This window comes from Anabaena cylindrica UHCC 0172, from assembly GCF_034931625.1.
GTDB lineage: Bacteria > Cyanobacteriota > Cyanobacteriia > Cyanobacteriales > Nostocaceae > Anabaena > Anabaena cylindrica_A.
Window position 1 is genome coordinate 1 of record NZ_JAYGGY010000095.1, and the last position, 57671, is coordinate 57671.

The 57671-nt window shown below is 37.5% G+C and carries 55 protein-coding genes (1 of these 55 running past the window's edge); 35 read left to right on the plus strand and 20 right to left on the minus strand.

Translation table 11 applies throughout. The features are described from left to right. Positions 1-50: 50 nt before the first annotated feature. Both VB713_RS21120 and VB713_RS21125 read left to right on the plus strand, forming a co-directional pair. Positions 51-692 (plus strand): cofactor assembly of complex C subunit B, encoded by a 642-nt coding sequence (locus tag VB713_RS21120; RefSeq protein WP_323313470.1) that lies wholly within the window; start codon positions 51-53, stop codon positions 690-692. 77 nt (positions 693-769) lie between these two features. Then, the gene (locus VB713_RS21125; RefSeq protein ID WP_323313471.1) at positions 770-1288 is read left to right on the plus strand and encodes a DUF456 domain-containing protein; all 519 of its coding nucleotides are present in this window, start codon (positions 770-772) and stop codon (positions 1286-1288) included. A 39-nt stretch (positions 1289-1327) separates the two neighbouring features. Here the strand turns inward: VB713_RS21125 and VB713_RS21130 are convergent, their stop codons facing one another. After that, positions 1328-1504, minus strand: a complete 177-nt coding sequence (locus VB713_RS21130) for a hypothetical protein (protein WP_323313472.1) — start codon at positions 1502-1504, stop codon at positions 1328-1330. Between VB713_RS21130 and VB713_RS21135 the strand changes: the two genes are divergently transcribed. Beyond that, the gene (locus VB713_RS21135) at positions 1503-1778 is read left to right on the plus strand and encodes a hypothetical protein (RefSeq protein ID WP_323313473.1); all 276 of its coding nucleotides are present in this window, start codon (positions 1503-1505) and stop codon (positions 1776-1778) included. The two genes, VB713_RS21130 and VB713_RS21135, sit on opposite strands and share 2 nt — an antisense overlap. A gap of 96 nt (positions 1779-1874) precedes the next feature. On the opposite strand, the gene VB713_RS21140 is transcribed toward VB713_RS21135, so the two are convergent. The 13 genes from VB713_RS21140 to VB713_RS21200 form a co-directional block, all read right to left on the minus strand. After that, positions 1875-2141, minus strand: coding sequence for a PIN domain-containing protein (locus VB713_RS21140; RefSeq protein ID WP_323313474.1), 267 nt, complete (start codon positions 2139-2141; stop codon positions 1875-1877). A 3-nt stretch (positions 2142-2144) separates the two neighbouring features. Further along, positions 2145-2279, minus strand: a complete 135-nt coding sequence (locus VB713_RS21145) for a hypothetical protein (RefSeq protein WP_323313475.1) — start codon at positions 2277-2279, stop codon at positions 2145-2147. Next, positions 2276-2500: a hypothetical protein gene (locus VB713_RS21150; protein WP_323313476.1), complete on the minus strand. Its 225-nt coding sequence runs from the start codon at positions 2498-2500 to the stop codon at positions 2276-2278. The genes VB713_RS21145 and VB713_RS21150 overlap by 4 nt, the downstream gene beginning before the upstream one ends. A gap of 119 nt (positions 2501-2619) precedes the next feature. After that, entirely contained in the window at positions 2620-3018 is a 399-nt protein-coding gene (locus VB713_RS21155; RefSeq protein ID WP_323313477.1) for an HNH endonuclease signature motif containing protein, read from the minus strand. Further along, positions 3015-3371: a hypothetical protein gene (locus tag VB713_RS21160; RefSeq protein ID WP_323313478.1), complete on the minus strand. Its 357-nt coding sequence runs from the start codon at positions 3369-3371 to the stop codon at positions 3015-3017. The genes VB713_RS21155 and VB713_RS21160 overlap by 4 nt, the downstream gene beginning before the upstream one ends. 197 nt (positions 3372-3568) lie before the next feature. Continuing rightward, on the minus strand, positions 3569-6079 hold the full coding sequence (locus VB713_RS21165) for an AAA family ATPase (protein ID WP_323313479.1): 2511 nt from the start codon (positions 6077-6079) through the stop codon (positions 3569-3571). Between the two features lie 280 nt (positions 6080-6359). Beyond that, on the minus strand, positions 6360-8870 hold the full coding sequence (gene recG / locus VB713_RS21170; protein ID WP_323313480.1) for an ATP-dependent DNA helicase RecG: 2511 nt from the start codon (positions 8868-8870) through the stop codon (positions 6360-6362). Positions 8871-9043: 173 nt separating this feature from the next. Beyond that, positions 9044-9853, minus strand: coding sequence for a hypothetical protein (locus VB713_RS21175; protein WP_323313481.1), 810 nt, complete (start codon positions 9851-9853; stop codon positions 9044-9046). A 165-nt stretch (positions 9854-10018) separates the two neighbouring features. Then, positions 10019-10963: a translation elongation factor Ts gene (tsf, locus tag VB713_RS21180; RefSeq protein WP_323313482.1), complete on the minus strand. Its 945-nt coding sequence runs from the start codon at positions 10961-10963 to the stop codon at positions 10019-10021. Between the two features lie 713 nt (positions 10964-11676). Continuing rightward, positions 11677-12471, minus strand: a complete 795-nt coding sequence (rpsB, locus tag VB713_RS21185; protein WP_323313483.1) for a 30S ribosomal protein S2 — start codon at positions 12469-12471, stop codon at positions 11677-11679. 178 nt (positions 12472-12649) lie between these two features. Next, complete coding sequence (locus tag VB713_RS21190) at positions 12650-13207, minus strand: hypothetical protein (protein WP_323313484.1); 558 nt, start codon at positions 13205-13207, stop codon at positions 12650-12652. Further along, complete coding sequence (locus VB713_RS21195) at positions 13197-14579, minus strand: AAA family ATPase (protein ID WP_323313485.1); 1383 nt, start codon at positions 14577-14579, stop codon at positions 13197-13199. The genes VB713_RS21190 and VB713_RS21195 overlap by 11 nt, the downstream gene beginning before the upstream one ends. Before the next feature lie 96 nt (positions 14580-14675). Further along, positions 14676-15614 carry a glycosyltransferase family 2 protein gene (locus tag VB713_RS21200; RefSeq protein ID WP_416242466.1) on the minus strand — a complete coding sequence of 313 codons (939 nt, stop codon included), beginning with the start codon at positions 15612-15614 and terminating at the stop codon, positions 14676-14678. A gap of 183 nt (positions 15615-15797) precedes the next feature. Between VB713_RS21200 and VB713_RS21205 the strand changes: the two genes are divergently transcribed. Beyond that, complete coding sequence (locus VB713_RS21205) at positions 15798-16997, plus strand: argininosuccinate synthase (RefSeq protein WP_323313487.1); 1200 nt, start codon at positions 15798-15800, stop codon at positions 16995-16997. A gap of 93 nt (positions 16998-17090) precedes the next feature. On the opposite strand, the gene VB713_RS21210 is transcribed toward VB713_RS21205, so the two are convergent. Then, entirely contained in the window at positions 17091-17720 is a 630-nt protein-coding gene (locus tag VB713_RS21210) for a DedA family protein (protein ID WP_323313488.1), read from the minus strand. 438 nt (positions 17721-18158) lie between these two features. Here VB713_RS21210 and VB713_RS21215 point away from each other — a divergent pair, with 438 nt between their 5' ends. After that, on the plus strand, positions 18159-18512 hold the full coding sequence (locus VB713_RS21215) for an STAS domain-containing protein (RefSeq protein ID WP_323313489.1): 354 nt from the start codon (positions 18159-18161) through the stop codon (positions 18510-18512). Between the two features lie 190 nt (positions 18513-18702). On the opposite strand, the gene VB713_RS21220 is transcribed toward VB713_RS21215, so the two are convergent. Together VB713_RS21220 and rpsF are read right to left on the minus strand one after the other, a co-directional pair. Continuing rightward, positions 18703-19263 (minus strand): Npun_F5560 family protein, encoded by a 561-nt coding sequence (locus tag VB713_RS21220; protein WP_323313490.1) that lies wholly within the window; start codon positions 19261-19263, stop codon positions 18703-18705. A 355-nt stretch (positions 19264-19618) separates the two neighbouring features. Then, positions 19619-19945, minus strand: coding sequence for a 30S ribosomal protein S6 (gene rpsF / locus VB713_RS21225; protein ID WP_015215804.1), 327 nt, complete (start codon positions 19943-19945; stop codon positions 19619-19621). A gap of 357 nt (positions 19946-20302) precedes the next feature. Between rpsF and VB713_RS21230 the strand changes: the two genes are divergently transcribed. Then, positions 20303-21076, plus strand: a complete 774-nt coding sequence (locus VB713_RS21230; protein WP_323313491.1) for a fumarylacetoacetate hydrolase family protein — start codon at positions 20303-20305, stop codon at positions 21074-21076. A gap of 90 nt (positions 21077-21166) precedes the next feature. Here the strand turns inward: VB713_RS21230 and VB713_RS21235 are convergent, their stop codons facing one another. Both VB713_RS21235 and VB713_RS21240 read right to left on the minus strand, forming a co-directional pair. Next, positions 21167-21643, minus strand: coding sequence for a Tic20 family protein (locus VB713_RS21235; RefSeq protein ID WP_323313492.1), 477 nt, complete (start codon positions 21641-21643; stop codon positions 21167-21169). An 82-nt stretch (positions 21644-21725) separates the two neighbouring features. Continuing rightward, a complete protein-coding gene (locus tag VB713_RS21240; protein WP_323313493.1) occupies positions 21726-21923 on the minus strand; it encodes a hypothetical protein in 198 nt (65 codons plus the stop codon). Positions 21924-22247: 324 nt separating this feature from the next. Between VB713_RS21240 and glyA the strand changes: the two genes are divergently transcribed. The 29 genes from glyA to VB713_RS21385 all read left to right on the plus strand — a co-directional run bounded on the left by glyA (position 22248) and on the right by VB713_RS21385 (position 56786). Next, a complete protein-coding gene (gene glyA / locus VB713_RS21245) occupies positions 22248-23531 on the plus strand; it encodes a serine hydroxymethyltransferase (RefSeq protein WP_323313494.1) in 1284 nt (427 codons plus the stop codon). A 148-nt stretch (positions 23532-23679) separates the two neighbouring features. Beyond that, positions 23680-24726, plus strand: coding sequence for an MraY family glycosyltransferase (locus VB713_RS21250; RefSeq protein ID WP_323313495.1), 1047 nt, complete (start codon positions 23680-23682; stop codon positions 24724-24726). A gap of 40 nt (positions 24727-24766) precedes the next feature. Then, on the plus strand, positions 24767-26017 hold the full coding sequence (locus VB713_RS21255; RefSeq protein WP_323313496.1) for a competence/damage-inducible protein A: 1251 nt from the start codon (positions 24767-24769) through the stop codon (positions 26015-26017). A 545-nt stretch (positions 26018-26562) separates the two neighbouring features. Then, the gene (locus tag VB713_RS21260; RefSeq protein ID WP_323313497.1) at positions 26563-27990 is read left to right on the plus strand and encodes a glycosyltransferase family 4 protein; all 1428 of its coding nucleotides are present in this window, start codon (positions 26563-26565) and stop codon (positions 27988-27990) included. Between the two features lie 191 nt (positions 27991-28181). Further along, on the plus strand, positions 28182-28607 hold the full coding sequence (locus VB713_RS21265; RefSeq protein WP_323313498.1) for a hypothetical protein: 426 nt from the start codon (positions 28182-28184) through the stop codon (positions 28605-28607). Between the two features lie 54 nt (positions 28608-28661). Further along, complete coding sequence (locus tag VB713_RS21270) at positions 28662-29498, plus strand: ABC transporter permease (protein WP_323313499.1); 837 nt, start codon at positions 28662-28664, stop codon at positions 29496-29498. A gap of 201 nt (positions 29499-29699) precedes the next feature. Continuing rightward, positions 29700-30254, plus strand: a complete 555-nt coding sequence (gene cysC, locus VB713_RS21275; RefSeq protein WP_323313500.1) for an adenylyl-sulfate kinase — start codon at positions 29700-29702, stop codon at positions 30252-30254. A gap of 84 nt (positions 30255-30338) precedes the next feature. Then, positions 30339-31634, plus strand: coding sequence for a polysaccharide ABC transporter ATP-binding protein (locus tag VB713_RS21280; RefSeq protein ID WP_323313501.1), 1296 nt, complete (start codon positions 30339-30341; stop codon positions 31632-31634). An 18-nt stretch (positions 31635-31652) separates the two neighbouring features. Further along, positions 31653-32462 carry an FkbM family methyltransferase gene (locus VB713_RS21285; protein WP_323313502.1) on the plus strand — a complete coding sequence of 270 codons (810 nt, stop codon included), beginning with the start codon at positions 31653-31655 and terminating at the stop codon, positions 32460-32462. 413 nt (positions 32463-32875) lie between these two features. After that, entirely contained in the window at positions 32876-33967 is a 1092-nt protein-coding gene (locus VB713_RS21290) for a glycosyltransferase (protein WP_323313503.1), read from the plus strand. A gap of 105 nt (positions 33968-34072) precedes the next feature. After that, positions 34073-34900 (plus strand): hypothetical protein, encoded by an 828-nt coding sequence (locus VB713_RS21295; protein WP_323313504.1) that lies wholly within the window; start codon positions 34073-34075, stop codon positions 34898-34900. 154 nt (positions 34901-35054) lie between these two features. Further along, positions 35055-35948: a hypothetical protein gene (locus VB713_RS21300; RefSeq protein WP_323313505.1), complete on the plus strand. Its 894-nt coding sequence runs from the start codon at positions 35055-35057 to the stop codon at positions 35946-35948. Continuing rightward, positions 35945-37042, plus strand: coding sequence for a glycosyltransferase family 4 protein (locus tag VB713_RS21305; protein ID WP_323313506.1), 1098 nt, complete (start codon positions 35945-35947; stop codon positions 37040-37042). Before VB713_RS21300 ends, VB713_RS21305 begins: the two co-directional genes overlap by 4 nt. A gap of 15 nt (positions 37043-37057) precedes the next feature. After that, positions 37058-38356, plus strand: a complete 1299-nt coding sequence (locus VB713_RS21310; RefSeq protein WP_323313507.1) for a class I SAM-dependent methyltransferase — start codon at positions 37058-37060, stop codon at positions 38354-38356. 18 nt (positions 38357-38374) lie between these two features. Further along, positions 38375-39271 (plus strand): GDP-mannose 4,6-dehydratase, encoded by an 897-nt coding sequence (locus VB713_RS21315; protein ID WP_323313508.1) that lies wholly within the window; start codon positions 38375-38377, stop codon positions 39269-39271. A 469-nt stretch (positions 39272-39740) separates the two neighbouring features. Next, positions 39741-40694: a glycosyltransferase family 2 protein gene (locus tag VB713_RS21320; RefSeq protein ID WP_323313509.1), complete on the plus strand. Its 954-nt coding sequence runs from the start codon at positions 39741-39743 to the stop codon at positions 40692-40694. A gap of 13 nt (positions 40695-40707) precedes the next feature. Continuing rightward, a complete protein-coding gene (locus tag VB713_RS21325) occupies positions 40708-41520 on the plus strand; it encodes a sulfotransferase (protein WP_323313510.1) in 813 nt (270 codons plus the stop codon). Between the two features lie 69 nt (positions 41521-41589). Continuing rightward, positions 41590-42465 carry a sulfotransferase family 2 domain-containing protein gene (locus VB713_RS21330; protein WP_323313511.1) on the plus strand — a complete coding sequence of 292 codons (876 nt, stop codon included), beginning with the start codon at positions 41590-41592 and terminating at the stop codon, positions 42463-42465. A gap of 87 nt (positions 42466-42552) precedes the next feature. Beyond that, complete coding sequence (locus tag VB713_RS21335; protein ID WP_323313512.1) at positions 42553-43482, plus strand: glycosyltransferase family 2 protein; 930 nt, start codon at positions 42553-42555, stop codon at positions 43480-43482. 120 nt (positions 43483-43602) lie between these two features. Further along, positions 43603-44172, plus strand: a complete 570-nt coding sequence (locus VB713_RS21340) for an acyltransferase (protein WP_323313513.1) — start codon at positions 43603-43605, stop codon at positions 44170-44172. Positions 44173-44251: 79 nt separating this feature from the next. After that, complete coding sequence (locus tag VB713_RS21345) at positions 44252-45124, plus strand: glycosyltransferase family 2 protein (protein WP_323313514.1); 873 nt, start codon at positions 44252-44254, stop codon at positions 45122-45124. A 461-nt stretch (positions 45125-45585) separates the two neighbouring features. Beyond that, positions 45586-47115, plus strand: coding sequence for a calcium-binding protein (locus VB713_RS21350; RefSeq protein ID WP_323313515.1), 1530 nt, complete (start codon positions 45586-45588; stop codon positions 47113-47115). A gap of 123 nt (positions 47116-47238) precedes the next feature. Beyond that, entirely contained in the window at positions 47239-48465 is a 1227-nt protein-coding gene (locus VB713_RS21355; protein WP_323313516.1) for a glycosyltransferase family 4 protein, read from the plus strand. Between the two features lie 20 nt (positions 48466-48485). After that, positions 48486-49568 carry a glycosyltransferase family 4 protein gene (locus tag VB713_RS21360; RefSeq protein ID WP_323313517.1) on the plus strand — a complete coding sequence of 361 codons (1083 nt, stop codon included), beginning with the start codon at positions 48486-48488 and terminating at the stop codon, positions 49566-49568. A 61-nt stretch (positions 49569-49629) separates the two neighbouring features. After that, positions 49630-51087: a hypothetical protein gene (locus tag VB713_RS21365; RefSeq protein WP_323313518.1), complete on the plus strand. Its 1458-nt coding sequence runs from the start codon at positions 49630-49632 to the stop codon at positions 51085-51087. A gap of 21 nt (positions 51088-51108) precedes the next feature. Continuing rightward, positions 51109-52287, plus strand: a complete 1179-nt coding sequence (locus tag VB713_RS21370) for a glycosyltransferase (RefSeq protein WP_323313519.1) — start codon at positions 51109-51111, stop codon at positions 52285-52287. A 50-nt stretch (positions 52288-52337) separates the two neighbouring features. Further along, positions 52338-52934 (plus strand): YdcF family protein, encoded by a 597-nt coding sequence (locus VB713_RS21375; protein ID WP_323313520.1) that lies wholly within the window; start codon positions 52338-52340, stop codon positions 52932-52934. Positions 52935-53547: 613 nt separating this feature from the next. Next, positions 53548-55770 carry a polysaccharide biosynthesis tyrosine autokinase gene (locus VB713_RS21380; RefSeq protein WP_323313521.1) on the plus strand — a complete coding sequence of 741 codons (2223 nt, stop codon included), beginning with the start codon at positions 53548-53550 and terminating at the stop codon, positions 55768-55770. 221 nt (positions 55771-55991) lie between these two features. After that, complete coding sequence (locus tag VB713_RS21385) at positions 55992-56786, plus strand: DUF2993 domain-containing protein (protein ID WP_323313525.1); 795 nt, start codon at positions 55992-55994, stop codon at positions 56784-56786. A gap of 94 nt (positions 56787-56880) precedes the next feature. On the opposite strand, the gene VB713_RS21390 is transcribed toward VB713_RS21385, so the two are convergent. Further along, positions 56881-57671, minus strand: partial view of a UDP-glucose/GDP-mannose dehydrogenase family protein gene (locus tag VB713_RS21390; protein ID WP_323313522.1) — the 3' portion only. Its footprint extends 601 nt past the window's final position; the window shows 791 of its 1392 coding nt (coding positions 602-1392); its start codon lies off the right edge, out of view; it ends in the stop codon at positions 56881-56883.

The window sequence follows — 57671 nt, forward strand, 5'->3', positions numbered from 1 at the left end:
AATGACCAATGACCAATGACCAATGACCAATGACCAATGACCAATGACTAATGACGAAATCTGATCCCAATCGATTTTTACGGCGTTTACCCTTGGTAGTTGGGGGTTTAGGTGCTGTACTTTTGTTGATTAATCGGTTGTTAACACCGGAACTGACAAATTCTCAAGCGCGAGGGGATGTGTTGGGAGTGATTTTGAGTGCGGTGTTAATTTTAACAGGTTTAATTTGGCAGCAAGTACAACCGCGATCGCCTGATAAAGTAGAACTAATTGGGGAAGAAGGTTTTTTCTTAGCGCCAGATTTATCAGAAACCGTGAAAACAGAACTAGCTTGGGCATCTCGTTTATTATTGACTAATACAGTGACGCGATCGCTCATAATTTACTATCAAGGCCAAGTTTTGTTACGTCGCGGTATTCTGGCTCCTAAATCTGAAGTCATCCCAGGAATCATCTTAAAACGAGTCCTGGAAACACAAAAGCCAATTTATCTAGTTGCTTTATATGTGTATCCAGGCAAAATAGAATTTGATTATTTACCAGAAAATACACAAGGTGTCATTTGTCAACCAATTGGCAAAGAAGGTGTCCTGATTTTAGGTGCTAACGCTCCCCGTAGTTACACTAAACAAGACGAAAACTGGATTGCGGGTATTGCTGATAAATTAGCTGTAACACTGGGTAATTGGTAATTGGTAATTGGTGATAAAATCCCTGTTTTCATCCTGTTCATCCTTTAATCCTGGATATCCTGATTCAGACAATAATTATGCAAATTATTTACTGGTTATTAATAGCTGTCATGCTCGTAGGTGTGATTGGTGCTGTTGTTCCTGCAATACCTGGAAGTAGCTTAATCTTAATTGCCATTATCATTTGGGGAATCGTCAGTACTTCCTTTACAGCCATTAAGATTCCCCTGATTGTGACAGTAGTTGTCCTACTTCTGAGTATAGGAGTTGATTTCCTAGCTGGCTACTTGGGTGCTAAACAAGCCGGTGCTAGTAAATGGGGACAAATTGGTGCATTTGTGGGTTTATTTTTAGGATTTTTTGGCTTATTGCCAGCTTTACCCTTTGGTGGACCGCTCTTAGGAGTGTTACTTGGTCCGCTTTTAGGTGCAATTATCGGTGAATATCTTTATCAAAAAGATTTAGGAAAGGCAGTTAAAGCTGGTATAGGAATTACTGTAGGAACGTTAGTAGGTAATTTGCTTCAGGGTTTATTAGCAGTGGGTGCGGTAATAATTTTTCTATGGACAACTTGGCCACAGGTATATGGAGGTTAGGTTTTGATGATAAAACTCGTTAAGATTATGCGGGGCTTACTATGCAGAATCTCCTTTCCATAAACTATGTCTCTCAATGATGGGTTTAACAAAAGACGAACTGATATCACCCAGGTAATCAGGTACGTTTAAGATAATTTGCATTGGAGGTAACTCTATCTCGATTAGTGTGGTTCGTCCGATCAAATAAGCGATCGCTATTGCTCGAAGTGACATGAGACAATTTGCTACAATTCCATGTAAATTCATTCTATGGCTCAAAACCGCTATGACTTTTGAGAAACTGCATGAACAATTATTAATGCTTCCTGAAGATGATCGTTGGGAATTAATTAATATCTTAATGAAATCGCTGCGGTCAAAAGCTTCATTGACCGTCAAATATAAGGGTATTGCGTCAAGTTTGGTAGGCATTGCGAAAACTGATGCACCTACCCCTACGGATGAAGAGGTTAAATCTATTTTAGAAACAAGGCTTTTGCAGAAGTAATGAAAGTCTTGTTTGATACGAATGTTTTACTAGATGCGATATTGGCTCGTGTTCCCTTTGTCGAAAATGCTGCATTGACATTAAGTTTTTATATATCTACCAAATTGTCTGAATAACTGATAACGCTCGGATTTTATAATTTTTCGTGACTAGAGGTAAACTAAGATGTAATGCTGTAGCAGCAATAATACGATCGCCCATTTCGGGAACTGTAAGACGTGGAATTTTTGCCAGAGATTCAGCTACTGACTTATCTAATAAAGCAACAACTAAACTTGCATCTGAATCACTAAGAGTTTGTAAAAGTTGTTCTAAAGCAGCTTCGGGAATTTTATTTTTCTCAGTAAGATAGACTATTTCCACGATTTAAATTGCGGATATATAAATTGGATTGCCGCTATTGATAGCACCATCAAGAGCGATCGCTGCTTCGGTTGATAATTTTTCGGGGCTTCTTAAATACCAAATAATTGTATGAGTATCGGCAACCACTGCACTCATAGCTCAACATCCTTGGGGAAGTTTCCCCACATTTCGTGTTTTGCTTCAGTTATTTCTTGTTCTGTAATTTCAAATTTCAAGTTTGCCCACATTCCTTTAATATTTTTACGGGGTTTAGAGGTAGCTTTGGCTTTGAGATTTTGAATAAATTCTAGAACCTCTTTTTGTTTGTCTAGCGGCAAAACTCGCCAGTTTTCTAAAAGTAGTTTCTCTGTATTCATTGTTGTTTTCCTTGATTTATTGCGGAGTGGGTTTTAATATTATACAAAATCTTAAGGCGATCGCTCATTTTGAGATCCGAAGGAGAATCAAAACCTTCTACAGTCAGCGCATGATAAATTTATTTAATACTACCAAGTTGCTTGCGTTCAAGAATACGTTCGAGGAGGTTAAATTGCAGAATTTTAGCAGTTACCCGCTCTTCTGGAGTTAGTGGCATAATTATCCCTTCTTCTAGGCGAAAATGATCAGACCATTGTTGTAGACGGGGATTAAAAAAGGCAGTTAGTTGTCCTGTTTCAGGGTCAATTGAAGCAAGATCAGTTCCTTTGAAACGGTTACAGCAAGGACAGGATAAAGCTAGATTTCCAGCTTCAGTTATGCCATCATGTTTTTCAGCAATAATGTGTTCCATCTCAAATGCAAAGAGTGAAGCCGTTTGAGGAAATTGACAATACTCGCATTTGTTTCCAGCCCGTTGGGTTACTAGCCGACGTAAAGTAGCTGATACATAACTCATGCTACTGTCTGTAAGCGTTTATAGGCGTGAGCTTTGGCTAAACGTACCCAATGTTCTAAAAGCAAGTAGCGATCGAGTTCTACCTCCTCTGGACGGGAAAGAGTGCCGGATTTATTGCGATCGAGTAATTCACTCATGCGGGCTTGTAAAGCAGGTGTAGGTCGAATGGCGAGAATTGTTTCTGGGCTGGGTTGACTGGCAAGCAGTTCAACAATTTGACTATCATCTTGGTAAGGGATGGTTTCTGTGGGTGTGAGTTCACCAACGGCGCGATCTAGGGCTTCTGGGAGGCGATCGCCTAATTGTTGCAGTTTTTCACCCAGGCGATCGGGTACGTTTAAGATAATTTGCATTTGCGGTAAGTCTATATATGGGAATTAGTTTTATTTTACTAGTTGGGTGAAGCGAACTGCTTGCAGCAGCGCTAGTTCCCTCCGGGACGCTCCGCGAACGCTATCGCTCATTTTGAGATCCAAAGGAGAATTAAAGCCTTAATCGCAAGTTCCAAATGATGATGGTAAGGTAGTTTCTAGAAATAAATTTACAGCTATTAGCTTTTTACTGCCCTCTCTTTTACCCATTGTTTTAAAAGAGGAATTTCAAAATCATATCCTGTATTGATTTTTTGTAAAATATGATAACGCAACAAGCGAGTTAAGACCTTTTCTGCAATTGGAGTATTAATAGAAATTAAATTATCCGTCTTGGCAACTTGTAATAATAATTCTTGACCAATTGCTATTTCTTCTTGGTTTGTGCCTGTAAATTCTGTCCAAATATTCGTAAAATAAGGTTGACCAGAAGTAAATGCCTCATTAATAGCAGCTTGCAAAAGTTCAGGAGTAATTAAATCAGTACGGTTAAAGTTAGCTTGATTCACCATTGATGCGCCCAATAATTGCAAGCAGTAAGGGTGACAACTGGTAAGTTTTAATAGTTCTTCTACAATGCCTGGAATGTAACGCATTTTAAAAGCTGGGTCTGGATTCAGCAGTAATTCCTCGGCTTCGCTAGGTTCAAGATAAAGCATTTCTATCGGCACAACGCTGATGAAATAGCTGCTCCAATTCGGACCTAATTCTTCTAAAGTTTGCACACCCGAAAAGAGAAAGCCGAGTTGTTCATAATGTTGAATTAAGTGGCGTAGTTGATCAAATAAACGTAAACTTATTTGTCGGTTTTCAATAGCAGTACCAATTTTTTCAAATTCATCAAGGTTGAGAAGGATGCGCCGTTCTCCAATTTGGTCAAGTGCTTCATCTAACCAATCTTCTAAAGTGGTATAGGGACTATTTTGGAATTTGTCGCGTTTGGGAACACTTGGTAATTTAACTCCTTGACTTTTGCAGTCTTTATGAATTGCACGGACTAAGCCATAACAAAAATCTGATTCTTTGGTAGTGATAGCAGAACTTTGCATATCTACAAATACAGGGAGGATATCACTAGGAAGCAGACGAGGTAAGTTATACAAAAAGGAAGTTTTGCCACAGCGTCGGGGTCCATGTAAAACTAGAGTTGGACGGTCACGGTTGAGAACTCGACGCACAACTTCATCGGCAAATTTCTGACGACCTTTAAATAAATCTTTTTGATTCAGTCGCACCAGATTTCCATATTGGAAGGGGTTAATTAGTTCACCTTGAGATAGTTTACTTTGTTCACTTTGTTCCAGTTCAATTACCCTTTGCCAACGTTCTATAACAGGTTTCCAACGTTTAATGGCTTCGTTTTTAAGTCCCAGTGCTGGTAATTGAAGTTTTAACAGAGCCAGATTATTATTGATGCGTTCTAATCCTCGTTCTCGTAAGGCTATATTCTGGTTTTCCAGTGCAGAGTGAATATCACTCACAATAGTTTGTAAGCGAGGAAGCAAGATAGAAAGTTCCGGTTTTACTTTTGGTAATGGTGTATCTGGTATAGGTGTATCATTATCTCCATCAAGGTGATAAAAAGGAGAAATTAGCAAAGATAAAATAGGATGATCTGAGTTAGCAGTGAAGAGTAGTTCGGGAATACTTTGAATTTGTTTAAATTGATCAGCAATAATTTGTGGTAAGGCATTTTGTACAGTGATTTGAAATCCTGGTAAGGAAAAAGTTTGGATATGTTGAAATATTTTTAAGGACTGTGAAGGATTGTGATTAAATTCAGAAATGATCAATTTATCATGGTTAGGTAAAAGTAGCCATAGAATTTCACTGGTATAGGGAGGTAATTTATCAATTATTTTTAATTTTGGTGTTAAGAAATGATTTAGAAGTGATGCAAAAAAACTAATACTAGCAAATAAAAAATAATCAATAATTCTGTAATAACTAACTAAAGTGACAGGGATAACAAATGCTGCCAGCCATCCTAAATTTTGGGCAGAAAGAGCTACTAAAGTTACTGTAGTAGTGATAAAAACTCCTCGGTTTTTGGCTGGAGACATAGCAAAAGCTAGTAAAGCAGCAAAGGCTAAAAACCAAAGAATTGGTAAAGTAGTTCCTCCCGCCACGAATGCCGTCACTACAACCGCTACTCCGACCACCACTACAACCACTACTCCTGCCGCTACTCCTGCCGCTACTCCTCCCACGGCGAGTTCCACCACTCCTATCGCCACTCCGACTGCCACGAATCCCGCCATGAATCCCGCCATGACTCCTGCTACTCCTATCGCCACTCCGACTGCCACGACTATCACTATCACCACGACGGTCAGCACGACGGACCCCACGACGAGGGCCCCATCATTAATATTTTCTGCGAATAAAGATAGAAAAACGCCTGTGATTACAGTTAAGAACAATAGAAAGAACCAGTTTTGAGTAGCTAACCATCCACCTAACATCACACTGATTGTTCCTCCTCTCACGCTCACATTACGAGCCAGGGAAAGATTTTTTTGTTTTAAAAAATGTAAAAATAACCAAGTATTTAATGATAAAGATATTCCTAAAACGGCAAGAGATAAGCCAATTTGAGGTAAAGGAGGTAAAAATTTACTAGCTTCGTTTAATCCATCTAACCAGATATCAGGTTGTTGCAATATGACTATCCAATGAAATGGAAGCACCCAAACAAATTGAGAAAGTGGAAAAAGCGAAAATCCAAAATTAAGCCACAGAAAAATCACTAAACTGACAATATTCAGGACGAATAAACCCTAAAATAATATCATCCTTTATTACTTCTAATTCCAATAATATTGAGCGTGTTTTTTTTACGCTACTAACTATAATTTTTCTGTATTTCTCTAACTTATTCAATAGATATCTCCGAGAATTAAATGTGTGTGACTTGAAACCCTTGTAGGGGTTTTTTGTACAAACCCTCGAAAAGGGGGATTAGGGATTTTAAGTCAAAATCGCTCCACCCATTAACCGCGCATACCTATATTTCAACTCATCCTTCATCAATGGCCAACGCTCTAAACTCATATCCATATCAATTACCTTCTCTGCTGCTTGTCGCGCTAACAGCAAAACATCCTCATCTTCTACTAAACTAGCTAAAGTAAAATCTGCTACACCTGATTGGCGAGTTCCCATCACTTCCCCAGGCCCCCGAAAACGCATATCCATTTCTGAGATAAAAAACCCATCTTGGGACTGTTCTAACACCTTCAAACGTTGTTGAGCATCAGGACTTCTAGAACTGCTCATTAATAAACAATAAGACTGTGCTGCACCTCTTCCCACACGTCCCCGTAATTGGTGTAGTTGCGATAACCCAAATCTTTCCGCGTGTTCAATTAGCATTACAGTGGCGTTAGGCACGTCTACACCCACTTCAACTACAGTAGTAGAAACTAAAATTTGCGTTTCATTATCACGGAATTTGGTAATTGCTTCGTCTTTCTCTGCGGAAGTCATGCGACCATGTAAAAGTCCCACTTGAAAGTCAGGAAAAATGCTTTCTTGTAACTTTTGATGTTCATCTACCGCAGAACGTAAATCTAATTTTTCTGATTCTTCTACCAACGGTAAAACTACATATATTTGTCTGCCTTGGGCAACTTCTCGACGCATCAAATCATAAGCTTGGGGTCGTTGTTGACCACTTAACATTGTGGTTTGAATTTGTTGCCTTCCTGGCGGTAATTCGTCAATTTGGCTAACATCTAAATCTCCATGTACTGTTAATGCCAAAGTCCGGGGAATGGGAGTTGCCGTCATTGTTAATACGTGGGGTTGTTCACCTTTTTGTTGTAGCTTTGCTCTTTGTTCTACACCAAAACGATGCTGTTCATCAATAACAACTAAACCCAAACGTTGAAAATTAACTTTATCTTGAATTAAGGCATGAGTTCCTACTAATAATGGTAATTCACCTGTTTTTAATTGAGAGTGAATTTCTCGTCTCTTTGCTATTTTGGTCGAACCTGTTAATAGTTCTACGGGCAAATGTAGTAAATTAAACCAACTAACTAACTTGCGATAATGTTGTTCTGCTAATACTTCCGTCGGAGCCATCAATGCTGCTTGATAACCTGATTGAATTGCTGCCACAATCGCCACAACTGCAACCACTGTTTTTCCTGAACCAACATCACCTTGAACTAACCGATTCATCGGGGCAGGTTTTTGTAAGTCGGTGAGAATATCGTTGATAACTCTTTGCTGTGCGCCTGTGAGTTGAAAAGGGAGAATTTTGTGAAAATTGTCTAATAGTTGTCCTTTGGGGGTAAGAATGGCGCTGGTTTGAATTTCTTTGGCTTTTTTCTGACGTTGTAATAAGCCTAATTGGAGGTAGAAAAATTCATCAAATACTAGGCGGCGACGGGCTATTTTTAAGGTATCGCTATCTTCAGGGAAATGAATATTTGCGATCGCATCCTTCAATTCCATCAAACCATATTTTTTCCGCAAACCACTAGGTAAGGGATCTTTCAAATTTACCGTAGCAGGTAAAGCCGTAATTACTGCTTGACGTACCGTATTCGCCACCACTCCCTCAGTCAAGGCATAAATAGGCACAACCCGTCCAATAGTCAGCGAATCAATCGCATCTCCCGGACTTGCTAAAACTTCCAATTCTGGGTTATCCAGCGTTACACCATATTTACTAGCTTTTACCAACCCACAAGCCGCCACCATACTACCCACAGCATAACGGCGTTTGAGAGTTTCCTGCCAAGCACGACTACTAAACCGCGCCCCAGCATAAAAGCGCCCAACTTTAATTTGTCCTGTATTATCTTTCAGCATCAATTCTAAAATTGATAACTTCTTATTTTTCGGGCTAGTAAAACAATTACAACGCTTCACTGTCGCTATGATCGTTACCGTTTCACCTCCCTGCAATTCTTGAATATTCACCTGACGCGCATAATCAATATGATCACGGGGATAATAAAATAGCAAATCACGCACAGTATACAAATCCAAACGCGCCAAATTTTCAGCTTTTCTAATGCCAATTTCTGGCAATTCGCTGAGTTTTTGGTCAATTTTTGGAGCTAATCCCCGACTGACTTCTGCCACAATTGGGGTTGTGGGATTGAGAATTTTAAATTTTGATTGGGTATTAGAAGATTGATAATTAGTACTTTCAGCATTTCCCCCTATCTTTCTTTTCTCTTCCTCTTCCAGTTCTTGCTGTAATTGGTAGAGGTATCTTCTGACTTCTGCCACTAAGTGCTGTCTGACTTGTACACCCCAAGTTGGATATTCTGCAAATTGCATCGCTATTTGATGCCAGTGCGATCGCTCTTTTGGTGGTAAAGCTTGAGGGAATTTCCCAAAAGTCAAACTGAGAAATTCACTGAAGCGGTATTGCTTACCCACCAAATCCGTAAAACCATGTTCTGCCTCTACTGCCAAGGCTTTATGCAATCTTATCCAATCGGGTGTGTCATTAGTCATTAGTCATTAGTCATTAGTCATTGGTCATTAGTCATTGGTCATTGGTCATGAAAGTTAATTAATTTCTTCAATACTCAGAACTCAATACTCAGAACTCAGAACTCAATACTCAGCACTCAGCACTCAATACTCGGTACTCAGAACTCAGAACTCAGAACTCAGCACTCATCACTCTATTCAAACCAACTAGCACGCCATGCTGCTTCAGCTTCAGAAATTTTGAGTTCCCGTTGCTTTTTTTGATACTCTCGCCCCACCTTATTTAGCTGTACTAAAATATTACGAATTTGTTTGCGCCCTGACAACAGTGTGGTATCAGCAAATTCAATTTCTCCTAATCGCAAATTAATGGTTATCAGCTGGGTCACACTAGAATCCTCTGGTTCTTCCTCATTACCTATTTCAATTACTAAGTTTAATAGATTGGGTGGCCCAGGTATAACTTCAGCAGATGCTTCTGATGCTGCCGCTGCTGCTGCTAAAATCGGTTCTGGTAGTTTTTTGGGTAAAATCCCAGCTTTTTGGATTAAAAAGTTAGTATCATGGGAGACTTTTTTCAGCGTATCCTGAATTGCTTCCTCTATATCCTCATGCCATTGAACTAGTTCTATCGGGTTGGAAGGATCTAGGTATTTTGGATTTTGGATTTCAGATTCTGGATTGTCGTCAAGTTCCTCAACTGCTTCAGATTTTTCAACTTCTTCAGCTTTAAGATAATCTAGTAGCTGCACAGCTGCTTTTTGACCCAATTTGCGGATGCCTTGTTGCAATTGTTGCCGCTGATTTAGGGACAATTGGAGAAAGTTGTCAGAATATCCCTGGGTACAAAGGTGATAAACAGCCAAAATTAACTGTTTTTGTAAAGCTGCCCCCAAAATAGTTAAATAACTAACATAAATGCTATGGAGTTCTGTTGCGATCGCTCTAATCGCCTCTTTTAGCATGGTAATATCTTGTTCTATCCGCTCAATTGCTCTGACCATATCTTTTCGTTATTTTCCATTCTCTAACAAATTCACAAACACAGGATTTGAGATTTTCTACTACTTCTAGTGTACTGAATTCCAATAAAATACAGGCCAGCAAAGCTTGCTAGACCTGTATTTTCAGTAGTTATTAAGCAAATAAACAACTAACTAATGACTAAATTACTTAGCGCCCATTTGAGCCGCTACTTCGTCAGCAAAGCTCATTTCTTGCTTGTCAATGCCTTCACCTAGAACATAGCGGACAAAGCGATTGACTTTAATCTCTTCACCTACTTTAGACTTAACTTGCTTCACCAATTCTTCCACCGAGATACTTTGGTCACGGATGTAAGGTTGATCTAGCAAAGTGATTTCTTTCAGGCGTTTGTCAATCCGTCCTTGAACAATCTTTTCTTTGATGTTCTCTGGTTTGTTCCCCAAGTCATCCTTGCCCATTTCGATGTCTTTTTCTTTTTGGACAAATTCGGCAGGGATTTGGTCTATGGTGACATACTCGACATTAGGACAAGCCGCAACTTGCATTGCCGCATTCTTAGCCAAGTTTTGGAAATCTTCATTACCAGCTGCTGACTCAGTTTGGGCGTTCAGTTCAACTAACACCCCAACTCGGCCTCCAGTGTGAATGTAGCTGTCTACTACTCCTGCTGTACCTGCTGGTAGGGCAAAATTGACAAAGCGCCGTACTTGGATATTTTCACCCAAGGTAGCCATCGTTTCTTTGATAAATTCGTCAACGCTAACGCTGGATTTTTCAAGATAGGGTTGAGCCAGCAAAGACTCCACACTATCAGCAGTGGCTGCTTGTTGTGCCAGGTTCTTAACTAAAGATTTAAAAGCATCGTTACGGGCAACAAAGTCTGTTTGGCAGTTGACTTCTATAAGTACACCAACCTGACCACCGGACTGAATGTAGGTGTCTACTAGACCTTCAGCAGCAATGCGATCGCTTTTTTTACCCGCTGACGCAATACCTTTTTTACGTAGCCAGTCTACGGCTTCTTCTATATTGCCGTCAGTTTCTTTCAAAGCTTTTTTGCAGTCCATCATGCCAGCACCGGTTTTTTGGCGTAGCTCTTGGACGAGTTTTGCAGATATTTCCGCCATGTTGCCTCAATTCCTAACTTAACCTTGAATTATATTTGTTGCTATTAGGACTTACGCAAGTTTCACACCAAAAATTTATTGTAGGGTGTGTCAGACTGCATAAATCTAGTAACTAAACAGATTTTTGATATCTGACGCACCTTACCAATGTGCCAGTTGCGTAAGTCCTGGCTATGTAAAACCTAGATAAATCTAGACTTTACTTCTTACTTTAACAGGAGCCTAGCATGGGAGCGGTTATCCCACCCTGCGGTAAGCAAGCTACATTAAGCTTTTACGCCTTAGCTAGACGCAATAACGTAGCGTGAAGATGTAGAAGTCATAAGGTTAATGACTAGAAAAAACCCTATCTATTTCCAAACCGCAGTTATCACGTTAGTAAATCCTTTGGAATCAAGAAAGTTTTTCTTACTTGTATCCACAATTTAGAACAAGTTTTACTAGAGAGATACCAACTATCGGCAATTATTATTTCACTACCAAACTTTTTTAGTTTTATATTCTAACTAGATAGAGTTAAAAGCTAATAGCTTGAGTGACTTAATTGAGGATATGCCCAGAGAAGATCAAGAGTAGTCAATTTTTTTTATAAGATTATTGACTAGCTTTGTCTAGTTTATCGCTCGCTAGTAAATCTTTTAGGACAATGCAAAGGATAGAAATGAATTATGAAGGATGAAATCAATTTTTTTTAGTTTTCATCCTTCATTAGCTTATTGTTCCTCTTCTTCGCCGGTAGCTACTGCTTCAGGGTAATCACTTTCGTCGTAGTCGTAATCTCCCTCAGCACCGTCGTAATCGTCGTAGTCACCTTCTGCTTCTAACTGACCGTGACGACCTTCGTAAATAGCATCTGCTAATTTACCGACAATCAATTTAATTGATCTAATCGCGTCATCATTGGCTGGAATAGGAATGTCTACTACATCTGGGTCACAGTTTGTATCCAGCATGGACACAATAGGAATACCCAATTTTTCACATTCTTGAACAGCGTTATATTCCCGGCGTTGGTCAACAATGATCACAACATCGGGTACTTTCCGCATATTCTTAATACCACCCAAGTACTTTTGCAGCTTTGTCATTTCCCGACGCAGCATGGAAGCTTCTTTCTTGGGTAATAAATCTAGTGCGCCAGTTTCTTCTCGACGTTCTAAATCTTTGAGCCTATCTGCTCTAGTTTTGATTGTCGCCCAGTTGGTGAGCATTCCACCTAACCAACGTTGGTTAATGTAGTGAGAACCACAACGAGCAGCTTCTTGAGCAATAATTCCTGCTGCTTGGCGCTTTGTACCCACAAACAGGAATTTCTTCCCTTGCTCAGACTGCGATCGCATATAGTTGTAGGCATTATCCATCAACTGGGCAGTTTGTACCAAGTCGATAATGTGTACACCATTGCGAGAAGTGTAGATGTAGGGAGACATCTTTGGGTTCCAACGTCGGGTTTGGTGTCCAAAGTGAACCCCTGACTCCATCATTTGAGCCAATGAAACAACAGGCATTTTTGTAACTCCTATTCGGGTTAAACCTCCACCCAGGCGCATTTCCATAACAGAAACACCCGAATCCCCGGATGTGCGGAATTTTTTAATTAACTTTACTAGGGTAGCACAATCGTGGCGGCTGTGAGGGATGCTATATTTTTTTATCGCATCTACACAACTGAACACACCCTAATTACTAATCATGATTATAGTTTATTAGTAAGCGATTCTTTTCTGCTTCAGCCCCATTTCTTAGCCATTCAATCGGCTGCTCTGCTTCAATTTTATCGGGATTAACCCATATAATATCTTTGAGTTCTTCGATTTTAATAGAAGCTTCACTAAAAAACTTTCTCGCTGTATTATCATCCAGTGATATAACAATTTTATCTGTTGCTAGTGCTGCTTCAATCAAACATAAATCTTTAGTCATTTCTGCAATTCTTTTATCACTAACACTAGCAGCAATACTTTCTACTTGAGTCCATAAACTATCATTTATTAATACTTTCAAATAGTTCCACTTTTTCTTGGCTACCATTTGTCGTCGCCAAGTTAAAGCAAATCTTGATTGATGTTTATCCCATTCTTCTTTTATAGCTGGTGTCATCACAACTTGGTGGCAGATATCTAAAACTGCTAATAAAAATTGACGACAGTTAACTGATTGTGGGTAAGTAGCTCCTTCATCACCAGCAGAACGAGCCACGGAAGCATCAATTACCAACCGTTTAGAATTTACTTTAGCTCCCATGTATACCTTGCATTAAACGAGCTTCCGCAGCACTTAAATAACGGTTTTCTAGTTGTAGTGATACATCACCAAAATCTTCTGGCCAATCTCCAAAAGCGCCAGTTTCATCTAAATCAGCACTATTGACTCTTGTTGTACCATCTTCTTGGCGTGTAAACCAGTGCAGTTTTATTAAGTCTGGTGATAAATTACCTTCAGCAACTAAAGATTGAATTGCTAAAATTAATCTATCACTATGAGTTTCTATAACTACTTTTACTCCACGTTTTGCAGCATTTGCTAATATTTCTGCCATAGCCACTTGAGCGCGAGGATGTAAATGTGTTTCTGGTTGTTCAATATATACTAACTGTCCTGGTTCTGCTACTAGCAAAGCGACTAAAACAGGTAAAGTTTGGGAAACTCCAACGCCAACATCAGCAATATTGACCATATCATCTTTAGCATCAGAGTTTCGTGGTAGACGACCAACTCGAAGCTCGACTTGTGTATCATTAACTTGTTTAGCCTGAACTCTACAAGTTAGTCCAAGAGTCTCAAGCGCGTTAGCCAAATCTTGAAGACGTTTATCTTTAGGTTTCTGCCAGTGATTGATAATACTAGCAACGTAATCTTCAAATGTACCAGGAAATGCACTGCCGATAGCTGTTGTCTTATAGTTACGTTCAGGATTGCCTCTGAGTCCTGGTAGGTGTATTATTTCTCTAATATATCCACCAAAAATTTCAGTGTTATTAGGATAAGTAGAAATTAAAAATGTATTTCCAATAATCAATTTTTTGCTGTTTATTAAATCAAATAGTGCAAATTCAAGAAAGCATCTATTTCTGTCAATTATGAAAAATAATTTATCATTAACTACTTCTGTGTTCTTAATGAAATCATAAATTTCTTGATATTTTACTGGCAATATATTAACTATGTCTCCTGGCAATATGTCAGATGAAAGAGAAATTATTTTATCATTTTCTTCAACTATTGTTTCAATTAATTGAATTGCTTGTCTGGGGAATTTTCTAAATATATTCTTAACAGATTGGTGATTTTCTATCTCTACATGAATTGCGAACTTATCGTTACGTTCTCTACCAGGTACATTAGAAATTAATTGTTTTGCTGAGGTAAACTTAACATTAGCTCCACTGAGTAACAAAGCACCAGGATCATAAGTTGCTTCTAAAGTTTGTTTCATCAACAATAAAGGCTGCATGATGCTTGATTTTCCCGAACTATTAGCACCAGCAAGAATTGTTAACGGACGTACTTCTATACTGCATTCATCATAAAGTGATTTGTACCCACTAACGGAAATTCTTGTAATCCCTTTTACATTTTCTTTTTGATTGCCATTATTATAATTGGAATGATTCATAATTTTATTTTTATTATTTCAGTTGATTATCTCAATATTTTCATTATATTATTTTGTATTTCTCTCTCCGTGACTCTGCATTTCTGTATGAGAAAATCATTTATTCTGCATCTCAGCATAAGCCGCATAAACACCTTTGACATTATACCAATTCAAGAAAATTCGCGCAATTTCTAAAGCCAACTGCGGCTTACCCAAATCAATCAACCATTGCAAAAAAGGAGCCATCGTTCTTTCATTTAATCCCCCATTTAAAGAAAGAATCCCCCATAACAAACGATGAAACCAAGTCATTTGAATCATCATTTTTACTTCCCATGTAGGATGTTTTTGATAAAACAAGACTCCCATTCTTCCGCGTTGAATTTCTTGATCAATTAATTTGGGGATTTGCTGTAAGCTAAAAGCTGGATGCCAATGATAACCAACAGCTTCCGGACATTTAATTAGTTGTAAACCTAAATTTTTCAATCTGACACCTAACTCTAAATCTTCCCAGCCATAAAGTTGAAAGCCAGTATCAAATAAACCTGCTTTCTCTAACCAATGTTTAGGAATTGCCACATTACCTGTAGCGAAGAAAGCGGCAGAAAAATCTGTGATTTTATAGGGTTCTGCTGTGGGGTTGTCAAAATTGCAAGTGTTAATTACAGCACCATAGGTAAAAAAGCTGTCGTTTCCTAATTTTTCCCTTCCCTGCACTAAAGCATCTGTATGAGCTTGTAGGAAATTAGGTAAAACCACTAAATCACTATCAATAAAAATAATTGTGTCTCCCAGTGCCTTTTCTACCCCTAAATTTCGCGCAGCAGCGGGGCCAGCATGATTCTGTTCAAAACACTGGACATGGGGAAACTCATCTTTATGTTCTGCTAACCAATCTAACGTGCCATCAGTAGAACCATCATCCACCAAGACAATTTCATAACCTTCTATAGATGTTCCTGCCCTCAATTCCTGTGACTCCAAAGCGCGAAGGCACTTTTGCAAAATCGGCAAGCGATTGTAAGTGGGAATTACAATACTAAAAAACATAGTTTCACTCAAAATGCTATTACCCATATTTAGAATATGACAAATACAGTCAAGTCACGGTTTCTTGATTTTAAATTTTGAATGAGAGAATTTTTAATTGGATCACTGCTGTATGAGAAAATATACACGGTGTAGTCATATATAATAATGACTCATTGTTTGTTTTCCTAAGTGGAGAAATTCATGGGTCGCGCTAAAAAGGTTGTTCTGGCATATTCTGGTGGAGTAGATACTTCTGTTTGTATCCCCTACCTTAAACAAGAGTGGGGTGTGGAAGAGGTAATTACCCTAGCAGCAGATTTAGGCCAGGGAGATGAATTAGAGCCAGTTCGAGAAAAAGCTCTGAAATCGGGTGCAAGTGAATCCCTTGTCGCGGATGTCAAAGATAGCTTCGTTAAAGAGTACGCATTTCCCGCTATTCAAGCCAACGCCCTCTATGAAAATCGCTATCCTCTAGGAACAGCTCTCGCTCGTCCGCTGATTGCTAAAATATTAGTGGAAGCAGCTGCAAAATATGGTGCGGATGCGATCGCTCACGGTTGTACTGGCAAAGGCAATGATCAAGTACGTTTTGATATCTCCTGTACAGCCCTAAATCCAAATTTAAAGATACTCGCACCCGCTAGAGAATGGGGCATGAGTCGTGAGCAAACCATCGCCTATGGTGAGCAATTTGGCATCCCTACACCAGTAAAAAAATCTTCTCCTTACAGCATTGACAAAAACTTACTTGGTCGCAGTATTGAAGCTGGTACGTTGGAAGATCCAACCGTTGAACCACCAGAAGAAATCTATGAAATGACCAAAGCCATAGTAGACACTCCTAACGAGCCAGAATATCTAGAAATTGGTTTCCAGAAAGGACTTCCTACCACAATCAACGGTACATCTAAAAACCCAGTTGAGTTAATCGAACAACTCAATCAAATTGTAGGAAATCACGGTATTGGGCGGATTGATATGATTGAAAACCGCTTAGTAGGCATCAAATCACGGGAAATTTACGAATCACCAGCGATGATAGTTTTAATTAACGCCCATCGTGATTTAGAAAGCCTCACCCTAACAGCAGATGTCAGTCAATACAAACGAGGTATTGAAGAAACCTACACCAAATTGGTATACAACGGCTTATGGTACAGCCCGCTTAAAGCCGCATTAGATGCTTTTATTCAACAAACACAAGAACGAGTTTCTGGTGTTGTGCGGTTAAAACTGTTCAAAGGTAATGCCACCATAGTTGGTCGTTGGAGTGATAACTCTCTCTACACTCCTGACTTAGCGACCTACGGTGCTGATGACAAATTTGATCATAAAGCAGCGGAAGGCTTTATCTACGTCTGGGGACTTCCAACTCGCATTTGGGCGCAAAGCAATAAATAACACAAGTAATGGGTGATAGGTAACAGGTGTCAGGTAATAAAAAGTAATTACCCATTACCCATTACCCATTACCCATTACCCATTACCCATTACCTATTCCCCAGTTTGTTGCTTAACTTGACGAGATTCCCACCAAATAGGCACAACAATCACAATCACCAAAATCAGTAATGCCAAAATTGCAAACTGACTTACCCAAGCAACTAATTGTTCTAGGGAAACAATTTTGCCTGCAAAAAAAGCTAAAGTCACCATTGCACTAGCCCAGGTAGTTGCCCCAGCCAAGTTGTATACCAAGAATTTACCAAAAGGCATTTCGGCAATACCAGCGAGTGGTGCAGCAAAAATTCTCAATAAGGCGAAAAAGCGACCAAAAAATACAGCTTTAGCCGCATTTTCACTAAATTGCTCTTTAATACTTAGCAATCGCACTTCAGATATGCGGAATATCTTGCCCACTTGTAGCAGGAATGGCCAACCACCAACCCTACCAATCCAATAGCCGCAATTACCGCCAATGACAGCACCTGCGATCGCATCACCCAGAACTAGCCAGTAATTTAGTTCATCACTGCCAGCGAGGAAACCACCTACTAGAGTCACGGTTTCACCGGGAAGAGGAAGACCCAAATTCTCTAGCAAAATTCCTAAAAAAATTGCCCAATAACCGTAAGATTGAGCAAATTCTTGGATGTTTTCTAGTGAAATTAGCTCAAAAGACATCCAGCACCGCCGACTTTACAAATTTTTACTTTTAATATATCTTGGCTTGTTTTTGGTGAGGGTGTCAATCAAGACGCGACAAGAAATCAATTGCTTTGTATTTTATATATATAAATATTTAATAAATAATTAATATTTACTTAAATTTATATTTACTTATAAACTTATAAAAAAGTTATAAAAGTACATACAGCTTATAAGAATTTTGTAACTGTTAAGTTCGCTACGGAAATACCCAAGCATTTATGCCTATACTAGGTTAATGTATCAAAAATTATATGACCTAATCACTGTAACAACTCCTATGAGCTATAATTGCATTAAGTCTCGAAAAATCGGTTAAAAACAGTAATTCCACTGTTGAGAATTAATCCATTTTGATATAAAAGCCGCATTATCAACGTTTCAAATGCCCAGTTCAACTACCCGGTTAAATTCATGACTCTTACACAAGAACGCCAAGTAATTTTGTTCAAACCCCAAGGAAGCATAGACTTAGAGGTTGGTACTGACTTGAGCGAACAGATGGCTGGAGTAACTCCTTTACCTGAGCAACTTTGGGTTATCGATCTATCAGAAGTTGACTTTATGGATAGTTCTGGTTTAGTCCCTCTAGTACAAGGTCTGAAAGCGGTACGTCAGAGCGGTTGTCGCTTAGTTCTTTGCAACGTAAAAGCACCTGTAAGGTTAATTTTGGAGCTTACTAAGTTGGATTCAGTGTTTGAAATAGTTAATAATTACGAAGATATATTTTCTAGTGTCAATGAGCAAAGTCTAGCGACAGCAGCCTAAATCTCGATTTTGCTCAGGGAAAAAAATAGCAAAATGAGGGGATAGAGGGGTTAGCAGTAATCTCATTCAGGTTGACACCTGGAAAATTAACTTTGTAAAATTGTCTATAAAATTACAAACTGTCAATATACTTTTCTAGGTGTTATTACCCCTCTTTAATAGAACCCTACTAATCTATAGCTTAATAAGATTAGGCATTTTGAGGAGTGGATATATTATTTTGTACAGATATGGGACTAGAAAAATTTGGTAAATCAATACCACTATGACTTGCGTGGCGAGTTTTTAGTGCTAACCGATAACTTACACTTTGTAGCTCTGCTTGTAATTGGCGATTTTCTCGTTGTAGTATTGCGACCTTATCTCTGACAGGATTCATTCTTTCCTCAAATTTACGACGATAAATTTGGGGTAATTCTTGTACTACTTGCTCCAACATCCGACTACGATCAGTTAGTTCTTGAACTGATTGTCGCAACTGGTGGATTTCTTGATCACGAGATGTAATTTGCTCTTGATAGAAGGTTACTTGCTGTTCGACAGCTTGAAGTTGTTCTCTTAAAGCCTCTAATTGTCTCAAATCGCACTCAGGTTCAGACCGTTGAGGGATAAAACTAGTATTACCCTTTACAAGCCGGAATAGTTCTTGAGATAGCTGTTGCACTAATTGATCTCGAAGTTGCAATTCTTGATGCAACTGGGATACTTCAGTAGAAAGGGTTTGGATGTCGGGGGTGTCTGATTGGCTCACAGTGGCTTACATCTCTTAGGTATAACTGCGATGATACTACCTTTAGCAAGTACTTGGGGAAGTAATCACATACTTAATTTTGCTATCTTATGGCAAGGCAAAATACAAACAACAAAGGATATATTTGAGAGTATGTTATGGGAAAAAACGTGCGGTATGATTTCATGAAAAACATATCGCATTTAAGAGAATTTGACAACTGTTAAAATACGCAATTTAATCTATAAAGTTCTGAATTAATGAGTAATTCAATAAAAAAATTTTCTGTAGGTTAAGCATATAGCCTACCTGACAGAAAATATTACTAGAATTTTTTATGGGGAATTTGTGGATAATTCCTCACTGAGCCATCTTTTTAGGCAGTTACAGCCTCTGGTTCTGATTTTTCTTTACGGATTTGCTGCTTAATGGTCATGTAGCGAATCACTTCTTCACTCAATCTCATGGCGCGTTCTACTGGTGCGATCGCAGTTGGAGGTGCTGTGTAGTTTAATTGAATGTAGATACCATCACGATGCCTATTGATTTCATAAGCAAGACGACGCTTACCACGATTTTGAATTTCAATATTTTCAGCACCTTGTTCAATGAACAAATTCTGGTATTTGGCGACGGCTTGCTCTACCTGCTCATCTCCCAAGTCAGGACGCAGGATGTACATTGTCTCGTAAACTGTGGTCATTTATCTTTAGTTACCTTATGGACAGATCGGCTGCTGATGTTAATTAATACTAGTAAATTTCAACGTTGCTGATACAAATTAACATCTGAAGCAACAAGGAATTCCAATAATAGCACAACATATAGCAAGATAAGTTTTGATGCTGGTGGTAATTACCTGAGCAAAGTCACGGCATTTTCAGCATTTATCCTATAATCTTACCAGTTTTCAATTTATAGCAGTTGCCAGGGTAGTGAGGAAAAGCCCAAATTATCGACTCCTGATAATACAAGCGTTCTCACCAACTGGCTGCTGACTGCTATAAATCATTAGCCAAATCTGCCGAAATTTGGATCTTTAAGGATATTAATCAAGGTTATGGCGCAACGCTATGTGCGAGTTAAAAGTCAAGAAGGACAAATTTACTATGGGTTGCTGCAACTATCCCTCAATGTAGAGGTTCTGGATGCTCCACCTTGGTTAGATGGACAACCCACTGATTTAATTTTGGAATCAGACAAATACGAAATTTTGGCTCCTTGTTCTCCTTCTAAAATTGTAGCTGTCGGTAAGAATTATGCGGATCATGCAGCAGAAATGGGAACTCCCGTACCTACTGAACCGCTGATTTTTTTTAAACCGTCTACATCTGTAATCGCTTCGGAAAGAAAAATTAAGTATCCTCCACAGTCACAGCGGGTAGACTACGAAGGCGAATTGGCATTAGTGATAGGCGATCGCACTTGTGACTGTACCCCAGAACAAGCCCAAAGCAAAATTTGGGGTTATACCATTGCCAATGATGTCACAGCTAGGGATTTACAAAAAAAAGATGCCCAATGGACAAGAGCCAAAGGGTTTGATACATTCTGCCCCTTAGGACCTTGGATTGTCCGAGAATTAAATCCTGGAGCCAGATTACAGACCTTTTTAAACGATAATCCCCACCCAGTTCAATCAGCTTGTATTGATCAAATGGTGTTTTCCCCGGATTTTTTGGTGTCTTACATTAGTCAAGTGATGACACTTTTACCTGGGGATATAGTGCTAACAGGCACACCCTTTGGGGTAGGACCATTAAATTTAGGCGATCGCATCCGGATAGAAATTGAAGGTATTGGTCGCCTTGAAAATACCGTTATAGCCCGTTAGCACCAGATGGGAATAGATACTATTTTTTAAATTGTGAGCGATCGCTTATTGTCAAAACTGTTGAGCAAAAAAACCAAACTGCTATTACACCTAGCGCACTTGCATATAAACAGCATCAGAAATTGCTGGTATTTCTGCATAGCGACCCATCAGAGACTGGACAACGGAATAAACAACTGTAGCAACTATTCCCATAAAAATAGTTGTATACAGTGTTTGCATGGCAAATCCACTACCAGGAACTAATTTCACAATATCAGTCAAGATGCTGCATAAAAATATAACAATATCCAAAATGATTGCTTGCATAGTGTTGAAACGAATAAAATGGCTAATTTTGTCATTTCTCACTACCAACAGCCATAAAGCAAAGAAAATAATCAGCCCAGCATAGCGGACACCATAGTAAATCCTTAACAACGGCAGTAGAGGTAAAAAGATGATTTCTAAGAATGGAAAATCATTCAGCAAAAACTGCCCAAAGGCAAATACCTCAATCAAAGGTAGCAAATAAGGTAAAGAAGCGAAAATTCGGTCGGGAACCGTTGTAGACCCGCGCAAGGACATATTGCGTTCTCCTGTGGCTGAAATTTTAATAGCTATTTGAGCTTAGGATAACGCAGTTGCTTGATATTGCTAGAAAATTAGATTATTTTATATGGGCAATGCGGAAGCCCATCACGCACTCATACTGATCAGGCTGCTGCTCAGTAAATGCGCGAATTGCTTGACCACAGCCAAGTTTACCCCCACCCCAGCGTGGTTGTCCGCTACTATTAGCAAGCAAACAAGATTGGCAAACCTGTTCAGGGGTAAAGATTTGATCATCCGTTAAAATGACTAACATCCAAATACCTCCATCGCTCCTTTTAGCATCAAGGCATAAATGCAGAAAATAGCAAATTTTTGGTAACTGCACCTGAATTCATTGTATGTTATATGTTTTAGATATTTATTTTCACGAGTAAAAAATAATACATATATTTTCATGGTTAGTGAATTACAGGCAAAATACCAAAGCTAATATGCGAAAGCATTTATTTTCTGGACATTGAATAATAAAGAAGTCAATACTCAAATCATATTAAATTAACAGCCATAACACTATTAATATCGTGCTGTACTGAAAACAAAAGCTCAGATTTTACCAATTTTTCAAAGGATAGTAAACGTGAATAAGACTAGCTCAGACTTACTTAAATCTGCCGATCCTGCCATTAGCGAGTTAATTAACCAAGAATTACAGCGTCAACGTGATCACTTAGAGTTAATTGCGAGTGAAAACTTTACTTCTGCGGCTGTATTGGCGGCTCAAGGTTCTGTACTGACCAATAAATACGCTGAAGGATTACCAGGTAAACGCTACTATGGCGGTTGTGAGTTTGTTGACAAAATCGAGCAAATAGCAATCGACCGCGCCAAACAGTTATTTGGGGCTGCTCATGCGAACGTCCAACCCCATTCTGGCGCACAGGCTAATTTTGCAGTGTTTCTGACCCTCTTAGAACCAGGAGACAGAATTATGGGGATGGATTTGTCTCACGGGGGACACCTCACCCACGGTTCACCTGTGAATGTATCGGGTAAGTGGTTCCAAGTGCGTCACTATGGTGTCAGTCCAGAAACAGAACAACTTGACTATGACCAAATCCGCGAGTTGGCTTTGAAAGAACGTCCTAAACTGCTGATTTGTGGTTATTCAGCTTATCCCCGGATTATTGATTTTGAAAAGTTCCGCAGCATTGCTGATGAAGTTGGTGCTTATTTATTAGCAGATATTGCTCACATCGCTGGTTTAGTCGCTACAGGTCATCATCCTAACCCGCTGCCCTATTGTGATGTAGTGACAACAACAACGCATAAAACTTTACGCGGACCAAGAGGTGGCTTGATTTTAACCCGCAATGCCGAACTTGGTAAAAAGTTGGATAAATCAGTGTTCCCTGGTACTCAAGGTGGCCCTCTAGAACACGTAATTGCTGGTAAGGCTGTAGCTTTTGGTGAAGCACTGAAGCCCGAATTTGCTACTTATTCTGCTCAAGTGATTGAAAATGCTCGTGCTTTAGCTACCCAATTGCAAAAACGGGGATTTAAATTAGTTTCAAATGGCACAGATAATCATTTAATGCTAGTAGATTTACGTTCTATTGGCATGACAGGTAAAAAAGGCGATCAGCTTGTTAGTGGTGTAAATATTACAGCTAATAAGAATACAGTCCCATTTGATCCAGAATCACCTTTTGTTACTAGTGGTTTGAGATTGGGTTCGCCAGCAATGACAACAAGGGGCCTAGGTGTGGCAGAATTTACGGAAATTGGGAATATTATTAGCGATCGCTTACTTTCCCCAGATTCGGAGACAGTAGCCGCAGATTGTTTGCGACGAGTAGCAGCATTGTGCGATCGCTTCCCCTTATATCCTCACCTAGAAATTCCCTTACCAGTTTTAGCCTAAGGGATTGTAGATTTTAGATTTGGGATAACCAACTCAAATCTAAAATCTCATATTTAATCAATCCCCCAAGCCAGAAATGTTGCGTAAAAATTGCGGACAAATCCCTCACATAATTTTGGTCATCCCAACCACTTCTTAAAAAATACTGATGCCTGCTCAGATTTATCATCTGATTGCCTTTCTAATCGCCGCAGTAGTCGTTCTCTGGACTACACCAGATGTCAAAAATATTGGCATAAAAAGTGGACGCTTAGATAAACCGGATAGTCGAAAAGTTCATCAACATCCTATGGTACGTCTGGGAGGAGTTTCTATCTTCGCAGGTACTATTATCTCCCTATTAATTGTCTGGTGGTTAGGCGGATTTGCAAATCTACCACCGGAAAAAGAATGGCAAATTTGGGGTGTCACTTTAGGCGGTCTAGGCTTTTTTCTCATCGGTTTAGCAGACGATTTATTCAACCTATCCCCTTCAGTACGCCTGTTAATACAAATAATAGTCGCTGCCGCTGCATGGAAAGTTGGTGTCAGTATAGATTTTATTACCATTCCCACAATCGGCATAGTTAATCTAGATTGGCTGAGTTTCCCAATTACAGTCATTTGGCTAGTAGGAATGGTAAATGCAATTAACTGGATTGATGGTTTAGATGGACTAGCTGCTGGTGTCACAGGAATTGCTGCCGTAGTCATGCTGTTAGTATCTCTATTTATGCACCAACCAGCAGCAGCCTTAATAGCCGCAGCTTTAGCTGGTGCAGCATTGGGATTTCTTCGTTATAACTTCAACCCAGCACAAATATTTATGGGTGATGGTGGATCTTATTTTATGGGATTCACCATAGCGGCTGTTGGTGTCATTGGGTTAGTAAAAATTCCCGTGTTCACCGCTGTATTATTGCCTTATTTGATTTTGGCAGTTCCAATCGTTGATATGTCAGCAGTGATTTTAGCGCGACTACGACACGGTAAATCACCTTTTTTAGCAGATAAACGCCATTTACATCACCGTCTATTAAATGCTGGTTTATCCCACAGATTAACAGTTTTGTTCATTTATTCTTTAACTCTATGGGTGGGTAGTTTAGCTTTAGCTATTGTTGGTATTCCTAGTGGGATGACTTATGCCTGTGCATCTACCTCTTTATTGAGTTATGCTATTTGGCGAGTTTGGAAACTTTCTCGACAATCTTAAGGATTCCGGATGCAATCTAAAATCTAAAATCTAAAATTTCATGAGTGCAGAAATTATTTGTGTTGGTACTGAATTGCTGCTAGGAGATATCCTCAATAGCAATGCTCAATTTTTAGCCCAGCAGTTAGCACAGCTAGGCATTCCCCATTACTATCAAACTGTAGTGGGGGATAACCCAGAAAGACTGAAGCAAGTTCTAGAAATTGCTGCTTCCAGAGTGCAAATTCTCATTTTCACCGGCGGGCTGGGCCCCACACCAGATGACCTCACCTGTGAAACTATAGCTGATTTTTTTGGCGTTCCTTTGGTAGAAAATGCCGATATTATTGAAGACATCACTCAGAAATTTTCCCAACGCGGTCGGGTCATGTCTCCCAGTAACCGCAAACAAGCCTTAATTCCCCAAGGGGCTGAAATTTTACCCAATCCTACAGGAACAGCACCGGGTATTATTTGGCAACCCCGTCCTGGGTTAACAATTTTTACTTTTCCTGGTGTTCCTAGTGAAATGCACCGAATGTGGTCAGAAACAGCAATACCTTTTCTCAAAAGTCAAGGTTGGGGCAAGGAAATTATTTGCAGTCGGAGTTTAAAATTTTGGGGTATTGGTGAATCTGCTTTGGCAGAAAAAGTGTCTGCTTATCTGAATTTACCTAACCCGACAGTAGCACCCTACGCTGGCAAAGGAGAAGTCAGGCTGCGAATTTCTGCTAAAGCATCTAATGCAACAGCAGCAGAGGCTTTAATTGCACCAATTGAAAAACAACTGAGGGAAATTGCTGGTTTAGATTATTACGGTGCTGATGATGAAACTTTAGCTTCTGTTGTTGGTAAGTTGTTGCAGTTATCAGGAGAAACGCTTTCAGTTGCCGAATCTTGTACAGGTGGGGGACTGGGGCAAATGTTGACAGAGATTTCTGGCAGTTCTAATTATTTTTGGGGCGGAATAATTTCTTATGACAATTCGGTAAAAATCGGCTTGTTAGGGGTTAACCCAGAAGATTTAGAGCGATTCGGGGCTGTGAGTGCTGCTGTAGCCGAACAAATGGCTTTTGGTGTGAAAACTCGTTTGGGAACTACTTGGGGATTAAGTGTGACAGGGATTGCCGGTCCCACTGGAGGAACTGATACAAAACCAGTAGGGTTAGTATATATTGGATTAGCCGGACCAGGAGATGAGGTAAAAAGTTATGAGTGTAAGTTTGGGACGATACGGAATCGAGATTTTATTCGTCACATGAGTGTATGTGCGGCTTTAGATAATTTGCGGCGCAGTTTATTAATGCGTTAGTTTTGAATTAATTGTGATTTATGTCAATGCTATTTGTTTAAAGGTTTACTTTATCTATTTGTACTGACAAGTAGCCAGAAAATTACGGGTTATTTCGCATTAACATCCGATACTCTACAAAAATCACACGGGAACTTTTTCCAAAAGTATTAGTTCTAATATATATGGATAACAAATCTATGAAAATTTAATGAAGTTGTTTGCTATGTTATTTCAATTACACAGGATATTTTTTGATCATGTTTTTTTATCTTGCCTACTAAAATAAATGCTCCAAATAACCGTTTTTACGCTATCCTACTCCAGTGGGTTTAAAAATTTGCCCTTTAATTTAAGACAGTGATTTTGCTGAGTTTTTTAATAGCCAATTTTTTTTCCGGAACAGGTATTAACTCTGTTGTCTTTTAAAGTATGATCATTCGATAACAGTTACAGTTACTACCAAATCAATCAAGAACAACTAGCGATTAAGAAAAAATATTTCCCAGATAATCGCTGTGGATCTTGCCTGTAAGCCTCAAACTTTTCTACAGGGAACTATACTCATGGCATTCTGGCCGAAAAAGTCAACCACTTCTAATCCAACAACATTTCAGAATCAGGATTTAAAAAAAAATACAGACGTACTAAATATATCGAATCAATCAAGTACGGAGAGTAAGCCATTTTATAAAAAGACAAGTTTTACCACACCAGCACTATCTTCCATAGACTTAGCAGATACTTTCCAAGCGGATGATAACTTGTATGATAGCTTATTAAAAGTATCTATACTCACAGAATTTTTCCCACCAGACTATGCTGCTACAGGACAGTTAATTGAAGAACTGGTAAAACATTTAGAGAAACAAGGAGTAAATATTGAGGTATTTACAGGGCAACCAGCGTATGCTTTTTCAACAGCGAATGCACCTGCTGTTGAACAATTAGGTGGTATTCGTATTCAGCGATCGCGTTCAACACAAGCTTGGTCGGGACGGATTCGTGGCAAAGCCGTAAATGGTGTCCTATTTACATTGCGTGCTTTTCTACATATTATCAGAAATTTCCGTCGGCATAATGTATTTTTGGTGACTTCTGCTCCTCCTTTTTTGCCAATAGCAGCATATCTAGCGCATTTATGTTTTCGAGTCTCTTACGTTTGCTTAATCTATGATCTTTATCCAGATATTGCGATCGCACTAGGAGTAGTATCAAAAAATCATTGGTTGGCAGGGTTGTGGCGAGAATTGAACAAAATGATTTGGCGGAGGTCTAAAGGACTAGTAGTACTTAGTCCTGATATGAAAAAGAGAATAGTCACCATCTGTCCAGAGATAGCCGATAAGGTATCGGTAATTCACAGTTGGGGAGACCCTAACTTGATTGTGCCAATTAGCAAAGAAAATAATTGGTTTGCTAAAAAACATGATTTAGTTAAGAAATTCACTGTCCTCTATTCTGGTAATATGGGCAGGTGTCACGATATAGAAACTATATTAGAAACTGCCAAGCAACTAAAGAATGAACCTATTCAATTTGTTTGCATTGGCAGTGGAGCAAAAAGAGAGCGTTGTATTGAGGCGGTGAATAAATTAGGATTAAACAATTTTATATTTCTCCCTTACCAAGATAAGCAAGTGCTTCCTTATTCCTTGACAGCTTGTGATCTCTCTCTAGTGAGTGTAGAAGCTGGTATGGAAAATCTTGTGGCTCCCAGTAAGCTTTACCCAGCCTTAGCCACCGGAAGACCAGTAGCAGTGATTTGTTCAAAGTATTCTTATTTAAGACAGCTAATCGCTGATGGCAAGTGTGGAATAAGTGTGGAAAACGGAGATAGTGTTGCTCTAGCTGAATTTATTCGCCTACTGAATAGCGATCGCAAATTAGCAGAACTTATGGGCAAAGCCTCTCGCCAGTATTTGCAGTCAAATTTTACCCCGCAAATCATAGCTGAACAATATCTTAGAGTTCTGCAAAAGTCCCATTTGTAGGATCTTGGTTGCACTATACCAATGATCACAAACCTGCTAACATATCCAACGGGTTTACAAAACTTGAATTGAAAAACTGAATAACTAAACTTGAAAATTAGGAGTTGGGCTTTGATGGTCTTTTTGATCTCAGTCCTGCCAACGCAACCTTCTTGTAATCTATTTGTATCAAATTGATGTAGGAGGCCGAAGTGCAGAGAAGGTGTAACCGAAATCGGAATCGTTCTAAACGTAGAGCTATCTATTGTCCAGTACATGGCTGTTACATGGATAGCGTCAGTCAAAAGTACGGCTTATTTGCTGAACACGCAGGACAACTCCAGCAGAGAGGAATGAGACGAAAAGAAGCTCTGATGTTAGTAGCAGCCAAAACCACAGTTACTTTAGAAGGAGAGTGGTTAGAAGCTTTTTGGTGTGAGCATTGCCAAGAGAATAAATGGTATCACGTCCATAAATGTGAATCTGTATATAAATTATCAGTAGCACCAGCAGAACTTTGGCAACAAGCAACAGGAGTAATTAATCCCCATAGAAATCCTTCAGTAGGAGAATTTACATTCAGGAATTCCCACATCGTTGGTGGCAACAATATAAAAGATTTTTGGTTGATCAGCTAAAAACTGTGTGCATTTGCACCTGTAGATTGAGATATGCGTAAATAAATTTATGATATGAAAGACACCACTTCCCAGCCAGAATTAATAATTGAAGCCGGAAGAAGCGAAGGACAATACTGGAAAGACCTCTGGCGCTATCGGGAATTATTTTATTTCCTTGCATGGCGAGATATTTTAGTTCGGTACAAGCAAACAAGTATTGGTATCGCTTGGGCTTTAATTCGTCCTTTTTTAACAATGGTGGTGTTTACCGTCGTGTTTGGGCGATTAGCAAAATTGCCATCTCAGGGTGTGCCTTATCCCATCCTTGTTTTTTCTGCAATGTTACCTTGGCAGTTTTTTGCCAATTCACTCTCAGAATGCAGCACCAGTCTGACTACCAATTCTAACCTAATTTCCAAAGTCTATTTTCCCAGATTAGTAGTACCTACAAGTGCTGTAGTAGTGAGCTTTGTAGACTTCATGATTTCGGGAATGATTTTATTAGCATTAATGGCATGGTACAACTTTGTACCCAGTTGGAGGATTTTGACCCTACCGTTATTCATTAGTATAGCCTTTGCTGCTTCAATGGGAGCAGGATTATGGTTTGCTTCCTTAAATGTTCAATATCGGGATTTCCGTTATATAGTACCTTTTATTGTGCAGTTTGGTCTGTATATATCACCAGTAGGATTCAGTAGCAGCCTTGTTCCTGAACAGTGGCGGTTTATATACTCATTAAACCCAATGGTAGGAGTAATTGATGGTTTTCGTTGGGCAATTTTAGGTGGTGAATCAAATTTATATTTACCAGGTTTTATTCTGTCTTTGCTCCTCGTATTTTCACTATTGTTTAGTGGGATTTGGTATTTTCGCAAGATGGAAAGGAAATTTGCAGATGTGATTTAGATAAACTCACTTTCAGAAATAATATTATTCCTATATTGGGAATCAGAAACATACAAACTATGATAAAAATGGCACTTATATTTCACCATATAAAGCTTTGTTACGCCATTCAGCATTTCTGCATCCAAAACTAACTAACAATTGAAGTTAAACCCGCAGAAAAGTTGCAAATATAAACTTTGATATACCAAGGAGTTAAAAATGAAAGATATTGGAGCAACAATTTGGTTTACAGGATTGAGTGGTGCTGGCAAAACCACTATTAGTAGTGAAGTTGCAAAGCAATTAAGAAATCGTGGAATCAAAGTGGAAGTTTTAGATGGTGATATAGTTCGACAAAATCTCACCAAAGATTTAGGATTTAGCAGAGCAGATCGAGACGAAAATATTAGACGAATTGGTTTTGTTGCGGATTTATTAACTAGAAATGGTGTAGTCGTATTGATTTCTGCTATTTCACCATATCGTGATGTGCGGCAAGAGGTACGCCAGAAAATTGGCAATAACTTTATTGAAGTCTATGTCAATGCATCCTTGAAAATTTGTGAAGATCGTGATGTTAAAGGTTTGTATAAACGAGCGCGTCAAGGGGAAATAAAGTTTTTTACAGGTATTGATGACCCCTATGAACCACCTTTAAACCCAGAAGTTGAGTGTTTGACAGAACAAGAAGATATTGGACAAAGCGTGGCCAAAGTAATAGAGAAATTCTACATCTTATGTAGTAATATCTCTACTTCTTCTGCTTGTTTATAATTTTCTCATTTAAATTATTTGTAATAATAGGAGAAGCATTAACTTTGCTTATAGTTAATGTTTATCTTCACAAAATTTGTACCTATGTCAGACACAGTTATTAGCATTGAAAATCTCAGTAAGAAATATATTATTGGACACCAAAAACAGGAACGGTATACTGCACTGCGGGATGTAATAGCTAATCAAATTAAATCTCTTAGTAGTTTAATCAATCCCAACGCTAAAACTGAAAATCCTGCCTTTGAAGAATTTTGGGCTTTGAAGGATATATCTTTTGAAATTAAGCAGGGGGATAGGGTTGGGATTATTGGCCGTAATGGTGCGGGAAAATCAACCCTATTGAAGATTTTAAGTAGAATTACAGAACCAACCAAGGGGTGCATTAAAATTAAAGGAAGAGTTGCTAGTTTATTGGAGGTTGGGACTGGTTTTCATGGTGAATTAACTGGGAGAGAAAATATATTTCTGAATGGTGCAATTTTGGGAATGAGTAAGTCAGAAATTAAACGCAAGTTTGATGAAATTGTGGACTTTTCAGAAGTAGAGAAATTTTTAGATACACCAGTCAAGCGTTATTCATCAGGAATGTATGTAAGGCTTGCCTTTGCCGTAGCTGCACATTTAGAACCAGACATTTTAATTGTAGATGAAGTTCTAGCTGTAGGAGATGCTCAGTTTCAGAAAAAATGTTTAGGTAAAATGGAGGATGTAGCTGAAAAGGAGGGAAGAACAGTATTGTTTGTAAGTCACAATATGCAAGCTATTCAATCTCTTTGTACTATAGGAATTTACCTTAAAGAAGGTAAATTTATAGGTATAGGCAATTCTCATGCTATGGTTGCACACTATCTTAGTGCCACCAGTAAAATTAGTAGTTCAGCCGAATGGAATGAAGAAGATGCTCTTGGAAATAGCGAAATTCAACTCTTAGCTATTCTAGTTTGCAGTGATAATGCTGATGCAAAGGGCATTTATTCTAGCCATGATAATCTTTATATAGATATAAAATTCATCGCCAAAACAACTCATCCAGCACTATGTATTGGATTTGATTTACTAACTCAAGAAGGAATAACAGTTTTTAGAAGTTATCAAAGCGACGTTTCACCACATATAGTACCAAGAATTAAATTAGGATTGAATCATTGGAGATGTACTATTCCATCTGGGTTACTAAATGGAGGTACATACTACATATATCCAAGGATAGGAATGCATAATCTCTACTGGATAATCAATTCAACTGAACCAGTAGCACAATTTGAAGTAGTTCTTGATCACGGAGTATCTCCTTTATGGAATTCTATTAATGGCAATAGCCGTAAAGGAATTATTGCTCCAATTTTTAATTGGAATAGCATTGAATTAGTCAGTTAGTTAGAAATTAGGTTAACAATGAAAAATTACTATAAAGTTTTACGGAAAAAAATCAAAAAATGGTTATATGGAAATTGTCCTGGTTTTGCAGGTTCATTTCCTTACTTTGGAACAAAAGTTTTTTTCCCTCAAGGATCAAAAATCTTTGAACTTGCCTGTCAACAAGGCATATATGAAATTAAAAATACAGAATTAATTCTTAAATTAATTAAACCCAATACGTTCTATTTTGATGTAGGAGCTAATATAGGTTTAATGGCTATACCTATACTTAATCGGTGTCGAACAGCAAAAGTCTTGTCGTGGGAACCTTCTCCAAATACTCTCCCTTCTCTAACTCTTACAAGAGAAAATAGTCAATTTCAAGATAGATGGCAAGTTATAGGCAAAGCAGCTGGAGATTTTATTGGCGAGCTAGATTTTGCTATTGCATCACCTGAATTAGGTGCATTTGATGGTTTCCTAGATACAAAAAGAGCAGGTCTTACTAAAAAAATTACTGTTCCTGTTACAACCTTAGATAGCGAGTGGGAAGCTATAGGTTCTCCTTTAGTATCCATTATCAAAATTGATGTTGAAGGCGCTGAATTACAAACTCTAAAAGGTTCTACTAAGTGTCTTCAAAATAACAAACCCTATATTTTAATAGAATGGACGCTAAAAAATTTGCAAGCTTATGGTTATGAAAGCGAAAATTTACTTGATTTTGCTCACGAAATAGGTTATCAAGTATTTAGTATCAGTGATTTTATCCCCATTACAAATTCCACAAGTTTAAAACTGCATATGTTGAAAAGTGAAAGTTTTTTACTAGTTCCTGATGAGTAGTTCAAATTTTATTGTTCTTGCGTTGTTTTTATGGTGATTGGTAATTGATTATAAAAAAACTTTTGCAAGGCAAGCAATACTTCACCCAATTGCCAACTATTAGGTCTGAAAGATAATAAGATCCATCAATAGAGTTTTCGGATTTTGTTCCAAGTATGGGGGCAAAATTAGTCTTTTAAAGATTGTAGCAATGAAACAACGCGATATTGCTACAATTTTGTATACTTCTATTAAAATTTTGGATTTTGAAATTTTGGATTTTGAAAGGTTTAGATTACCAAATCTTCGTTATCTTCGTTCCGAATTTCACCACTTTTAAATAACTAGAAGTAAGGGTTATAAAGAATTATGAAATTATGACCTGAATTTAGAGAAGTCCACAAATAAAGATAATCCAATCTTATTGGATGGGCATGATGCCCATCCTTGTATTATTTACTAAACAAGATGACTGCACCACAAAATTTTTTGGGATATTTTTTATTTGGAAGTTTCTTATTAGTTTGTTGAGAGAGGAAAGAAAATTAATGAATTCGGTAGAAAAACAAAAAACTTCATTATTAGAAGCGTCTCATAATAGTTCACAGCTTCCTCGTATTAGTATTATTACGCCCAGCTACAATCAAGGACATTTTATTGAAGAAACTATTCGTTCAGTATTACTGCAAGGCTACCCAAATATAGAATATATAATTATTGATGGAGGTAGTACAGATAATACTGTAGAGATTATTAAAAGATATGAAAACGCAATATCTTATTGGGTATCAGAGCCAGATAATGGTCAAACTCATGCCATTAATAAAGGGCTTGCTAAAGCAACAGGTGATATCATCGCTTATCTCAACAGTGATGACTATTATTTACCAGGAACACTATTTAAGGTAGCTGAACATTTTCACCACTTTCCTGACACTGACTTGTTGCATGGAATGTGTCGTTATATAAATCAAGAAGGTGAAAAAATTGGTGAGCAATTTGGCAATATCCAAAAGTTAGAAGAAATTTTAGATTTATGGGACATATGGTGGAAAAAACGTCAATTTGTTCAGCCAGAAGTGTTTTGGACAAGACGTATTACAGAAAAAATTGGTCTTTTCAAAGAAGAGCTTTACTTTGTAATGGATTATGATTATTGGTGTAGAATAATCCAAGCAGGTGGTATTGTTAAAAGAATTGATTCTGAATTATCTTGCTTTCGATTGACTGCTGATCAAAAGTCTAATCAAAGTCAAAAAGTAGCTCATGAGTTACTAGATTTAGTACGTCCTATTCTTTGGGATAAAAATTTAAATATTTCTTTTAAGAAGCGGCTAATTCTTCAGGGGAAATGGTTATATCAAGTCAAATTTTTACATATGATTGAAAAGTCTGTTAGCAATAGCGAAGAAAAATTAATACGTTGGGTTAAAACTCTCACATTAATTGCACAATATCCCAAAATATTGCTAGTCTCATCCTTCCAAGCAAGATTCAAAAACTGGTTCAACCGATTAAATTCATAAATTATTTCAAAGCTATATCAATCCAAATTTAAACATAAAAAATATGTTTATCGTTTGATTCAGTCAGACCTAATTATGATTTTAATTTAATCACGTTCATGCAATATGATTCAACGCACTATTCAGACTTTTTACAGAAAACAAGTAGAGTATCTAAAGCCAACTCTTCCTGTGCCAATTCTTTTTACTCACGTACCTAAATGTGCAGGTACATCAATTGATAAAGCTTTTCGTGATAATTTTCGTATTCGAGGGACTCGACCTGATTTTGAAATGTTGCGTCGCGCTAATATAGCCCTTACAGGTCAAGGTAGTATTGCGGATTTTGGAGAATCTGCAACTCTTTTATTACTTTACGCTGCTCAACAAGGTTCAACTTACTTAAGTGGACATTTTCCTATAAATGAGAATGCTCTTAAATATCTCAAAAGCCTCAATCCATTCTTTTGTATTACCCTTCTGCGAGAACCATACTCTCGTCTTCAAAGCAATTACATCTATCGTAAAGTTCGGCTTTGGATGTTGAAATATGAAACTGCCCCAAATTTGGAGAATCAGGGAGAGGAAAAGTTTATTATTCATCAACGAGAGGAACTTCTTAAATTTTATGATTCCAAAGAAGGTCGTTTTCAACTAAGTCTTTATGCCAATATGTTTGGCAACGGCAGTTATCAAGAAGCTAAATCCACCTTAAAGTGTTTTGATGTTGTGGGTGTAGTTAAACACATGAATCTATTTACTAATAAACTATCTTCTCATCTGCAACAGGAATTTAAGGTTGAACATATAAATAAAATTGATGATAAATCCTATCAAAATGAAGCTAGGTTACTTAAATTACTTTTTCAGGATAAACTTATAGAAGCAGATATAAAAACAAGATTAGTTAATGAAAATGATCTCTATTCATGGGTTTTAGATAATTTAATTTAATTAACTCAAATTTCTCAGTAATTTAAAATACCGGAATCTATTTTTGAACTCCATTAGACAATTTTTTGTGTAGATCCTAATCTATATGTTTGACAAAGATTCTTTATTTTAAAATTTAACAAAAACTTTAAAAAATACAAAACATTAACTAATTATGTCTCTTGGTTCTTTAATCCTCAAACTCAGACAAAATTATCAGCATGGGCTGAGAACTGCTTATTATCGTGATGTGGTTAGAAATAAAATTCTCAGTTCTTTACCTATCAAAGATACGACTAGTAAAGATTGTGAAATTCACGTACTGACTTCTGCAAATGACTGGCTAAATTTAGTTTGGACGTTAAAATCTTTTTATCATTTTTCTAAACGTCAATATTCTTTATGTATTCATGATGATGGAACTCTAAATCAAGAAAATATCGCTACTTTACAATATCATTTTCCAGACGCACGGATTATTGACAGAAAACAAGCTGATGAAAAGGTTTTATCATTGCTGTCATCTTATCCACGCTGTTTAGAATTTCGCAAGACAAATCACTTGTCACCGAAAGTATTTGACTTTGCTTTATATTTAGAGAGCGATCGCATGTTGTTGCTCGACAGCGATGTGCTTTTCTTTCAAGAACCCAGTGTTTTGCTCCAAAGGATTGAAGACCCTGCCTATACTCTGAATACGGTTAATAGAGATGTTGCTAGTGCCTACACAGTTGATTCAGTGGTTGTAGAAAAACATTGTGGTTTTACTCCCATTGAACGTTTTAATTCCGGGTTGGGGCTTATTCACAAAGACTCTCTCAATCTGGATTGGATGGAAGAGTTCCTGGCTTTGCCCAATATTATCGGTCACTTCTGGCGAATTGAGCAAACTCTCTTTGCATTATGTAGCTCAAGATTTGGTGTGGAGCTATTACCACTAGAATATGATGTTCGTTTAGATAGGGGGATAAAAGAATGTCCTAGTAGACACTATGTAGGAAAAATTCGTCACTTAATGTACTTAGAAGGAATTAGACAGTTGGTAAAACAGAGCGGGTTAATAAAATGATGTCTAATGAACCTACTGAAATTCATGTATTAATGATGCCGGATTATTCAAAGGATAATCCTTATCAGACTCTTTTAAAGCGAGCATTGGAAGATGAACAAGTGATGGTTCATTTTCCCAAAGGATATAGACGCATACTGCCAATTTCTCGCTCAATATTAAGTCAAACCATAAAAATAAATATTCTGCACATACATTGGATCAACCCTTATCTGAAGGGGGAAAATCTTTTTGTATTTAGTGTTTATTCATTAAAGTTTTTACTCGATATACTAATTGCAAGAATATTGGGAGTTAAAATTATTTGGACAATTCATAATAGAGTGTCTCATGAATCAAAGTTTATCAAAATTGAAGTATGGGTGAGACAAGCACTATCAAGAATAGTTCACAGGATGATTATCCATAATAAGTCTTACCTTGGGGAAATTGCTGCCGATTTAAAGATGTCAGAGGAAAATTTTTCAATCATTGGCTATGGAAATTTTCAAGAAATCTATGATTCTAAAATCAGCAAAGATGTGTCACGTAATTATCTACAAATTGACAAATTAAAACGGGTATTTCTCCACCAAGGGAATTTAAGACCCTATAAGGGTACAGAGCAACTTATTACTGCTTGGAGGCAATGGGAAAAAAGTGCTAAGGATAGTATTCTTATTATTGTTGGAAAACCTTTAAATGACGACTATGCCGAGAAACTAAAAAAAGATATTGATCTAACAACAAGCATAATTTTCATTCCTGAGTTTATTCCGGATCATCTTATCGCATATTACTATAGTGCTGCTGATGTTGTTGTCTTGCCCTTTACTCAAATAACATCTCCAAGTAGTCTGATTCTAGCTATGTCATTTTCAGTACCTGTAATAGCTCCTAAAATAGGAGCCATTCAGGAGTTACTTGGAGAAACAGCATCATCACTACTGTATGATCATACTGATCCTGATGGACTTATGAATTCTCTAAATCGATCTGCAACAGTGGACTTGGTTGATCTAAGTTTGCAAATTGATAAAAGTTGTGCTAAACTGTCGTGGCTTCAAACCGCTAGAAGCACAAAAGCATTATATTTATCTACCATTTTAAGCTAAAAGGAAGGTACTAGTATGCACTTAATTCATAGAAAGACTTGTAGAGTCTGTGGATCTTCATCACTCACACCTGTAATTAATTTGGGAGAGCAATATTTACAAGGTTCGTTTATAAAGTCTGATAGAGACGATCCTCCTTTACGTAAAATTCCTACATCATTAGTTAGATGCAACCCAACAAAGGATGAAAAGGCTTGTGGGTTATTGCAAATGGAACATAGTGTGCCTCCAGAAATATTGTATTCAGTGTACTGGTATCGCTCTGGTACGAACAATACTATGTTGAATCATTTAAAAGAAATTGCTGAAGAAATATCCTGCATTCTACCTAATACTCAAGACCGTACAGTTCTTGATATTGGTTGTAACGATGGTACCTTGTTAAGGTCGTATCCTGATTCTTTCTATAAATATGGTGTTGATCCTTCTGATGTTGCAACACACATACAGAAAGATAAACTAGAAGAAAATATTTGTATTGTCCAAGATATTTTTCCCTCTGCCGAATTAGCATCTAGACTTGGAGGAAAAAAATGTGATGCTATAACCTCGATTGCTATGTTTTATGATCTGGAAGACCCAGTCAAATTCGTGCAAGAAGTTAAAAAAATTCTTGCTCCTCATGGAATATGGGTATTTGAGATGTCATATATGCCTAGTATGTTAGAAATGAATTCCTATGATACGATTTGCCATGAACACTTAGAGTATTATAGTCTTTCAGTAATTGAATACATTCTCAGAACTGCTGATATGAAAATATTCAATGTAGTACTCAATGATATTAATGGGGGGAGCATCAGATGTTACGCTACACACAATAACAATTTTGACTATAAATCTGAAACTTACAGCAAGAATATAAGACAACTTAGAATGAAAGAGTTTGAGATGGGGCTTGATACTGACAGACCATACAAAGATTTTCAAGACAGGATTAATGTCCATAAAAATAATCTTATTTCATTATTAAAAAGATTAAAGAAGGAAAACAAAAAGATACATATTTACGGGGCTTCGACCAAAGGTAACACAATTTTACAGTGGTGTGGAATAGACAATCGGATTATTGATTATGCAGCGGAAAGAAATCCTGATAAGTATGGGGCATATACGCTAGGTACAGAAATTCCAATCATAAGTGAAGAAGAGTCTAGAGCAATGAATCCAGACTTCTATCTTGTGTTGCCGTGGCACTTCAAGTCCGAATTTATGACTCGTGAGAAAAAAATCCTGGAAAAAGGAGTTAAATTTATCTTTCCTTTGCCAAATATTGAGATAGTAGGATCAGACTCTCAAATACCCATTAATTAGATAATAAATATTATTTAGATGATTGGTATGAAGGTGATAATTTTTGGAGCTTCTGGTCAGGATGGTTATTATCTTTCTCAACTTTTAGCGAAGGATGGTATTGATTTTATTTCAGTTTCTCGTTCCCAAGGAATAACTGAGAATTGGGTGAAATGTGATGTGCGTGACAGTTTGAAGACTTCAGAACTCATTAGTGCATATTGTCCAAATTATATTTTCCACCTTGCAGCAAATTCCAGCACAATACATGACCACTTGATTGAAAATTATTTAACGATTTCTGGTGGTTCAGTAGCCATTTTAGAAGCAGCATATAAGTTGAATAATGATTGTAGAGTATTCATTGCAGGTAGTGGACTTCAATTTGAGAATGAAAATATCCCCATATCAGAGACAGCAAATTTTAGGTGTAATACTGCTTACAGTATGGCACGTATTCAGTCTGTATATGCCGCTCGATATTTTCGCTCGATTGGATTGAAAGCTTACGTTGGTTACTTGTTTCATCATGAAAGCTCTCTTCGTAAGCCTTACTATGTGAGTCAGAAAATTGTTCAAGCAGCTAAAGCGATTGGAGCAGGTGAGGAAAGAATCATAGATTTGGGCAATATTGATATTCAAAAGGAGTGGTTATTTGCTAAAGATGTAAGCGAGGCAATCTTAACCTTAGTTAATCAAGATGTTGTATATGAAGCTGCAATTGGCTCTGGGCTTGCTTATTCAATCCGTGATTGGTTAGATTTATGCTTCAGGTTAATTGGTAAAGATTGGAATCCTTTTGTTAAGTTTGATCCAAGTTTGAGTTCTGACTATTCACGATTAGTTTCAGATCCCAAAACTATTATGTCACTTTCATGGCGGCCAAAAATTAGTTTTGATATGCTTGCTGAAATTATGATGTTGGGCAAGATATAAAGGCATTTATTGCTCCAAGTTTGGTATATTGAATGTGGTTTAATTTACTGAAAACAGTATAATCTGTTGTTATACTTACACGCAAGATTTTTTGAGGAAGATACAATATAATATAGGACTAATACACTGTACAAATTTTCTACTATAGTGTATGAACGAAATTCTGTGGTTTCATGCTTTTGGCGATTAAGTTTCGATACATAGCGATCGCTCAAAACTAAGCAAAAAATCACATTTAAATCCCCGAAACCCATACCTCATATCTGGTCTATCCTGTCAATGCGTAAGTCCTATAATATTTCCATTTTTGTAAAACTACATCTCATCTACTATCGCTATAGTAAGAATTAATGACGTTGTAATTCTGACACGGGGCGAAAAACAAGGTTGAAAATGAGACGGTGTAAAGAATGTAGACTATTGATAGCAAAAAAAGATAGGTCAAAATTTCCTTTTTATAAACTTAAGTATGAATCCAAAAGTCAGCATTCTTATACCCTGCTATAACTCAGAACAATGGATTGCAAAATCTATCGAAAGTGCCTTAAATCAAACCTACCCTAACAAAGAAGTCATTGTTGTCGATGATGGTTCTACAGATGGAAGTTTAGAAGTAATTAAAAGTTTTGGTGATTCTATTCGTTGCGAAACAGGTAAAAATCGTGGTGGTAATGTTGCACGGAATCGTTTACTAGAAATAAGTACAGGTAATTGGTTACAATACTTAGATGCAGATGATTATTTACTACCTACCAAAATTGAAAACCAAATCAATTTTCTAGCTCAGACTTATAGTGCTGATATAATCTACAGTCCTAGTATATTTGAGTATTGGCAAGCAGAAAATGTGAAACAAGAAATTTTGTCTATTACTGAACCTCATGATCCCTGGATTTTATTAGCTCTTTGGTACTTACCACAAACAGGAAGTCCGCTTTGGAAAAAACAGGCTCTTTTAGATGTAGGAGGTTGGAAAGCTGATCAACCTTGCTGTCAAGAACATGAATTATATTTACGACTTCTGAAAGCCGGGAAAAGATTTGAGTATTGTCATGACTCTGGTTCAGTTTATAGACAATGGAGTGAATCAACAGTTTGCAAAAAAGATAAAGCATTAACCTATCAACATCGTTTGGAAATTATAGACAAACTAGAATCACATCTGAAGTTAATTAATGAACTCAACAATGAACGTCTTTATGCTATCAATAAATCAAGGTTTGATTGTGCTAGGATGATTTGGTTGTTTAATGCGAGTTGGGCTAAAAGTATCATCAGAAAAATATATGATTTAGAGCATGGTTTTAAACCACCAATTTCTACAGCACCTTTATTTTATCAAATAATATATCATTCTTTAGGATTTGAAGCTGCTGAGATCACGGCAAAATTCAAAAGACAATTACTTACGTTAAATAAATAAACCAATCAGAAGTATGAATAACATTTTACCGAATTTAATTATTATTGGTGCCATGAAAAGTGGCACAAGCAGTTTACATAACTATCTTAATTTGCATCCAGAGATTCAAATGTCAAGTTTAAAGGAATTGGATTTCTTTATTCTCGAAAAAAACTGGAATCAAGGTTTAGATTGGTATAGTAATCAATTTCCCATGAATAAAGAAGCTAAAATATTTGGTGAATCCTCCCCTAACTATACAAAAAGTCATATTTTTGCTGATGTTCCGCAACGCATGGCTTCTGTGCTACCAGATGCTAAACTAATTTATATTCTTCGAGATCCAATTAAACGGATTTTATCTCACTATTTTCATCAATTTGTAGATCGTCAAGAAATGCGTTCACTTATTGATGCTTTGCAAGATAACAACAACAACTATATTAATAGTAGTAGATATTACTGGCAATTAAAAGATTTTTTATCTATTTACAAACTTGATCAAGTTCTTATTTTAACTCTGGAAGAGTTAGAAAAAAATCGTAATAAAACACTCCAAAAAGTATTTGATTTTTTGGGTGTTGACTCCTCCTTTGAACATCCAGCATTTTTACAAAATTATCATCTTTCTTCAGAAAAGCGAAGATTAACAAACTTAGGTCATACCATTTCTAAGTTACCATTTGGACTACGTTTTTGTAATCTTTTTCTTTCTTTCTTTGAAGAAAAAATTCAATACCCAGTTCTTGATGAGCAGGTTTTAATGTATCTTAAATCAGTATTATCTGAGGATATTGCACAATTACGAGCATTGACTGGGTTGAAATTCTCAGATTGGTATTTATAAATCCTTGGGATTGGCTTGACCTAACACAATTGTCAGATTAATTATGAAAATTATAGGCTACTGAAAATAATGGAAACACCTGCTTCTTTCTCCTTAAGTAACTCAGAAATTATCGATCTAGGACAACGTAGTCATGATGAACAAATAATAATATTTCTCCATATTCCCAAGGCTGGAGGTACAACAATTAATGGAATTATAAACCAGCAATACCGAAACGATTGTACTTTTCGATTTGACGGGATTGAAAATCGCTATAAATTGGCTGAATTAGAACAATATCAACGTAGTAAATTAAAACTAATTCGTGGACATTTTGCTTTTGGTTTACATGAGTTTTTATCTTGTTCAGCTAAGTATTTTACTCTTCTCAGAAATCCAGTGAGTCGAACAATTTCTCACTATAACTATCTTTGTCGTAGTTCCAGTTTACCTAATCATGAAAAAGTTAAAGGGATGAGTCTTAAGGATTATATACTCAGTGACTTGAGTAATAATAACCTCCAAACAAAAATGTTATTTGGTCTTAGCAATGTTCCTGCATATAGTGATGAAGAAATACTAACAACAGTTAAGCAAAATTTGGAAAAGCAATTTTCTGTAGTCGGATTAGTTGAGCGATTTGATGAAACTCTCTTTTTCCTAAAACAGGCATTTAATTGGCGAATTCCGCTTTACATACAACAAAATATAACTCCTCAAAATCAACATATTCAAAATAATATTGATAACAATATCATAGATATAATTAAGGAGAAAAATTCTTTAGATTTGGCATTGTATGACTATGCTCAACAACAATTTGAACACCAAATCGCCGAATCAAAAAAAGATTTTTATCAAAATTTAGAAAGGCAAAAACTAATAAATCAGTTGTATCAACCTTTTGGACGTACCTACAATTTAGCTAGACATTTTATGTTGAAACAATTAAAGAAATTTTAGCATGGTTATAATTTAGGTGGTTTATAACAAAACTAATTCCATAATTCATGCAAAATTAATAATGGTTCAATACTATATACATGATAGATGAAAATAGAACTGCCTGTTAGTGCTTTAATTCCGACACGAAATCGTTCAGAGCCTTTAAGAAGGACGCTTGCAAGTCTAGCTCAACAGTCGGCACAACCTATAGAAATAATTGTCGTGGATGGTTCAGATGATGATAGCACCAAAAAAATTTGTACAAGTTTTATTCCAGGATTAATCGCCAAAATTCACTATTATCGAGCAATAAAATTAGGTGCTGCTACTCAACGCAATCAAGCGATGGATTATGCAACTCAAAACACTATTTGGCTACTAGATGATGATATTTTATTTGAACCGGAATGTGTAGCTAGATTGTGGACTGCTTTACAAAGTGATCCGCACATTGGGGGAGTTAATTCAATGATTACCAATCAAAAATATTTACCTCCTGGACTTATTAGCAGATCGCTTTTTCAATTCCTACACGGTCATTATGAAAGTAGTTATGCAGGTAAATGTATTGGGCCTGCGATGAATCTCTTACCAGAAGATCGGGAGGATTTACCAGAAATAGTTGCCGTAGAATGGTTAAATACAACTTGTGTCCTTTATCGTCGCGAAGCATTACCACACCCCTTATTTCCAGAGATTTTTACAGGCTATTCTCTGATGGAAGATGTTACCTTATCCTTGACGGTTGGTAAGCTTTGGAAGTTAGTCAATGCTCGTACATCTCGCATTTTTCATGATAGTCAATCTGGTGATCATAAAAATGACCCGGGTGTTTTAGCAGAAATGGATTTAGTGAACCGTCATTATGTGATGACTCAAATCCTTGCTCGGAAGCAATGGCAGTATTATATAAAGTTAGCTGTACTGCAATTATTTGGACTTATAGCTTCACTAACAAAATTGCAGGGTTGGATTGATTTACCAAAGGTATTGACAGGAAAGATGCGGGCAATCAGCAAAATATTATCAGCCTAATTTTTATAAAAAAATACTATTATTAACGCATATACTGTAATGCTTTTTATTGATAAATCAAGCTTTTTGAACGAATTTTTTGAACAAATTATTTATAATATTAATTAATAAGGTTTAAACATGAATATCATACAATTTTGTTTCCTCAAAGGTAAGTGGTTAATTGATGGTTTAGAAAGTCGTTGGCGTAATTTTTATTATCGTACTTTAGGAGTCAAACTGCACGGTTATGTCTGGATGAAGGAAGTTGATATTCCACGCAACCATAGCGATATAGAAATTGAAGCTAATTGTGCGCTTGACAGGGGAGTTACTCTTGTGTGCAGTGGTGAATATCTTCCTCATGCTAAAATCATTATCGGCACAAATTCTTATATTAATCGTCACACCTTTATTGATGCAACCGAATCAATAATTATTGGTAAAGATTGCGCTATTGGACCAGGTTGCTACATTACGGATCATGATCATGGATGCGATTTGAGTTTACCACCTTTAGGACAACCCATGATTTCTAAACCTACTAGAATTGGAGAATATGTATGGATTGGAGCTAATGTCACAATTTTAAAAGGTGTCACAATAGGTGATCGCGCTATCATAGGTGCGGGAAGTGTGGTAACAAAAGATATTCCCTCTGGTGCGATCGCTGTAGGAGTTCCTGCTAAAGTAATTAAAGAGCGAATTTAACCATAAAAATCAACTTGTTGACTATTGACTTCACGGTGGTACTAAAAAATTTTAAGAAATGAATACTTGCAATATTACTGTGGTTATCCCAACGTATAACCGATTAAGTCAACTTTTAGAAACACTGGAAAAAATATCACAATGCAATCCCCAACCAAATGAAATCATTGTTCATATTGATGGCAACGATTCTACAACAGAACAAGGAATTATAAACAGCAATTTTCAAGATATTAAAATTATTAAAAACCCTCTTCAAGTAGGCCCAGGTGGTGGGAGAAATATAGCGATTAACCAGGCAGTAAACCCTATTGTCGCCAGTTTCGATGATGATTCCTATCCTATAGATACAGACTACTTTGAACGCTTACAACTACTCTTCAACAATTTTCCTCAAGCCGCTGTTATAGCAGCCAAGATATATCACATTAATGAAATCATTGAATCTGACCAATTAGCGGCAACATGGGTATCCAATTTTATTGGCTGTGGATGTGCTTACCGAAAAGAAGTATTTCAGCAAACCAGTGGTTACGTTAGCTTACCAGTAGCCTATGGCATGGAAGAAGTTGATTTGTCCTTACGTCTTCATCACATGGGTTGGGGTATTCTTGAAACTTCATGGCTAAGAGTCTTTCATAACACTCAATTAGAACACCACACCAACCCACGCATTACAGCTGCAAGCATCGCCAATCAAATTCTTTTAGCTTATTTAAGGTATCCTATCATCTTTTGGTGGTTAGGAATTGGACAGTGTATAAATCGGATTTTTTGGTTGTTCAGGCATGGCAGAATTAATGGAATTAAAGAAGGTATATTTATCATTCCTGAACTGATTAAACATCATCATCAAGAACGGCAAGTAATTTCTGCTAAATCATTAATATCCTACCTTAAATTACGTAAAAATACAGTTTTTGCTTTATGGAATCCAACTGTTCTGCCTTGAAGCAAGATATGACAATTTATCCAGATAATAAAAATCTTAAAATTTGCTAAATTTACTTTTCTGATTTTCTGAGGTGCGAGGATTTTTAATCATATATTTTTACCTAAACATTAGGGAAGAAATTGCATTAGAGATTATATTTTCAGTAATTTTTTAATTAAAAACTATCATCAGGCATTTATTATGCAACCTAAATTTTGCCTGATGGAATTAGTGTTTATAAAAATAATAGTTTATCTGCATAAATAATAAATTTATGGTTAAGGAAATTGCATGGATATTAAGTTTGTGATAAAACCGTTACATCTTTTTTCTGACCGTGCGAAAATGTCAATTATAATCAGGCAATATTAGCTCAAAATTTACAGCTTGGGTAAGGACTTTTTTTATAACCTGATCTCAAATGACAAAAGTTGAGTTAAGTTATATACGAATGATAAATACACGAGGAGTAGGTAACTATGGCAGTCATCACAGGGACTTCAGGCAATGATACGTTAGGCCCATCAAATCCTGGCGATATCTTAAGGGGTTTAGCTGGTAATGATGTTCTCACTGGTTCAACTGGTAACGAACAACTTGATGGTGGTACTGGTGCAGACACCATGAATGGTGGCACTGGTAACGATTCCTATGTTGTTGATAACCCAGGTGATGTAGTTAATGATCCAGATAAAGCAGTCATCAATACCTGGATTAGTTTTAATTTGTCTAACGTCATTGGAGGAGCAACAGATTTAACACTAAATCTACAGGCTGACGGTATTACCGGAACTGGATCATCAGGAAACGATTTAATCATCAGTTCTGCAAACAATACCATCATAATAGGTGGTGGTGGTGCTGATGTATTGAAAGGCGGAGATGGCTCAATAGTCAGGGGGGGAGCAGGTAACGACTATTTAGAAATTACTGGTAGTTCAGGTAATGGCAGGTTGATAGGTGGTGCTGGAGATGACACCTATGTGGTTCTTTCTACCAGTGGAAGCTTGTTCATTGATGAATACAGCGATGGTGCTAGTGGAACAGATACTGTTTTTACTACAGTAGACTTTTCTTTGACCACTCAAGCTGGAGTAACCTTTTCAGGCGGCAGTCAGATTGAGAACTTGACTCTTGCTGCGCCCGGTGCTGCTTCAAATTTAGTAGGCGGTCCGATTTTTGGTGAAGGTAATGGTGTTGATAATGTCATTATTGGCAACCGCCAAAATAATACCCTCAATGGATTGGCTGGTAACGATACCATTTATGGTTCCATGGGCGACGATACTATTGACGGCGGTACTGGTAATGATAGCTTATTTGGTGAAGATGGAAACGATACTTTAATTGCTGGTACCGGCACAGATATCTTGACAGGTGGTGTTGGTGATGATACTTACTTTATCGACTCCAATGACACAGTGGTAGAACTCGCTGGAGAAGGCAGTGATACAGTGAACGTTAGTGGCAGTTGGGCTACTAGTGCAGAAGTTGAATTCATTAATATCACTGGAACTAGTACTGTCAACATCACCCTAACTAACACTGTCGGTACTGTTGTTACTGGAAATAGTGCTAGCAATTCACTCGTAGGTGGCAGTGGTGCTGACACTCTGAACGGGGGTGCTGGTGTTGATAGTCTCACAGGTGGCGCTGGTGCTGACACTTTTGCCTTTGGTGGCGTTGGTTTAAGTGCAACAGGATCTACTTCAACTTCTATTAGACAAGATACAATTACCGACTTTACCGCTGGAACAGATAAGATTCAACTTGATAAGACAAATTCTTTCGGTTCAATAGGAACTATTGCTACTGATTTCTTCGCAGGTAATTTTGGTGCAAGTAATTCTGGCATGGGTGCTAGAAGCGAACGCATTGTTTATAACTTGGATACTGGTGCGTTGTATTACAATGAAAATGGCAGCACTGCTGGTGCTGGTGCTGGTGGTTTCTTTGCAACCTTGACTGGAAATCCCGTTTTAACAGCAGCAGATTTTACAATCGTTTAATTGTCACAGTTGATCTACAGGGAATCATCTTTCAAAACTAAACCTTGATATTCACTTACTTAGATCCCTGGCTTCTGGCAGAAGTTAGGGATCTAGTTTTTTTATAAATAAATTCCTGAGTCAATGCCTAAAGCACCTTATCATTGGATATCATGTCAAATCGGAGCGCGGGAAAACTACTCTATACCAAGAGCTTTACACCAAGAAGGACAGCTTGCTCACTTAATTACAGATGCTTGGGTATCACCTCAGTCTGCACTGAATTTTTTACCTAAAAATATCTTAACTAATTTACGGGAAAGATACCAATCAGATTTAGAACACGCATCTGTTCATGCTTTCAATAGTTCTCTAATTCAGTTTGAATTAGCTCAACGCCTACAAAAAAACACAGGATGGGAACGAGTTATTGCTCGCAATCAATGGTTTCAACAGCAAGCAGTCAAGACTTTAACTTCACTAGCTGACCAATTTACAAATCCTCCTATCCTATTTTCTTATAGCTATGCTGCATTAGAATTATTTAAATTTGCTAAACAACAGGGATGGTACACTGTTCTAGGACAAATTGATCCAGGAATTCAAGAGGAAATTATTGTCACTCAAGAGTATGACCGATATCCTCAATATCGTGGAAACTGGCAACCTGCACCTGTTGAATATTGGCAAAGTTGGCGAGAGGAATTTAATATGGCGGATACCATTGTCGTAAATTCTTTTTGGTCACGCCAACTCTTGGAAAAAACAGGTGTTGATTCTGAGAAGATTCATATTATTCCCTTGGTACACACTCCACCAGAAGGCGCTAGTAACTTTGTCCGCACTTACCCAGAATCATTTTCTCAAGAGCGCCCTTTAAGGGTATTATTTTTAGGACAGGTAATTTTGCGTAAAGGAATTGCGGCTGTATTAGACGCAGTGCAGTTACTTGAAGGATATCCTGTTGAATTTTGGATTGTTGGTTCTCAACAAATAGAGATTCCACTACATTTGCAAACCCACCCGCAGATTCGTTGGGTAGGCCATGTTAATAGAAGTGAAACAGCACAATATTATCAGATGGCAGATGTGTTTTTGTTTCCTACTCTTTCTGATGGGTTTGGTTTAACACAACTGGAAGCGCAAGCGTGGAAATTACCTGTTATTGCTTCTCGTTGCTCTGGTGAAGTAGTTGTAGATGGTGTAAATGGTTGGATTTTGGAGGAAGTGAGTGGTGAAAAAATTGCTAATGTGATCAACTGTATTTTGCTCAATCCTGTAAAATTACCAGTTCAATGTAATACTTTCAATTCAACCCAAAAAGTTGACCTTACAAATCTATTTACTTCCTTACAAAAATGTTTGATTTGAAAATTAAGGTTAAGTAAAAAATGAATACTTTAAAAGTTAATTTCTATTCTATTGTTCCTTCTCCCTATCAAAGAGACTTATTTTATGACCTGTCTCAAATTCCTGGGATAAATATTACTGTATATTATTTAGAAGCTGCCTATAATATCTACCCCTGGCCTAAAAAACCGTTAAATTCCTACGAAAAAGTTTTGCCCGGATTTGTTCTGAGTTGGGGAGGATCGAGATTTCATGTTAACTGGCATTTACCTAACATTAATCAATCAGATGTAATTGTTATTAATGGTTATATGAATACAACAGCACAATTGCTGTTGAGATTGTACGGTAGACAGATACCCTGTGTGTTTTGGGGTGAAAAAATAGTGGGTTCTGCTGGTGGATTAAAAAGTAAGTTACAACATTTATTTGCAGAAAGTTTAACACAATGTAGTGCGATCGCCGCTATAGGTTCAGTAGCTGAAGCTGATTATAACAAAAAATATCCTGGTAAGCTGATTGTAAATATTCCCTATTACTGTGACCTCAACGCTTTTAATCAAAATCTACCCCAACGCCCCCGTACACCCATAAAAATTTTATTCTGTGGGCAAATGATAGCTCGTAAAGGAGTGGATATTCTGCTACAAGCTTTCAACCGCTTAATAGAATACGGTTTACAGGTAAAGTTACTCCTGGTGGGACAAGAAGCAGAACTGCCTCAGATGCTAGAATTGCTGCCAGAACAAACACGGCAAAACATTGAATATGCAGGTTTTCAAGCACCTGAAGACTTACCTGAATTTTTTAGTCAGGCAGACTTGTTTGTATTACCGAGTCGTTATGATGGTTGGGGTGTGGTAGTCAACCAGGCCGTTGGGGCGGGTTTACCAATTATTTGTTCAGATGCGGTAGGTGCTGCCTATGACTTAATTAAACCAGGTGAAAATGGTTATTTATTCCCCAGTGAAAATATTGATGCTTTAGTAGAAATTTTGAAAAACTATATACAACACCCAGGTAAAATTCAAATTGCCAGTGCGGTTTCTCTTCAAATATCAGAATTAATATCACCCCATTTTGGCGCTCAACGTTGGTGTGATCTACTTAAAAAATTGATTTAAAAATTTCCGTTTTCTATGAAAAATCTCAATTTTGGACTATTAATAGTCTAACTATTTGCTTATGAATCTTTTAACTAATTCACATTATCCAGAATCAAGATCGCCCTCAAAAAAGATCCGTATTGCCAAAGCAACATGGACAGGAACATTCACATTACTTTTTGGTTTAGCTATAGCATTTATACAGTTAAGTGTAGACATGGCTCCCAGTTTCATGGCTAGTCAAGTAGCTATTGTAGCAGGGGTGGCAATAACTGTTAGCATCTTGTTTGATAGTAGGCGGGGATGGAACAATTTATTTCGAGCCGATCTACTTTGTATATTAGCTCTTTATTTCTTAACACTGGTGGAGTTTTTATACCCACAGACAAAGTTCGACCAACGTTTGACCTCTGAGCAAACCATCAAAGCGATCGAAGTTTTACTAATAGGGTTTGGTGGTTTAGTAATTGGTCGTCATATCGCCTTTTTTAAACCAGCACCACCCGAATGGTTAGATTTTAGTAACATCCCTGATAAGACCCTTTTTCGTATCTTCTTGATATCAGCTTTTTTAGCCTATTTTTATATATTTATGTCAGTTGACTTCAATCTTGTAAAAGTAGTTGAAGCTCTGCTGCGTCCACGCTTTGCCGTCCCTTGGGGACGAGGAAAATTTGGTGACTGGCGAGTATTTTTGTCTGAATTGAGTTTATTCGCGTATGTTATACCTCCACTGACAGGTATTATTTGGAATCGCCGCCAGTCTTTTCGCTTTTCGCAGATATCTTTAGTAGTTTTCATATTTGCTTTTACCCTGTTTTATGGATTTTCGGGGGGAACTCGCAATGTTTTAGCTGCCTATATTGCTACATTCATGGCTGGATATTTTTTGACATTACAACGTCCAACTTTTTTCAAAATAGCTATTCCTACAGCTATTATGGGATATTTAATGGTATTTGCTACCCGTCATATGCTTGGTTTTCGACAGATGGGTATTATTAATTATCTAGCTACAGGAGCTTATGCTAGTGAGAAAGTGCAAGATACCCTTTCAGTTGACTACAACCTTTGGAGTATTGGTTTATTAGTAGATGCTTTTCCCAATAAACATGATTTTTTAGGACTTGAACTTTTGTTTGTATTCTTAACTAAACCCATACCTAGAATACTATGGCCGGATAAACCAGAAGGTCTGAGTACATCTATAGAACAAGTAGTAGGTGCAGATGGTTGGACAGTTTCTGCAACTTATATTGGCGAAACCTATATGATGGGCGGTATATTTGCTGTAATATTAGCATCCCTTTGTTTAGGAATTTTAGCTAATTGGTGGTCACGTACAGCAGCTTTCCACACTTCTGGTTACGGTATAGTCGTTAATGCACTGGGCTTTTTCACAGCAGCGATTTCTATGCGAAGTCTGATTGTATTCACTACATCAATGTTACCAATTGTGGGGCTAATTTTTATTGCTAAAACTTTTCCTGGATTGTTGGGTATTAAACGCTTACATCATCAGTACCAGAGAAAATAACTATTGTGAGTATCCTCTAAAATGAAAGTTTTACACATAATTCCTTCTGTCAGTCCTAAATTGGGTGGACCAACTCAGGTAGTATTGAATTTAGTCAGGGCTTTAAGATCAGAAGGAGTTGATGTGGAAATTGCTACCACTAATGATGATGATGGACTGTTGCTAGATGTGCCATTATCTGGATGTGTAGAATACCGAGGATTACCTGTTTGGTTTTTTCCACCTGCGGCTCGGATTAAAGCATTTTTACCTTCTCCTGTATTCACACAATGGCTATGGAAAAATATCAAAAATTATGATGTTTTAGATAATCATTATTTATTTTCTTATCTTCCTAGCTGTGCTGCTGTTTTTGCCCAGTGGCAACGAGTTCCATATACAGTAAGAACTATGGGACAATTAACGCCTTGGGCATTGGCACAAAGTAAGTTAAAAAAGCAAGTTTATAGTTATTTAATTGAAAAACGCAATTTAAATAATGCTGCTGCCATTCACTGTACATCTGTAGGTGAAATGGAGGATGCGATCGCTTTTGGAGTGAAGCCGCCAAAAATTGTTTTACCGCTGGGAGTTAATTCTCCCACATTAATTGGTGACGCTAAATCTCAATTGCAATATCGGTATAATGTTGCTCAAGAAGTTCCGATTATTCTTTTTCTCTCCCGTCTGCACTACAAAAAACGTCCTGAACTGTTAATTCAAACATTAGGTGAGTTAAGGAAACAAGAACAGAACTTCCATTTGCTGATTGCTGGTTCTGGAGAAGATACGTACGTTCAATCTTTGCAGAAAATGGTCGCATCTGTCAATATCACAAACCAAACTTCATTTGTCGGGTTTGTGAGTGGATATGAAAAAGATTTGTTGTTACAAGGTGCTGATTTGTTTGTACTGCCAACTTATTCGGAAAATTTTGGTATTGCTTTAGCAGAAGCGATGGTGTCCGGTTTACCAATTATTACAACTCCAGGTGTGCAAATCGCTCCAGAAATTGAAGAAGCTGAAGCTGGAATAATTGTAGAAGGAGAAATAGAATCTTTAAAAAGTGCGATCGCTCATCTTTTAAACAATCCCCAATTGCGGGAACAAATGGGTCAAAATGGTCGTCTACTGGCTCTGCAACGCTATTCATGGCAAACAGTTGCTAAACAATTAGCCTCTGCTTACCAAGATGTTCTGAATCAAGAAAATCTGCTGTGATAGTATAATACCAATCACATCAACGATTTGGAAACACATTGATTCTATCCATGAGCCAATTGTATTACCAACTGAAAAAATATTGGATTCTCAGTTTAGCCAGTTTTATCATAGTTTTTCTGAGTATTATCCCTATCAGAATTGCGATCGCTTCTTATCAAGCGCCTCAACCCCAAGCTATCTTTACCCTTGGTGGCGGACCAGAACGAGAAAAATTTACAGTCCAATTTGCCCAAAATCATCCTAATTTAGACATCTGGATTTCTAGCGGCATACTCCCAGCTCAAGCCTTTGCCATTTTTGAGGAAATGGGCATTAGTACAGAGCATATTCACCTTGACTACCGTGCTGTTGATACAGTTACTAACTTTACTACTCTCGTCCACGATTTCCACAACCGCCATATTAAACATATTTATCTAATTACCTCGGATTTTCACCTTCCCAGAGCTAAAACTATAGCCACTCTAGTGTTAGGTAGTCAAGGCATCACCTTTAGCCCCATTTCTATTCCCTCTGAACGACCCAGAGAATCTATTTTTCACATTCTTCGTGATAGTGGACGCTCTTTATTATGGATTGTGTCAGGTCGTACCGGAGCAAGTTTAAACCCCCGTTTTCATTCTCCATTGTATGCGTCTAGATAAATACATCCTTGGCAGTTATAGTCCCGGTGCATCCTAGCCTTCAGCAACTTTTGTGGTACTTCCTTGGTTCACCTTTAGTTAAAAGTCATTAGGTTGCTAATTTCATCAGTAGATGATTATTTATGCAGGTAATCCGGCGCAACCTGTTAAAAAAAGGCGAATAGGACAAGCAGAAGATTTTTTTCCTAATTCTGTTCAAGAATGAATAGTACATACACATAAGCGATTACGCTTTGACTTGAAATATATTTAACCATTAAGTATAGATAACTGAACAGCCAGAGTGTAGAATATGAACATAATCTTTCTGGCATCGAACGATACAAAGCAATCTTCGCTATTTATCGTCATTGCATTCCAGATTTTCAGACTCTTCTAATGCTGATAGCATAAAATTTAGATGATGAAATTCCCACTTGCTTGATGTTGATCAAATTATCACAGTGAAAGAAAAGAAGCAGTCCAATAAATTATCTTATGTTGAATAAAAAAATAAGTATGAAGTAAGCAAATATTTTAGAGTTTACCATCCTCATACAAGTTGTGTCTATTTTGACATAATGCCAAACGTAAAAAAACAAAAATTAACTAAATAATTATCTAATCCAAATCCATGAACAATCAAAATTTTAGTAAAATTCCAACTTTTAACGAGAATGGTAGAGCAATTATTACACCTGAAATCTTGCCATCTCAAAACTATTCATCGTTTGAAACAGAGGATGATGATGATAGTCTAAAAGACTTTTTGGGTGTTCTCCAGCGGCGAGCATTAATTATTACAGGTGTTGTTTCTGTGATTATGGCTACTGTAATTTATTCAACGCTTAACGAAGAAAATATCTATCAAGGTAACTTTCAGCTTTTAGTCGAACCTGTTAGTAATGATAGCAGCCTAGGACAAATACCTCTTCCAGATTCTAGTATCTCTAAATCTAATCTAGATTACGACAGTCAAATTCAAGTTCTCAAAAGTCAGGAAATAATGAAAGACGTTGTAAAAAAATTACAATTTGCTTATCCTGACATCAATTATAATTCATTAATTGGAAATTTAACTATTCGTCGTTTAGGCACGACTAAAATCCTAGATATAAGCTATAAAAACCAAGATCGTCAACAAATTGATTTAGTATTAAAAACAATTTCTAAATTTTATTTAGACTACAGCTTAGAAAAGCGTAAAACCAAGTTAAATCAAGGCGTTCAATTTGTTGAAACCCAACTACCTGCGATCAAAAATCGAGTTGATCAATTGCAACAAAAACTACAAATATTTCGGCAAAGATACAATTTTATCGACCCAGAAACCCAGTCTGATGGAGTTGAGTCACAGATTCAAAAATTGGGAGAACAACGACTGGCAATTGATCAACAATTAGCTACGGCTCGTGCTAGTTATATTAGTTTATCAACACCAGAAGGACAACAGGCAACATTAAATGATGCACCTATATATAGTCAATTAATATCTCAACTCCGCCAATTAGAATCCCAGTTATCTGGAGAATTAGTTCGTTTTCAACCTGATAACCCAGCTATAGAGTCATTACAAGAAAAAAGGCAAAACCTCTTACCTCTGATTGAAGATGAGCAAGAGCGGTTTGTAGGTCTCAAATTGGCTGAAGTAACTGCTCTAATTCGGAAGCTAGAGGTAGAAAGCCAAGAATTGTCTAGAGTAGAACAACAAACAAAGCGCAAGTTTGAGCAATTACCAATTTTAGCCAGACAATATAGTGAAATTCAGCGTAGTTTACAACTTGCTAATGAGAGTCTCAATCGCTTTTTAGCTACCCGTGAAAATCTAGTAATTCAAGTAGCTCAAACAGAACTTCCCTGGGAATTAATACAACCACCACATCAATCGGCCTTACCTCTATCTCCAAATATTCCCCGGAATTTGTTGATGGGATTAATTAGCAGTTTAGCAGTAGGAATTGGTATTGGCTTTCTCCTAGAAAAAATGGACAATACCTATCATACTATCGAGAGCCTGAAGGAGAAGATAAAATTGCCTTTTTTAGGCACTCTTCCCACCGACAAGAGTATCTCAGGTTATCAATCTCCTCATCTCAAGATTAAAGGGGTAGAAACAGAAATGAAATTAGGGAATGTTTCCACTAAAAATGGTTGGTTCTCTAATCTTTTCCGCCGTGAAATTACAGGTGATAATTACTACGGACAAGGACTATTTTTTGAATCTTTACAAGTTCTTTATGCTAATATTCAGCTACTCAATTCTGATCAACCGATTCGCTCTTTAACTGTTTCTTCTACTATGCCTGGAGATGGAAAAACTACAGTTTCCTTTCATTTGGCTCAAATAGCTGCTGCATTAGGAAAACGAGTATTACTTGTGGATGCTGATCTACGCCGCGCTCAGGTTCACAAACTATCAAATTTGCATAATCTATCGGGATTAAGTAATGTCATAGCTTCCAATATGCCAGTTGAACAGGTGATTCAGCAACTACCTGCGATGAATTCATTATCTGTGATTACGGCTGGACCTGTACCACCAGATCCCGCTAGATTGCTCTCATCAGATAAAATGAAGCAATTAATGGAATATTTTAGTCAAAATTTCGACTTGGTGATTTATGATGTGCCGCCAATGTTAGGGTTAGTTGATGCTAGACTTTTGGCACCGCAAACTGATGGGATGCTGTTGGTGGTGAGGATTGATAAAACAGATAAGTCGGCGTTAATGCAGCTTCAGGATAGTCTGAAAAATTCTCCTATCAATGTTTTAGGTGTGGTTGCTAATGGAGATAAGAAAAAATTAACTAGCTATAATTACTACTATAGTGCTGGCAGGGAAGCTAGACGCACCTAAATTTTAGCTTATGTAATTGTTGTAGCGATCGCATTTTTGCAGTGTGGAGAAGATGCGATCGCTCTGATTTATCAGATCAACAAGTAACATTCAACACATTTATTTATTATCCATTAGTTAACCCGCATATAGTCATCAGAACAATAAATCTGGGGATCGCTTGCACTATTGTTCACAATTTGTTACAAAAATATAAAGAACTTCTAGAGACCCAAAATCTGATGTTAGGCGGACTTACTGGTTTAACAGATCCTAAAGGCACGGATTGGGGAGAGCGGATGCTCAACACAGTCGCCAGCCAAACGATTCGCCACCTGTTTACCCAGAGCGAGTCGGTAGAAGTTTTTGTGCGCTGCTATCCCTCCAGCAAACTGTTGCAAGGCAGCATTGATAGCTTTAAGATGAGCGGACGTGGGTTAGTAATTCGTAGAGACTTCGCCGTAGAGGAAATGTCTTTTGAAACCGATGCAGTTGCCATTGACTTCGGTTCGGTACTGAGTGGCAAACTCAGCCTCAAGCAACCCACCCAAGCGGTAGCGCAGGTAATTTTATCAGAAGCAGGTATTAATGATGCTTTCAAGGCAGAACTGGTTAAAAAACGCTTACTGAACCTGACTGAACCAACTTTGATAGAAATATCTGGTGGAGAACCAGTTTCCTTTACCGAAGTCCAAATACAGCTATTGCCAGAAAATCGCTTGCATCTTGTAGCTCAAGCTGATTTAAACAACGGCGAACTCATACCTCTAAGTATGACCCTGGGTATAAGTATTGAAAGAAGACGACGAGTTTCTTTCAAAGACCCGAAAATTGAACTTGAGCAAGTTCCAGAAACGCAACGAGAAATTTCCCAGACTTTAAGTATGGCGTTGGTAGAAATTTTGGATAACATGGTCGATTTAGATCGCTTTGATCTTGATGGGGTAAAAATGCGACTTAACCGTTTAGAAACTGAAGGTCAAAGGTTAATTTTTAGCGGTTATGCAGAAATAGAACGTATTCCCAGCAGTGCATAAAAATTAAAAATTAGGTTATAAAAATGAACAATTAAACGCCGTCTAGAGTCTTCTAGACGGCGCTTTGATATGAAATTGCAAATTTAACTTAACTTCACCGCCCTACACCTACATATTGGAAACCAGCCCTGACCATTGTTTCGGGGTCTAGGAAGTTACGACCATCAATTATGACAGCGTGGTTCATCAATTTGGCCATTTTTGCATAGTCCAAAGTGTTGAACTGTTCCCATTCTGTGACGAGTACCAAAGCATCACAGCCATCAGCTAGTCTTTCGGCATCGGTTTCTACCAATACGCCAGAAAGACCATGACGCATACCTGTTTGAGAAATAATGGGGTCATAGGCTTTGACTTTGGCTCCCAGTCGGTTAAGTTGCTCAATTAGGTTGAGTGCTGGAGCATCGCGCAAATCGTCGGTATCTGGCTTGAAGGTCAAACCAAGGAGTCCGACAGTTTTACCTTTAAGGATTTTGAGAGCCTGTTGGAGCTTTTCCAAGGCAATCAAACGTTGGCGTTCATTCACACTCACAGCGGCTTTCATGAGTTGTGCTTCATAGCCATAATCATCGGCTGTATGAATGAGTGCGGAGACATCTTTGGGGAAGCAAGAACCACCCCAACCAATACCAGCTTGTAAGAACTTGTTACCAATGCGGGAATCTAAACCGATACCTTTTGCTACTTGGGTAACATCAGCACCGACGCGATCGCAAATATTAGCAACTTCGTTGATAAAACTAATCTTAGTAGCCAAAAAAGCATTCGCAGCATACTTGATCATTTCAGCCGAACTCAAGTCTGTCACCAAAACTGGAACAGCAGATAAAGACTGATCAGCCGCAAATTTACGTTCTACAATCGGGGCATAGAGTTCTTTCATCA

Bases quoted from the DNA above. Each gene is read 5' to 3' on its own strand.
- VB713_RS21360 (WP_323313517.1), top strand. From the start codon at position 48,486: ATGAATACTTTAAAAGTTAATTTCTATTCTATTGTTCCTTCTCCCTAT.
- VB713_RS21270 (WP_323313499.1), top strand. From the start codon at position 28,662: ATGAAAGACACCACTTCCCAGCCAGAATTAATAATTGAAGCCGGAAGA.
- VB713_RS21320 (WP_323313509.1), top strand. From the start codon at position 39,741: ATGAATCCAAAAGTCAGCATTCTTATACCCTGCTATAACTCAGAACAA.
- VB713_RS21350 (WP_323313515.1), top strand. From the start codon at position 45,586: ATGGCAGTCATCACAGGGACTTCAGGCAATGATACGTTAGGCCCATCA.
- VB713_RS21145 (WP_323313475.1), bottom strand. From the start codon at position 2,279: ATGAGTGCAGTGGTTGCCGATACTCATACAATTATTTGGTATTTAAGA.
- cysC (WP_323313500.1), top strand. From the start codon at position 29,700: ATGAAAGATATTGGAGCAACAATTTGGTTTACAGGATTGAGTGGTGCT.
- VB713_RS21175 (WP_323313481.1), bottom strand. From the start codon at position 9,853: ATGGTCAGAGCAATTGAGCGGATAGAACAAGATATTACCATGCTAAAA.
- VB713_RS21190 (WP_323313484.1), bottom strand. From the start codon at position 13,207: ATGGGAGCTAAAGTAAATTCTAAACGGTTGGTAATTGATGCTTCCGTG.
- VB713_RS21155 (WP_323313477.1), bottom strand. From the start codon at position 3,018: ATGAGTTATGTATCAGCTACTTTACGTCGGCTAGTAACCCAACGGGCT.
- VB713_RS21280 (WP_323313501.1), top strand. From the start codon at position 30,339: ATGTCAGACACAGTTATTAGCATTGAAAATCTCAGTAAGAAATATATT.
- VB713_RS21260 (WP_323313497.1), top strand. From the start codon at position 26,563: ATGGCATTCTGGCCGAAAAAGTCAACCACTTCTAATCCAACAACATTT.
- VB713_RS21310 (WP_323313507.1), top strand. From the start codon at position 37,058: ATGCACTTAATTCATAGAAAGACTTGTAGAGTCTGTGGATCTTCATCA.
- VB713_RS21150 (WP_323313476.1), bottom strand. From the start codon at position 2,500: ATGAATACAGAGAAACTACTTTTAGAAAACTGGCGAGTTTTGCCGCTA.
- tsf (WP_323313482.1), bottom strand. From the start codon at position 10,963: ATGGCGGAAATATCTGCAAAACTCGTCCAAGAGCTACGCCAAAAAACC.
- rpsF (WP_015215804.1), bottom strand. From the start codon at position 19,945: ATGACCACAGTTTACGAGACAATGTACATCCTGCGTCCTGACTTGGGA.
- VB713_RS21355 (WP_323313516.1), top strand. From the start codon at position 47,239: ATGCCTAAAGCACCTTATCATTGGATATCATGTCAAATCGGAGCGCGG.
- VB713_RS21330 (WP_323313511.1), top strand. From the start codon at position 41,590: ATGGAAACACCTGCTTCTTTCTCCTTAAGTAACTCAGAAATTATCGAT.
- VB713_RS21235 (WP_323313492.1), bottom strand. From the start codon at position 21,643: ATGTCCTTGCGCGGGTCTACAACGGTTCCCGACCGAATTTTCGCTTCT.
- VB713_RS21300 (WP_323313505.1), top strand. From the start codon at position 35,055: ATGTCTCTTGGTTCTTTAATCCTCAAACTCAGACAAAATTATCAGCAT.
- VB713_RS21335 (WP_323313512.1), top strand. From the start codon at position 42,553: ATGAAAATAGAACTGCCTGTTAGTGCTTTAATTCCGACACGAAATCGT.
- VB713_RS21340 (WP_323313513.1), top strand. From the start codon at position 43,603: ATGAATATCATACAATTTTGTTTCCTCAAAGGTAAGTGGTTAATTGAT.
- VB713_RS21240 (WP_323313493.1), bottom strand. From the start codon at position 21,923: ATGTTAGTCATTTTAACGGATGATCAAATCTTTACCCCTGAACAGGTT.
- VB713_RS21315 (WP_323313508.1), top strand. From the start codon at position 38,375: ATGATTGGTATGAAGGTGATAATTTTTGGAGCTTCTGGTCAGGATGGT.
- VB713_RS21365 (WP_323313518.1), top strand. From the start codon at position 49,630: ATGAATCTTTTAACTAATTCACATTATCCAGAATCAAGATCGCCCTCA.
- VB713_RS21200 (WP_416242466.1), bottom strand. From the start codon at position 15,614: ATGTTTTTTAGTATTGTAATTCCCACTTACAATCGCTTGCCGATTTTG.
- VB713_RS21205 (WP_323313487.1), top strand. From the start codon at position 15,798: ATGGGTCGCGCTAAAAAGGTTGTTCTGGCATATTCTGGTGGAGTAGAT.
- VB713_RS21160 (WP_323313478.1), bottom strand. From the start codon at position 3,371: ATGCAAATTATCTTAAACGTACCCGATCGCCTGGGTGAAAAACTGCAA.
- VB713_RS21385 (WP_323313525.1), top strand. From the start codon at position 55,992: ATGTTAGGCGGACTTACTGGTTTAACAGATCCTAAAGGCACGGATTGG.
- VB713_RS21195 (WP_323313485.1), bottom strand. From the start codon at position 14,579: ATGAATCATTCCAATTATAATAATGGCAATCAAAAAGAAAATGTAAAA.
- VB713_RS21210 (WP_323313488.1), bottom strand. From the start codon at position 17,720: ATGTCTTTTGAGCTAATTTCACTAGAAAACATCCAAGAATTTGCTCAA.
- VB713_RS21125 (WP_323313471.1), top strand. From the start codon at position 770: ATGCAAATTATTTACTGGTTATTAATAGCTGTCATGCTCGTAGGTGTG.
- VB713_RS21305 (WP_323313506.1), top strand. From the start codon at position 35,945: ATGATGTCTAATGAACCTACTGAAATTCATGTATTAATGATGCCGGAT.
- VB713_RS21130 (WP_323313472.1), bottom strand. From the start codon at position 1,504: ATGTCACTTCGAGCAATAGCGATCGCTTATTTGATCGGACGAACCACA.
- VB713_RS21230 (WP_323313491.1), top strand. From the start codon at position 20,303: ATGGCGCAACGCTATGTGCGAGTTAAAAGTCAAGAAGGACAAATTTAC.
- recG (WP_323313480.1), bottom strand. From the start codon at position 8,870: ATGACTAATGACACACCCGATTGGATAAGATTGCATAAAGCCTTGGCA.
- rpsB (WP_323313483.1), bottom strand. From the start codon at position 12,471: ATGCCTGTTGTTTCATTGGCTCAAATGATGGAGTCAGGGGTTCACTTT.
- VB713_RS21295 (WP_323313504.1), top strand. From the start codon at position 34,073: ATGATTCAACGCACTATTCAGACTTTTTACAGAAAACAAGTAGAGTAT.
- VB713_RS21120 (WP_323313470.1), top strand. From the start codon at position 51: ATGACGAAATCTGATCCCAATCGATTTTTACGGCGTTTACCCTTGGTA.
- VB713_RS21250 (WP_323313495.1), top strand. From the start codon at position 23,680: ATGCCTGCTCAGATTTATCATCTGATTGCCTTTCTAATCGCCGCAGTA.
- VB713_RS21325 (WP_323313510.1), top strand. From the start codon at position 40,708: ATGAATAACATTTTACCGAATTTAATTATTATTGGTGCCATGAAAAGT.
- VB713_RS21215 (WP_323313489.1), top strand. From the start codon at position 18,159: ATGACTCTTACACAAGAACGCCAAGTAATTTTGTTCAAACCCCAAGGA.
- VB713_RS21375 (WP_323313520.1), top strand. From the start codon at position 52,338: ATGAGCCAATTGTATTACCAACTGAAAAAATATTGGATTCTCAGTTTA.
- VB713_RS21380 (WP_323313521.1), top strand. From the start codon at position 53,548: ATGAACAATCAAAATTTTAGTAAAATTCCAACTTTTAACGAGAATGGT.
- VB713_RS21135 (WP_323313473.1), top strand. From the start codon at position 1,503: ATGAGACAATTTGCTACAATTCCATGTAAATTCATTCTATGGCTCAAA.
- VB713_RS21290 (WP_323313503.1), top strand. From the start codon at position 32,876: ATGATGCCCATCCTTGTATTATTTACTAAACAAGATGACTGCACCACA.
- VB713_RS21285 (WP_323313502.1), top strand. From the start codon at position 31,653: ATGAAAAATTACTATAAAGTTTTACGGAAAAAAATCAAAAAATGGTTA.
- VB713_RS21255 (WP_323313496.1), top strand. From the start codon at position 24,767: ATGAGTGCAGAAATTATTTGTGTTGGTACTGAATTGCTGCTAGGAGAT.
- VB713_RS21370 (WP_323313519.1), top strand. From the start codon at position 51,109: ATGAAAGTTTTACACATAATTCCTTCTGTCAGTCCTAAATTGGGTGGA.